Here is a 54989-nt window from a genome sequence, read left to right as displayed (position 1 = left end):
ACAAACGCGACTACATCTTCAACGGCACCCTGGCCACAGCAGCCATCGTGATCTGGCTACGCGACCTCATCAAAGAGCCATCAGACACTGCCTAGGCGGCTTAGGCGGCTCAGGTGGTTCGGACGGTTCGGTTCCGGGCGGCGAACAGGCTTCCCTCTCCGGACCGGTTTGCGCCCGACTGCGGTCCCCCAGCGCCGCCCCTGTCGCTGACCTGCGCCGATGTCATCCAACCGAGGAACCGGCAGTCCGCCATCCGACCGTACGCAGCACAATGGACGCATGGGGAACCGGGCAGGGCATGAGTGGGCGCGGCACTGGCAGTACGAGGAGTTGCCGGGCCTCGACCTGCTGCATGCCCGGTATGTCCGACACACCTTCCCCCGGCACAGCCACGACGGCTTCACCGTTGCCTCCGTCAGTGGCGGGGTCGAGGACCTGATCATGCCGGACGGAGTGATTCCGGTGCGTCCCGGCATGGTCGTGATGATCAACCCGGAAGTGCCCCACGCGGCCCGTGCAGGAGTGCCCGAGGGCTGGACCTACACCACCCTCTACCCCTCCGTGGAACTCGTCTCCACCATCGCCCACGAGATGAGCACCCTGCGGGGCACCCCCGGCTTCGCCGAGTCGAACGTCCAGGACCCGCAGACCGCCGAACTGATCCGACACGTGCACCTGGCCGCCGAGGCGGGCAATGCGCTCGCCGCCGACAGCCTGCTGCGGATCGTCGTCGCCCGCCTGCTCGGCCGGCACGGGAGCCGACTGCCCGCCCGCGGCACCCCGGATTCCGGTGGGCGCACCGCGGCCAGGGCGAGGGAGCTCCTGGAAGAACGGATGGCCCGACCCCCCACGCTCGACCGACTCGCCCAGGAGGTCGGCGCCAGCCCCTTCGCCCTGTTCCGCGCCTTCAAGACGGCGTACGGGATGCCACCGCACACCTGGCTCACCGATGCCCGGGTCCGCAACGCCCGTCGACTGCTGGAAGCGGGGAGAACCCCCGCCGAGGCGGCCGTCGAGGTCGGCTTCACCGATCAACCCCATCTGAACCGCCACTTCACCCGCATCGTGGGCGTGCCCCCGGGCGCCTACCGCGATGAGCGGCTCGGCCGCACCCGGGCGCGCAAGAACGTACAAGACGCTGGTGGAAGGCTCGCGTAACGTCCGGCACGTGCCAGAACAGACAGTTCACCCGAAGAGCGACCCGCCCCGGGGCGATGCCCGGACCGCCGCGGTCGCAGCCCCAGCGTCGAAGCCCGATGCGGCGGTCGTCCGTGACGCCCTCGGCGTGGGGATCGCCGTGGGCCTGTCGGGCTTCGCCTTCGGCGTGACCGCGGCGGGCGCCGGCCTCACCCTCTTGCAGACCTGCGCACTCAGCCTGCTGGTCTTCACCGGGGCCTCACAGTTCGCCCTGGTCGGCGCCATCGCAGCAGGTGGCAATCCGCTCACGGCCGCCGCCGGCGCCTTCTTCCTCGGCGTGCGCAACGCCTTCTACGGGCTCAGGCTTTCCCAGTTGCTCGCCCTGCCCAAGGTCGTACGGCCCTTCGCCGCGCACTGGGTGATCGACGAGACCACGGCCGTGGCCCTCGCCCAGCCGGACCGCCGATCGATACGCCTCGGCTTCACCGTGACCGGACTGACGCTGTACGTGCTCTGGAACCTGACCACGTTCCTCGGAGCGCTCGGCGCGGAGGCCATCGGGGACACCAATGCGTGGGGGCTGGACGCCGCCGGCCCCGCCGTCTTCCTCGCCCTCCTCGCGCCCATGCTGCGGACGGCGACCGAGCGTGCAGTCGCCGCGCTCGCGGTCCTGCTCGGGCTCGGACTGCTGCCCGTCCTGCCGGCGGGGATGCCGGTCCTGGTGGCAGCCCTCGCTGCCCCTGCGGTGCTCTGGCTCAAGGGCCGCAGCTTCGGGCCGCAAGCAGTCGACGCGGTGCCCGAGCCTTCCGCAACGGGACCGGACGCGCCCGCGCCGACCACCGGCGCCACGCTTCCCGCCGACCACATGTGCGCCGCCCCCGAAAACCGCCCGCACACCCCCCGTACCGACCGCGAGAACGGTGAGGACCGATGAGCGTCTGGATAGCGATCGCGGCCACCGCCATCGGCTGCTACCTGGTGAAACTGGCCGGCCTGCTCGTGCCGGCCGGCGCGCTGGAACGCCCCCTGGTGCAACGGCTCGCCGCACTGCTCCCCGTGGCCCTGCTGGCCGCCCTCACCGCCCAGCAGACCTTCGGGGCGGGAGACGCCCTCGTGCTCGACGCCAGGGCAGCAGGCGTCGCGGCAGCGGCCCTGGCACTGCTGCTGCGCGCACCGTTCCTCGTCGTGGTCGGTGCCGCCGTGGCCGTCACCGCGGGCGTTCGAGCGCTCGGCGGCTGATCCGCACGACCCCGGCCGGCGTACGTCAGTCGATGCGCTTCCCATGGGCGCGCAACGTCCGCAGCGCTTCGACGGTCACCCTGGGCCGGGCCTCCAGCGCCGCCGCCGGGGCCCAAGACCGCCAGGTGATCGGCCATCCGCCGTCCTCCTGCTGGGAGCGCTCCAGATGCGCCAGTGAACGGGCCATCTCCTCGTCCGTGAACCAGCGCCGCGCCAGCGAGCCGGGCGTCCGCGCGTAGTCGTACGGGAAGTGGTGCTCACCGGGGGCGTAGCCGTCGGCGACCGGGTAGTCCTCGATCCGTTCCGGGTCGAGGACGGCCCACTGCCGCTCGCGCACCAGCCGCCCCAGCCGATCGGCCGCCGCCTCGGCCCGTGAGCGGTCCGGCACCCCGTCGAGGAAGGCGACCGCCGCCTCGATCTCGTACGGATGGGACTGCGTCAGCCCCTCGACGGCCGACCAGCAGAAGTCGGTGGCTCGAAACAGCCAGGCGTGCCAGACCTGGTTGCGGTGCAGCAGGCCGACGACCGGGCCCGTGGCCAGGAGCTCGCCCGGGGGATCGTCCACGACGGGGACGAAGGGCGCCGCCGGATAGCCGCGCTGCGTCGGGTGGACCGCCGGAAGCGCCCCTTCGGACGTCGACACCTCCGTGAAGTAGCGGCACATCCGTTCCACCCGCAGCCCGCCGCACCGGCCGATGGAGTCCAGGACGTGCAGGGCGTGTGCCGTGTGTAGCGGCTGGCTGATCGGACCGCGCAGATCCGGTTCCAGGGCGTGCCCGTAACCGCCGTCCTCGTTCAGATACGCGGCGAGCGCCGCTTCGACGCCGTCGGGGCCGCCACGGAGGAAGTGGTACGCGAAGCGCCGTTGCTCCAGGACCCGCGCGGTGAGCCAGACGAAGCGCTCGGCGCGGGCGCGCGGAGACAGCGGAGACAGGGGCGTGTGCAAGGGGTCCGGTCCGGTTCCAGCCATGCTTCGACCGTAGGACGGAAAGGGCTTTCGGCATCCGGAACGGGCCGGACCGCACCCCGAGAGCGGGATACTGGTGTCATGCGGTTGACGAACTTCTGGGAGCGGATGGCGGACCACTTCGGCCCGTCGTACGCCGAATCCTTCGCCCAGGACCATGTGATGGCCGAACTGGGCGGCCGTACGGTGCACCAGGCGCTCGACGCCGGCTGGGAGGCCAAGGACGTCTGGCGGGCGGTCTGTGCGGCCGTTCAGGTGCCCTCGGACAAGCGCTGAACCGGCGAGCGGTGAACTGACAAGCGGTGATCCAGTGCGGGCGTTTCGCATTCCGTGGACCGCACGGACTCCTCACGCTGACGGGGTGAAGTCCTGTACCGCATCCTTGGCTTATGTCCTTTTTATGGCCCGGGTGTTCTCGCGGCAGCCGCTGACGGTCGAACCCTTTCCCTCCGGACGATCCATGGGCACTACGCCACGTAGGCGACACTTGCCCCGTGGCATCGACGACCGACAAGAACGATCAGGACAGATCCGAGCAGGGCGTACCCCGCCAGGGCGGCACCCAGAGTGCCTCCGCGGTCCGTACGGAACCCGGCCCGGCCGTGGGCCGTGGGGATGCGGGCGCACCCGAAGCCCCCTCGGCATCCCGCCCCGGCGCGCACGACGCGCCCCCTCCGAACCCGCCTCCGCCCGCCCCGCCCGCAGAGTCGCCGAGCCCCGCGCGGATGCCCCGCTGGCTGCCGCGCGCCATGGTGCTCGCGCTGACGCTCTACGCCTGTCTCCAGCTGGGTAGTTGGGCGTTCCACCAGCTCATCGGCCTCTTGATCAACATCCTGATCTCCTTCTTCCTGGCCCTTGCCATCGAGCCCGCGGTGGGCAGGATGGCGGCCCGCGGAATGCGGCGGGGGCTCGCCACCTTCCTCGTGTTCTTCGGCGTCCTGGCTGCGGGGGTCGGGTTCGTCGTCCTGCTCGGCTCGATGCTCGCCGACCAGATCGTCACCATGGTCGAGGACCTCCCCAAGTACCTCGACTCCGTGATCAGTTGGATCAACCAGACGTTTCACACTGAATTGTCCCGGGTCGAGGTCCAGGACAGCCTGCTGCGCTCCGACTGGCTGCGGAAGTACGTCCAGAACAGTGCGAGCGGGGTGCTCGACGTCTCCGCGACGGTCCTCGGCGGTTTGTTCAAGCTGCTGACGATCTTCCTCTTCTCCTTCTACTTCGCCGCGGACGGGCCGCGCCTGCGGCGCGCGCTGTGCTCGGTGCTCCCTCCGGCCAAGCAGACCGAGGTGCTGCGCGCCTGGGAGATCGCCGTCGACAAGACGGGCGGTTACCTCTACTCGCGCGGCCTGATGGCGCTGGTCTCGGGATTCGCCCACTTCGTCCTGTTGGAGATCCTCGGGGTCCCCTACGCACCCGCGCTGGCGGTCTGGGTCGGTCTGGTTTCCCAGTTCATCCCGACGATCGGCACCTATCTGGCCGGGGCGCTGCCCATGCTGATCGCCTTCACCGAGAACCCCTGGTACGCGGTGTGGGTCCTCGGTTTCGTCGTGGTCTACCAGCAGTTCGAGAACTACGTCCTCCAGCCCAAGCTGACCGCCCGGACGGTGGACATCCACCCTGCGGTCGCCTTCGGTTCGGTCATCGCCGGTACGGCACTGCTGGGCGCGGTCGGTGCGCTGATCGCGATCCCGGCGGTCGCCACCCTCCAGGCGTTCCTCGGCGCCTACGTGAGGCGGTACGACGTGACCGACGACCCGCGGGTGCACGGGCACCGCAAGCCCGGAGCCGGTGGGGTCCTCCAGCGAATCCGCGCCCGGGTGGTGAACGCCGCGTCCGATGACGCCGGTGCGGCGGCGAAGCCCCCGGTGGTTCCCGACCGGAACTGACGTCTCGCGAACTGACGTCTCACGGAACCGGTCGTCGCGAAGGGCTGACCATCTCGCCTGATGCCTGATGCCTGATGCCTGATGCCTGATGCCTGATGCCTGATGCGGGCGTCGGGCATCAGGCTTTTCCAGGGGCGTTGTCCGTCGAGGGATGCCCCGATGGTGACCTTCCGGCGACCTTGCAGAGGCGGCGGAGGGCATCCGACGCGCCGGCCGGTGCGCTTGACACTGAAATCGAACATCCATTCTTATGGGGTTTCGGCCCCTTGTTTTCGTGGAGTTATCCACAGGCCGGCGGGACGTCGGGCCCCATTGTCAGTGGCAGGGGTTAGCGTCATTGACGTGAAGCGATCGACACAAGCAAATCGGGTGGAACCCATGGCAGGAACCGACCGCGAGAAGGCGCTGGACGCCGCGCTCGCACAGATTGAACGACAGTTCGGTAAGGGCGCGGTGATGCGCCTGGGCGAGCGACCCAACGAACCCATCGAGGTCATCCCCACCGGGTCGACGGCGCTCGACGTGGCACTGGGCGTGGGCGGACTGCCGCGCGGCCGTGTCATCGAGGTGTACGGACCGGAGTCCTCCGGTAAGACGACCTTGACCCTGCACGCCGTGGCCAATGCCCAGAAGGCGGGCGGCGCGGTGGCCTTCGTGGACGCCGAGCACGCTCTCGACCCCGAGTACGCGAAGAAGCTGGGCGTCGACATCGACTCCCTCATCCTGTCCCAGCCCGACAACGGCGAGCAGGCGCTGGAGATCGTCGACATGCTCGTGCGCTCCGGCGCACTCGACCTGATCGTGATCGACTCCGTGGCGGCCCTGGTGCCGCGGGCGGAGATCGAGGGCGAGATGGGCGACTCCCACGTCGGCCTCCAGGCGCGGTTGATGAGCCAGGCACTCCGGAAGATCACCAGTGCGTTGAACCAGTCGAAGACGACGGCGATCTTCATCAACCAGCTGCGCGAGAAGATCGGCGTGATGTTCGGTTCGCCGGAGACCACGACCGGTGGCCGCGCACTGAAGTTCTACGCTTCGGTCCGGCTCGACATCCGCCGTATCGAGACCCTCAAGGACGGCACGGACGCGGTGGGCAACCGCACCCGCGTCAAGGTCGTCAAGAACAAGGTGGCGCCGCCTTTCAAGCAGGCGGAGTTCGACATCCTGTACGGGCACGGCATCAGCCGTGAGGGCGGGCTGATCGACATGGGCGTGGAGCACGGCTTCGTCCGCAAGGCCGGCGCTTGGTACACGTACGAGGGTGATCAGCTCGGCCAGGGCAAGGAGAACGCCCGGAACTTCCTGAAGGACAATCCCGATCTCGCCAATGAGATCGAGAAGAAGATCAAGGAAAAGCTGGGAGTGGGCGTTCGGCCCGCGGCGCCGGAGGCTCAGCCCGGCCCGGACGCAGCCGGGGCGGAGCCCCCGGCCGATGAGGCCGTGAAGTCCGTGCCCGCGCCCGCCACCAAGGCCAAGACGGCCAAGGCGGCGGCAGCCAAGAGCTGACCGCCATGCCTTTCCCATCGAAGAGGCGTACCAGAGGGCAGGGCGGCGGCTCCGAATCGTCGAGGGCCGAGACGGAGCCGCCGCCCCAGGATCCGGCCGAGCGGGCGCGGGCGATCTGTCTGCGCCTGCTCACCGGGACCCCGCGTACCCGCAAGCAGCTTGCGGACGCCTTGGCGAAACGGGAGATCTCTCCGGAGGTGGCCGACGAGGTGCTGTCCCGTTTCGAGGACGTGGGGCTGATCAATGACGCGGCCTTCGCGGACGCATGGGTGGAGTCCCGGCACCACGGCCGGGGCCTTGCCCGACGGGCGCTGGCCCGGGAGCTGCGGACCAAGGGGGTGGAGCCCGCGCTGATCGACGAGGCCGTCGGTCAGCTCGACTCCGAACGAGAAGAGGAGACCGCGCGAGAGTTGGTGGCCCGCCGGCTGCGCTCGACCCGGGGACTGGATCGAGACCGGAGAATCCGCCGGCTGGCGGGGATGTTGGCCCGCAAGGGGTACGGGGAGGGGGTGGCGCTTCGCGTGGTGAGGCAGGCGCTGGAGGAAGAGGGGGAATCCATGGAAGGAATGGATGCGCTGGGGGATCTGGAGGGGCTCCGCGGGGACGGCTGAACACCGGCGGGCAGCCGTACAGGGGGTTGCTCCGGGGGGAAGAGGCTCGCCCGTCCACCGCGTCTTCGAACGCTCGCCTCTACCGTGCAGGGCCCAGGGCCTGCGTGAGCACGCTCCTGGGCTCGACCACGCTTCCTATCCTTCCACCGGCAGTCCGGCCGCCTTCCACGCCTGGAATCCGCCGATCAGGTCCGTCGCCCGGTGCAGCCCCAGTTGGCGCAACGAGACCGCAGCCAGGGAGGAGGCGTACCCCTCATTGCAGATCACCACGACCCGAAGATCGTGGCTGACCGCCTCCGGCGCCCGGTGACTCCCCTGAGGGTCCAGCCGCCATTCCAGTTCATTGCGTTCCACGACCAGTGCACCGGGGATCAGTCCGTCCCGCTCACGCAGGGCGGCATAGCGGATGTCGACCAGCAGAGCGCCTGATCCGGCTTCGGCAAAGGCACGCTGCGGCTCCACCCGATCCAGTTCGGTGCGGACCCGTTCCAGAAGTTCATCGATGCCTATGGGCTCGCTCACTGCCACTCCTGTGCTCGCTCCACCTGCTCCAACCTGAGGACGGCTCCGGATCGGCTGAAGCGTCGGATCAGGGGAAGCGGCGGGTAGTAGGCGTGGACGGAGATGGCGTGGTCGGTGGGCGACACATTGAGGACCTCGTGCACGTGGTGCTGTCCGAAGGCGCGCCCCTGCCCCACCCCCAGTTGCCGTTGTCGATCCACCCCTTCGCGTAGCTCCAGGGTCTTCCAGCCGCTCGCGGGTAGCCGCACTGCCAGTGCGTTCTCCGTCAACTTGCCTGCTGCGGTGGCGAATGCGCCGATCGATTCCGCGTGGTCGTGCCATCCGGTGCCCGTCCCGGGAGGCCAGCCGATGAGCCATGCTTCGCTGCCGCGGGGCCCGTCGAGTCGTACCCAGGTGCGGCCGTCGGGGTCCAGGGGTAGGGAGGCGATCGCCTGGGCGTCCGCAGCGGTCTGTCGGACGAAGTCCAGCAGCTCGGCCGTTGTGGGGGAGGTGCCGCCTTCCCCACCCCATCCCGTGGCTGTGCCCTCGACGAGCTCCGACACCCCGTCGGACGTCCCTGCGATGACAGGTGTAGGAGGCTCAAGGAGTGCGGTGGTCGGCACCGTGGTCCTGGGTGAGCAGGACGCGATCGACGGGGGGAGCGAAGAGGTCGCGGGAGCCGATGAGACGGCGGCATCCGACGCCGTGGACGCATGAGGGGTTGACCCTGTCGGGAGGGACGCGGACAGGGGTCGAGCAGACTGGGACACGGAGAACCGTCCTGGATGTTCGCTGGAGGGCACCCGGTCTCACTGGAGCCGGGCGCGCAGAAGAGAGGGCGAAATCAGCAGGACGGTCGACACACGCAGCCCGCGTAACGGAGCAGGTCCATATGGACCCTCCGCCACAGGCGCACATCGGTGTCGGTCACGCTCCGGAGTACACCATGTTGATTCCTGAGGGTCAATTGATGTCCGCGGTGCGGTCGCTGTTCGCCGCCTCCGACTCCAGCGTGCCTCCACGGGCGGCGTCTGCCGCCGCGTACAGCTCTGCGGGACGCACCCCGGCAAACGTGGCGACCAGATGTCCGTCCGGGCGTACCAGCAGCACGGTGTGTGCCGACGCCCCGGGGTAGCACTCCGTGACCAACAGCTCTGCTTTGACGGGCAGTGCGCTCACCGCGGCGGCCAGTCGTGGCATCACACCCGCGCTCTGCCAATGGCGTCGATCCCACACCCCGGTCCCCGGCGCGACGAGCACCACCAGGAGCCGTCCTCGTCCGAGTCGGTCGCGGAGGCGTGCTCCCGTTCCATCCGGTGCGGTCACCCGTACATCGGCTACGGGGGCGCCCGCCTCCGTCCCCACGGGCACTTGCTGGGCGACATGGCCTGCGCCGAGCGGCGAGTGCCGGTAGACGGGGGCCGCACCGAGCGGGCCCTGCCCGAGATGCCCGTCGGTGAGCAGTACGTCGTGACCGCGGGTGGTCCCCGGCAGATAGGTGCGCAGCGCACCTCCGCCGCGCAGTATCGGCAGCACCTGGTCGGCGGCGCGCAGTCGGCCGGCGATCGCGGTCCGGCGTTCCGCCTGGTAGCTGTCGAGGAGCAGTTCGCCGGCCCCGTGGTGCCAGGCGTGCGCCAGCTTCCACGCCAGGTTGTCGGCATCCCGCAGCCCCTCGTCGAGACTCCCGGTGCCCAACGCCCCCAACAGATGGGCCGCGTCGCCGGCGAGGAAGGCCCGGCCCACCCGCCAGCGCCGTGCCAGCCGGTGATGGATCGTGTGCACGCCGGTGTCGATCAGCTCGTACGGAGGGGTCTGGCCGCACCAGCCCGCGAGGGTGTCACGGATCCGGGTCACCAAGGCGTCGGGGGTGACCAGTTCGCTGCGCGGCGGCAGTAGCCAGTCCAGCCGCCAGACGTCGTCCGGCAGGGGACGGGCGGTGATCTCCTCGCCGCCGGTGCGCCAGGGCGGTGAACGGTGCAACAACGCCTCGTCGGGCCAGGGTAGTTCGGCCCGCAGCGTGGCGACGGCGTGCCGCTCCACCGCCGTGCGGCCGGGAAACCGGATGCCGACCAGCTTGCGGACGGTGGAGCGTGCACCGTCGCAGCCCACCACATGGCTGCCGCGCCACCAGGTCGCCTCGGGGCCCCGCGTGTGGACGGTGACGCCGGAGGCGTCTTGTTCCAGGGAATCCACGCGACTCTCGGTGACGAGCGTGATCTCGTCGCGTGCGGCGATGGCGTTCCTCAGGCCGCGGGCGAGGGCGTGCTGGGGGATGTGGAGCGGTGCGGGAGAGGTGTCGTCGCCCAGTGCCACATGGCGTACCTCCTGCTTGCGGCGGAGGGAACGCCATCCGACCCAACGCGTTCCTTCGTCACGGACCGTAGCGCAGCCCAGCCGTTCGACCATGGCGGCGGTATCGGGGCGCAGCACCGCCGTACGGGCGGGGCGGGGCTCCTCCTTGCCGTTGCTCTCGTCGAGCACGACGGAGGGGACGTTCTGGTGCGCGAGGGCGAGGGAGAGCGCCAGACCGACCGGACCTGCGCCGACGACGATCACCGGGTCCACGAAGTGGCTCCCGTGGCTCGTAGGGAGAGGCCGGAGGGCGTGGTGGGAGCCCGGTGCGTGATCACAGAACGTATGCAACCCATTGGGGGTGCCTGCGTCAAGTGACCCATGAGCGACATGGCGGACACTGCACCACCCGGCGGCGGAAGAACCGGACCCCGTGGGACTCGTTGCCCCCGGCGGCCCCGTGGGAATCGGCCGTGTGCTTCCGCTCGACCGGTGGGTCCTGTGCCGGGGGACGGACGCGCCCGGGGTGAGCGAAAAGGGACGGTGGCACCGCCGTGCCACCGCCCCTGCTCTGCTGCGACGTGCCCTGTGGGCCCGCCTTCCGGATCGTGCCGGAGTCGGCCTGATCCGGAAGAGGGCGTCTAGGCTCCGCCGCCTCCGATTCCGGCGTCGATCTGCTTGATGTCGACGACGGCCCCGGTGCTCTTGGGTGCGCGTCGCGCGTGGCGCTCCAGCGCCCCGGCGATGCTGGTGAGGATGAAGTTGAGGACGATGAAGATCAGCGCGATCACGGTGAGGGTCGCGATGGTGTTGGCACCGTAGTTCGCCATGATCGGACGGGCCTGGAACAGCAATTCGCCGAGCCCCAGCAGCACCCCGCCGAGGGCGGTGTCCTTGACGATGACGACCAGTTGGCTGACCAGTGCGGGCAACATCGCGGTGACGGCCTGCGGCAGCAGGACGAACGTCATCGTCTGGCTTTTGGTCATGCCGATCGCTTTCGCTGCGTCGGTCTGACCGCTGGGCAGGGAGAGGATGCCGGCCCGTACGACCTCGGCGATCACCGAGGCGTTGTAGAGGACGAGCCCGGTGACCACGGCGTACAGCGGCCGGATCTCCGATTCGATGTCGGTGAACTGGGAGAAGGCGGCGAAGGCGAACAGCATCAGCATCAGGACCGGGATGGCCCGGAAGAACTCGACCACGGCGCCGACGGGCACCCGTACCCAGGCGTGGTCGGAGAGTCGGCCGATGCCGAGTACCGCGCCGAGCGGGAGCGCGATGACCACCGCGAGGGCAGCTGCCTTCACCGTTTCCCACAGCCCGGGCAGCAGGAACGTGGTCCATACGTTGGAGTCGTTGACGAAGGGACTCCACTTCTCTGCGGCCAGCTGGTTCTTGTCGGCCATGGTGGCCAGTACCCACCAGGCCACTGCTCCCAGGGCGACGAAGAAGCCCACCGTGTAGAGCACGTTGCGGCGCTTGGCCTTGGGGCCGGGAGCGTCGTACAGGACTGATGTCATCGTTTCACCGCCACGCGCTTGGCCACCCAGCCGAGCAACAGGCCCGTGGGCAGGGTCAGAACGATGAAGCCGAAGGCGAAGACCGAGAAGACGGCGAAGATCGCATCGGCTTCGTTCTCGATCATTTCCTTCATGAGGAGGGACGCTTCCGCCACGCCGATCGCCGCGGCCACCGTGGTGTTCTTGGTGAGCGCGATGAGGACGTTGGCGAGGGGGGCGACCACCGAGCGGAACGCCTGGGGGAGCACGACCAGGGTCAGCACCTGGGAGAAGCTCAGCCCCAGTGCGCGGGCGGCCTCCGCCTGTCCGACGGGGACCGTGTTGATGCCGGAGCGCAGGGCTTCGCAGACGAAGGTGCCCGTGTAGGCGACGAGACCGAGCACGGCCAGCCGGAAACCGATGTCCTTGAAGTCCTCGGCGCCGAGCGAGAATCCCAACGTCTGGTTGAGGGCCAGGGAGCAGGCGACGATGACCACGGTCAGCGGGGTGTTGCGGACCACGTTGACGTAGCCGGTCCCGAAGGCCCGCATCATCGGTACGGGGCCCACCCGCATGGCGGCCAGCAGGGTTCCCCATATCAGGGAACCGATGGCTGAGTAGACGGTGAGCTGCACCGTCACCCAGAACGCTTCGAGCAGGTCGTACTGCCCGGAATCAAGGAAGTCGAACACGTTGACCCGCGATCTCTCCTGGTTGGATCGTGGCGCGTGCCACCGGCACCGGCCGGTGCCGGTGGCACGTCAGCGCTGGCTCAGCCCTTCTCGGTGACGTCCGGCGCGGGCTCGTTCTTGTAGTTCGCCGGGCCGAAGTTGGCCTTGACGAACTTCTCCCACGAACCGTCCGACTTCATCTTCTCCAGGGCCTTGTTGATGTCGCCCTGGAGCTTGGTGTCGCCCTTCTTGAGGCCGATGCCGTACCGCTCGTCGCTCAGCCGGAGACCGACCAGCTTGAACTTGCCCTGGTGCTCCTTCTGGGCCGCGAAGCCGGCGAGGATGGAGTCGTCCGTGGTCAGCGCGTCAACGGCCTTGTTCTCCAGGCCCGTCAGACACTCGGAGTAGCCGCCCTGCTCCTGGAGGTTCGCCTTGGGCGCCAGCTTGTCCTTGACGTTCTGCGCCGAGGTGGAGCCGGTCACCGAGCAGAGCTTCTTGCTGTTGAGGCTGCTGGGCTCGGTGATGGAGTTGTCGTCCGCACGGACCAGCAGGTCCTGGTGGGCCAGGAAGTACGGGCCGGCGAAGGAGACCTTCTCCTTGCGCTTGTCGTTGATCGAGTAGCTCGCGGCGATGAACTTGACGTCGCCGTTGGCGATCATGGTCTCGCGCTGGGCGCTCGGCGTCTGCTTCCAGACGATGTCCTTGGCGTCGTAGCCGAGTTCCTTGGCCACGTAGGTGGCGACGTCCACGTCGAAGCCGACGTACTTGCCATCGGGCGTCTTCAGCCCCACACCGGGCTGGTCGAACTTGATGCCGATGCTGATCTTGCCGCCGCCCTTGTCGTCACTGTCACCGCCGCACGCGGAGAGGGTGAGGGAGAGCGCGGCAGCCGTGGCAATGGCCGCAGATGACTTGCGGAGCTTCATGATGAACATCCCTTTACGTCATGATTCGTCGGTCGTCGGGGGTGTGGTGCTACGACGTCAGTGGTGCAGGATCTTCGACAGGAAGTCCTTGGCCCGGTCGCTCCGCGGATTGCTGAAGAACGCTTCGGGGGCGGCTTCCTCAACGATCTTGCCGTCCGCCATGAAGACCACGCGGTTGGCCGCGGAACGCGCGAACCCCATCTCGTGGGTGACGACGACCATCGTCATCCCGTCCCGAGCGAGCTGCTGCATCACTTCCAGCACCTCGTTGATCATCTCGGGGTCGAGTGCCGACGTGGGCTCGTCGAAGAGGATGACCTTGGGGTCCATCGCCAGCGCCCGTGCGATCGCGACCCGCTGCTGCTGACCGCCCGACAGCTGCGCCGGGTACTTGTCGGCCTGGGAACCCACGCCGACCCGGTCGAGAAGGGCACGCGCCTTCTTCTCCGCCGCCTTCTTCTCCGTGCGCCGGACCTTGACCTGACCCAGCGTCACGTTCTCCAGCACCGTCTTGTGCGCGAAGAGGTTGAACGACTGGAAGACCATGCCCACGTCGGCCCGCAGTCGCGCGAGCTCCCTGCCCTCCTGGGGCAAGGGCTTGCCGTCGATGGCGATCGAACCCGAGTCGATGGTCTCCAGACGGTTGATGGTGCGGCACAACGTGGACTTACCGGACCCGGAAGGTCCGATGACGACCACGACCTCGCCCCGGGCGATCGTCAGATCGATGTCCTGGAGCACATGCAGCGCGCCGAAGTGCTTGTTGACTTGGCTCAGCACGACCAGGTCACCTGCTGCCGGGACGGTGTCCTCGGCCCCCTTGGTGACTGATACTCCGCTCACGGCCCTAGCTCCGTCCTCCTCGGTTGGGAGGACAGTAGTGAGGTGGTGCGACCAGCGTCATTACATCTGAGCGGAAATTGAGGATAACGATCCGGCTTCAGGTGGACACTATGGGTGAAGGCGCCGGCGGTCGGCGTACCGGGTGCATAACGGAAATCGACGGTCGCGGGGAAGCCCCTTGACTGTCCCGTCGGGCATCGGCCTTGATGCCCTGGTACACCCGCCGCCCCTTGAGGAACGCGCGCCCCCCGGATCGCTGATCGACCGGGCCACCGACCGTACGACCGATGCGACTGAAAGGCGGCCATGAGGCTGTTGCTCGTCGAGGACGACAATCACGTCGCCGCCGCGCTGTCAGCAGTGCTCGCCCGCCACGGGTTCGACGTGGTGCACGCCCGCAACGGCGAGGAGGCCCTGCGGGCGGTCCTTCCCGACACCCACCCCGGCAAGCCCCCCTTCGACGTGGTCCTCCTCGACCTCGGCCTGCCCGACCAGGACGGCTACCAGGTGTGCGGAAAGCTCCGCAAGCTCACCTCCACCCCGGTGATCATGGTCACGGCACGCTCGGACGTGCGCTCCCGCATCCACGGGCTCAACCTCGGCGCCGACGACTACGTCGTCAAGCCGTACGACACGGGGGAACTGCTCGCGCGCATCCACGCCGTCAGCCGCCGTACGGCAGGTGCCGACGAGACCGGATCCCCCGCCTCCGACGACGCGCTGCGCCTCGGGACCGTCACCATCGAGCTGTCCACCCGCCGGGTCAGCGTCGAGGGCACGGAAATCCCCCTGACCCGCAAGGAATTCGACCTCCTGGCGCTGCTCGCACAACGTCCGGGTGTCGTCTTCCGGCGTGAGCAGATCATCAGCGAGGTCTGGCGCACCAGTTGGGAGGGGACCGGACGGACTCTGGAGGTGCACGTCGCGTCCCTGCGGTCGAAACTCCGGATGCCCGCCCTGATCGAGACGGTCCGGGGCGTCGGCTATCGACTCGTTCCGCCCGCCGCATGACACCCTGACGTCCCGTGCGCACCCGACTCCTCCCGCTCCTCATCGTCCTGATGGCCGGCGTACTGCTCGCGCTCGGCTTTCCGCTCGCCGTGAGCCTCGCAGCGGCACAGCAACAACGCGTGGTGGTCGACCGGATCGACGACACCGTACGTTTCGCCGCCCTGGCCCAGTTCGTCACCGACTCCTCCGACTCGGATGAGCGGCTCACCACGCTGCGCGACCAACTCAACCGGTACTACAGCACCTACAACATCGATGTCGGTGTCTTCTTCCGCAGCGGGAAGTCCATGGCGCACGCCCCCGAGGGCATGGCCATTCCGCTGGACGGACAGGGGCGGCGGGCGTTCCGGGAGGCGCTCTCGGGCCGCCGCAGCCAGGACCCGCCGCAGGTCTGGCCCTGGCAGGAGGACGGCCGGCTCGTGGTCGCGTCGCCCGTCGTCCGAGACGGTGACGTGGTCGCCGTCGTCTACACCGACTCGCCCACCGGACAACTGCGTTCCCGTGTGCTCAGGGGGTGGCTGCTGATCGCCGCGGGGGAGAGCGCGGCCATGCTCCTCGCCGTGGGCGCGGCCTTCCGTCTCACCGGGTGGGTGCTGCGTCCCGTGCGCGTGCTGGACGCGGCCACGCACGACATCGCCACGGGGCAGCTCAACTCCCGCGTGGCGGCTGCCAGTGGGCCGCCCGAACTGCGCCGTCTCGCCCGCTCCTTCAACGAGATGGCGGACAACGTCGAGGAAGTGCTGGAGCAGCAGCGGGCGTTCGTCGCCGACGCCTCGCACCAGTTGCGCAATCCGCTCGCCGCCCTGCTGCTGAGGATCGAACTCCTCGCGCTGGAACTCCCCGACGGCAACGAGGAGATCGCCTCGGTCCGCACCGAGGGGAAGCGTCTGACGCAGGTGCTCGACGACCTGTTGGACCTGGCGCTGGCCGAACATGCCTCGGCCGTCCTGGAACTCATCGACATAGGCGAACTCGCCGACGAGCGGGTCGGATCCTGGCGCCCGCTCGCCGAGGACAGAGGGGTCCGGTTGGTCGGAGACTCCCTGCCGGTCACCGCCTGGGTGGATCCGGTCGCGCTGTCCAGCGCCCTCGACGCTGTGATCGACAACGCCCTGAAGTTCACCCCCCGAGGGGAGGAGGTCTCCGTTTCGGTCTCCTCCCGGGGTGATCTCTCCACGATCACCGTCGCGGACCGGGGACCGGGACTGACCGATGAGGAACTGTCCCGCATCGGCGACCGTTTCTGGCGCAGTGGCCGCCACCAGAACATCAAGGGCTCGGGGCTGGGACTCTCCATTTCACGGGCCCTGCTGTCGGCGGGCGGCGGCAGGATCGCGTACGCCCACCACGAGCCCCATGGGCTCCAGGTCACCGTGAGTGTCCCGCGTACCCCTCCGTCCACGTCCTGAGCGCGGTCACGGTTTGACGGAGCCGTAGTAGCGGGTGGCGCCCTCGTGCAGGGGGAGCGGATCGGTGTAGATCGCGGTACGGAGGTCCACCAACTGTGCGGGGTGGACGGTGTTGCCGATGCGGTCACGGCTCTTGATCACCGTGCGGGTGAAGCCCTTGACCAGGTCGGCATCGATGCGAGCGGTGGTGACCAGCAGATTGGGGACGGCCATGGTGGAGATCTGGAGCCCCGCCTGCGCCTCCAGATAGGCGTCCGGTGGCATCACGGCCAGCCGGTAGTAGCTCGCGGCGTCGCTCACCGAATGGACCTTGTCCACCAGGCGCGAGTCCAACGGCAGCAGCCTGATCGGATACTGCTCCGACAGGCTCTGCACCGCCCGGGTGGGCAGCCCGCCCGACCAGAAGAAGGCATCCAGTTTGCCCTGCTTCAGCAGTTGGGGGACGACGTCTATCCCCGCGGGCACCGGGGTGATGTCCTCGGCCGGATCGAGCCCTGCGGCGGCCAGCAGCCGATCGGCGATCAGCCGCACCCCGGACCCTTCGGGGCCGATGCCCACCTTCTTGCCGCGGAGGTCCTCGATCTTGTTGAGCTCGGAGAACTTGGGCACGACCAGCTGTACGTAGTCGTCGTACAGCCGTGCGCAGCCGCGGAGACGCTCATGGCCCGGCTTGCCGTCGCGGATGTACTTGGCGACGGCATCGGCTGTGGCGACGGTGAAATCGGCCTCTCCCGACGCCACCCGGGCCAGATTCTGCTGCGATCCCTCGCTGAGCCGCAGATCTATGTCCACCTCGGGCAGGTCGCGGGCGAGCGCCTCCTTCAACAGCACTCCGTACCGTTGGTACACGCCGTTCTGGAGGCCGGTACTAAAGGTGATCGAGCCCTGCGGGCTCGTTTCGCCGAACGGCAGCAGCCACCAGAGCAGCAGTCCGAGCAGCACCAGGACCGCCGTCGTCGCTTGGAACGCACGGCGGCTGATGTGGGACATGGCCTGGAACATGGGTGCGATCCTGTCAGGTCGTCTCCCGGGCTGACCAGGCTCGCGCGCTGCCGTCCGCACACGGGTTCGCCCCCCTTGCCCGGGTGACTCCGCGTGACCATGTGGACGGGGCCTTCCCGACGTACAGGACGGCGAGCGCTTCGACGGTACCGGCCCCCGCCCGCTGACAGATCCCAGGACGGTCGTACGCGCATATCCGCTACGGACTCCATGACGTCGGCCATCTGTCGTACTGCGTAGGCTCGACGCTTTCCTGCGCGCCATCGGCCGACCGAACTCTCCGTAGCCGAGTTCGATCAGATCGCCCCGCCGGTCGAGTGCGGCCGGCGCGGCGGGCACCTCGCACACCAGGCCCGGGGCGTGGGACCGGGCGATCCGTACCGTCCGGGAGGCGTTCGAGGCCGTCCGAGCCCGTACCCGACCCGGTGAATGGAGCCAGCGGAAGGCTCCCGGGCCAGAACTGTCCGAGCCACCGCCTACCCTTGTCACATGACCAGCAGCAACCGGAGCCAGGCCGTGGACGTTCAGCGCAGTTATGAGATCCGCACCTATGGGTGTCAGATGAACGTTCATGACTCCGAACGGCTGTCCGGGCTGCTGGAGGACGCGGGCTACGTCCGCGCTCCCGCCGGGGCCGACGGCGACGCCGACGTCGTCGTCTTCAACACCTGTGCGGTCCGGGAGAACGCGGACAACAAGCTCTACGGCAACCTCGGTCGGCTCGCCCCGATGAAGACCAAGCGCCCCGGGATGCAGATCGCCGTGGGCGGCTGCCTGGCCCAGAAGGACCGGGACACCATCGTCACCAAGGCGCCCTGGGTCGACGTCGTCTTCGGCACGCACAACATCGGCAAGCTGCCGGTCCTCCTCGAACGCGCCCGGGTCCAGGAAGAGGCCCAGGTGGAGATCGCGGAATCACTGGAGGCGTTCCCCTCCACCCTGCCCACCCGCCGCGAGTCCGCGTACGCCGCGTGGGTCTCCATCTCGGTCGGCTGCAACAACACCTGCACCTTCTGCATCGTGCCCGCCCTCCGCGGCAAGGAGAAGGACCGCAGGCCGGGCGACATCCTCGCCGAGATCGAGGCGCTCGTCTCCGAAGGCGTCAGCGAAATCACCCTGCTCGGCCAGAACGTCAACGCCTACGGATCCGACATCGGCGACAGGGAAGCGTTCAGCAAGCTCCTGCGCGCCTGTGGCCGGATCGACGGCCTGGAGCGGGTCCGCTTCACCTCGCCCCACCCGCGCGACTTCACCGACGACGTGATCGCCGCCATGGCCGAGACCCCCAACGTGATGCCGCAACTCCACATGCCGCTCCAGTCCGGCTCCGACCCGATCCTCAAGGCCATGCGTCGCTCCTACCGGCAGGAGCGTTTCCTCGGGATCATCCAGAAGGTGCGGGCGGCCATTCCCCACGCCGCCATCTCCACGGACATCATCGTGGGCTTCCCCGGTGAAACCGAGGAGGACTTCGAGCAGACCATGCACACCGTGCGCGAGGCCCGCTTCGCGAACGCCTTCACCTTCCAGTACTCCAAGCGCCCCGGCACCCCTGCCGCGACGATGGACGGACAGATCCCCAAGCAGGTCGTCCAGGCCCGGTACGAACGACTGGTGGCCCTCCAGGAGGAGATCTCCTGGAGCGAGAACAAGAAGCAGGTCGGCCGGACCCTTGAGGTCATGGTCGCCGAGGGCGAAGGCCGTAAGGACGGCGCGACCCACCGGCTGTCCGGGCGCGCTCCCGACAACCGGCTGGTCCACTTCACCAAGCCCGACGCCGAGGTGCGCCCGGGCGATGTGGTCACCGTCGACATCACCTATGCGGCACCGCACCACCTGCTGGCCGAAGGTCCCGTGACGTCCGTCCGCAGGACCCGTGCCGGTGACGCCTGGCAGAAGCGCCGGGACGGACGCGCCCCGAAGCCCGCCGGAGTGATGCTGGGTCTGCCGCAGATCGGGGCGCCCGAACCCCTTCCGGCAGTCGCCGCACCCGCCTGCGGCGTGGGCTGACGTCTACATCTTCGGGGTCTTCGGGCTCTTCGGGCCGGCCGTCCGCGTATCCCGTGCCTCCTTGCACAGCAAGGGGCGCCGGGCGGCGCCGATCGGCTGAAGCAGTGCGCCGACAAAGGCTCCACTGCGGACGTCACTCCCCAAGAGTGCGACCCCCGCACTAGGCTGGCGATCATGCTTGTCGCCGCCGCAGTGTGCCCTGCCCCACCGCTGCTCATCCCCGATGTCGCCGTGGGCGCCGCCCCGGAGCTCGACGGCGCGCGGACCGCGTGCGCGGACGCCATCGGCGTGCTCGCGGCTGCCCGCCCCGATCGGCTGGTCGTCGTCGGACCCGCGGGCGAGGGCGACCGCGGCCCGCACCACGCGGGTGCGGTCGGTTCCCTCGGCGGATTCGGGGTGCAGGCCACCGTCAGACTGGGCACCGGCGAACCACAGCCCCGCCGGCTCCCGGTCTCCCTCACCGTCGGCGCCTGGCTGCTCGACCACGCCCGGTGGGCGGCCTGTCCCGTCGAGGGACTGGGGATGGACGAGACGTTGGAGACCGCCAGGTGCCTGGCGGCGGGGCGAGAGATCGCCGCCCGTGCGCCGCGGATCGCGCTCCTGGTCATGGGCGACGGCAGCGCATGTCGTTCGGTCAAGGCACCCGGCTATCTCGACGAGCGTGCCGCCGGCTTCGACGCCCGTACCGCTCGCGCGCTCGCCACGGCCGACACAGGAGCACTGGCCGATCTCGATGCCGAACTGGCGAGAGAACTCCAGGCGGCCGGGCGCTCCTCCTGGCAACTGCTCGCCGGGGCCGCCGAGGGCGCCGATCTCGACGGCCGACTGCTGTACGAGGACGCTCCCTACGGGGTCGGCTACTTCGTCGCCACCTGGTCCTGATGCCCCGTCCGTGCGCCGCCGCCCCACACACGGAACCCGGCTCGGTGGGAACCCACTGAACGGCATGCACCTCCGTAGACGGCCGACGGCCGCGGAGCGTGGTGCTCCGCGGCCGTCGGACGGTCGGTCGTGCTCAGGTGGCCGGAGGCGGCGGCGTGGTCGGAGGGGTTCCGCCGTCGTCCTTGTGCGCGATCCGGTCCAGGGCCTGCTTGGCCTTTCCGGTGCCGGATTCGATCGTGCCGCTGTACTTGCCCTTGGTCTTGGAGTCGACCGCCTTCGCGGCCTTGTCCAGACCCTGCTCGATCTTGCCCCCGTGCTGCTGAGCGAGGTCGGAGACCTTGTCCTTGGCCGGGGCGAGCTTGGCCTTCAGTGTGTCCATGAGGCCCATGGGGCACCTTTCCTCGGGGGACCTACTTGCGGGCGCCCTCGCCGGCTTCGCTGTCCGCGGCCTCCCCGGCGGACTGCTGCCGGGGAATCTCCACGCCGTCGGCGGCCGGAGCCTTCGCCTCCGCAGCTTCCTCAGCCTTCTCGGCATCAGAGGCTGCGGCCTCCGGCTTCTCGGCCGATCCGTCCGTAGACGCTTCGGCCGCAGAACCGCTGCCGGCCTCGGGTTCCTTTGTCAGGCTACCCGCGGCCGACTCTTCGACACCGTCACCCTCGACGGGAGCAACATCCTTGGACCTACGAAGGAACCGTGCAAAAACGCCCATATTGACTCCATAGCCTACTCGTGTGAGTGAAGTTCCGCGCCGTCCGGAGCGCCCTGTTGCCTCGACCCCGGCGGCACCGGTCGGGAAACCGGCGTCCGTCACCTCGCAACAGGAAACGAAGCCCAGGCCGTGCCGTTACCTCGCTCGTTCGGGGACACCTCCCGGTGTTTGCGAGACTGGTGCGGTGAGAAGCGCAGCTCCCGTACCGAAGGTCATCGCCGTCGTCGGCCCCACCGCAGCCGGAAAGTCCGATCTGGGGGTCTTCCTGGCCCGTCATTTCGGCGGTGAAGTCGTCAACGCCGACTCCATGCAGCTCTACCGTGGGATGGACATCGGAACGGCCAAGCTGACGTGGGACGAGCGAGGCGGCGTCGCCCACCACCTCCTCGACATCTGGGACGTCACCCAGGCGGCGAACGTCGCCGACTACCAGAAGCTCGCCAGGGCGGAGATCGATCGACTGCTCGCCGAGGGCCGCACCCCCGTGCTCGTCGGCGGTTCCGGGCTCTACGTCCGCGGCGCGATCGACACCCTCGACTTTCCCGGCACCGACCCCGAGATCCGGGCCCGGCTGGAGGCGGAACTCGCGCAGGGCGGTCCCGGCCCCCTGCACGCTCGGCTCGCCGCCGCCGACCCCGCGGCAGGTCGGGCGATCCTCCCCAGCAACGGTCGTCGCATCGTACGCGCGCTCGAAGTGATCGAAATCACGGGCAAGCCCTTCACCGCCAACCTCCCCGGTCACGACAGCGTCTACGACACGCTCCAGATCGGTGTCGACGTCGCCCGCCCCGAACTCGACGAGCGCATCGCGAGCCGGGTGGACCGCATGTGGGACGACGGTTTCGTGGCGGAAGTGCGCGCTTTGGAAGCACAGGGGTTGCGCGAGGGGCTCACGGCGTCACGCGCCCTCGGTTACCAGCAGATCCTCTCCGCCCTCGCCGGTGAGTACAGCGAAGCGGAGGCGCGCGAGCAGACCGTCCGTGCCACCAAACGCTTCGCGCGCCGTCAGGATTCGTGGTTTCGACGCGATCCCCGGGTGCACTGGCTCAGTGGGGCCGCGGAGCACCGCGGGGAACTTCCGCAGGAGGCCCTGGCGTTGATCGAACGAGCGGTTACAGCCTGATCACGTGATGGCATCGGGACGCACTGCCCGTCAATGCGGTGCCCCGGACCGTGCCATCATCGAGCATCGATCGACTGTGGAGTCCGAGTGGGGAGGGCGCGTGGCGATGGAGGCCGGCCCTCACGACACGGACCAGCAACAGCGGGACGCGGCGGACATTGCGCCCCGACTGAGTCCCGACGGCCCCGACGACGAGGGGCAGCTCACCGACGAGGTCGAGGTCGAACTCCGCCCGGCCCGTCGGCTCAGGATCTGGCAGCTCGCCCCCATCGTCGCCCTCGCTGCCGTGGGTTCGCTCATGTTCGCCTTTCCGCTCGCCTTCGGTACGGGCGAGGGTGGCGCGGTCGTCGCCATGCTCGGTCTCCTCATCAGCTGCTGCGCCGCTGGCTGGGGAGTGATGGCCGCCCGCCGCGTCGGGCACACCTGGCCCGGGCTGCCCGCCCGAGGCTCCGGAGAGCGCCCCGACTGGCGCGTCCTGGCGCTGTACGTGGGTGTGGGCGCGGTTCTCGTCGCTCTGGCCATCTGGCGAGTGGCCCGCCTCCGCTGAGGCCGCCCCCGCCTTCGTACCCCTCCGCACTGCCCGGACGCCCCTGACGGCCCGGTCATCGGGTCGGACCGTCTCGTCCCGGGGAAGATCCCTGCGTGATCACCGGCCGCGCCGGCCTCGTACGATGGACGGCGTGAGCACCACGCAGCCCGCACCGATCGCCTTCCTCAAGGGCCACGGCACCGAGAACGACTTCGTGATCGTTCCCGACCCGGACAACGCCCTCGACATCCCCGCCGACCTCGTGGCCCGGCTCTGCGACCGCAGGGCCGGCATCGGCGGCGACGGACTCCTCCACGTGGTCCGGTCCGCCGCCCATCCCGAGGCGCGCTCCATGGCGGGCGAGGCCGAGTGGTTCATGGACTACCGCAACGCCGACGGTTCCATCGCGGAGATGTGCGGCAACGGCGTACGGGTCTTCGCCCGCTATCTCCAGCGCGCGGGTCACGCCGCCGTCGGCGATCTCGCCGTCGCCACCCGGGGCGGGGTGAAGAAGGTCCACATCGCCAAGGGGACCGACGCGGCGAACGGTGAGATCACCGTGCGCATGGGCCGCGCGGTGCTGCCCGATGAGACGGTCACCGTCACCGTGGGGGAGCGAGCCTGGCCCACGCGGAACGTCAACATGGGCAACCCCCACGCCGTGGCCTTCGTCGAGGACCTCGACCACGCGGGGGACCTGCGCTCCGAGCCCTCCTACACGCCTGCCGCCGTCTACCCCGAAGGGGTGAACATCGAACTCGTCGTCGACCGGGGCGAGCGCCACGTCGCCATGCGGGTCCACGAACGAGGCTCCGGCGAGACCCGGTCCTGCGGTACGGGCGCCTGCGCGGTGGCGGTGGCCGCAGCACGCCGCGACGGCGTCGACCCGACGGTCAGCGGCACGCCCGTCGCCTACGTCGTGGACCTCCCCGGCGGACGCCTGGTCATCACCGAGCACCCGGACGGGGAGATCGACATGACGGGCCCGGCCGTGATCGTCGCTGAGGGTCACATCGAACCCCTCCTCCTCGCACGCTCCGAAACCACCGTGCGATAGAGCTTCGCTCGAATGGGTGATCCGCTTCACGCTGGGCGAGAGGCGGACTGCTCCACGTGGTGGGCTCGGTAGCATCAAGCACCGGCCCGGAGGGCACTCCTGCTCTAGCCATCGCCGGTCGATTGCCGCCCGGAGGTGCCCCGATGAGTGCAGAGGCCGCCAACCCTGGTGCCCACAGCCGCAGGCGCGGCCGTCCCAGGATCGACCTCCGCAGGTTGGGGCGTGCCGCGCTCCTCGGTCCGACCACCCGCGATCGGTTGTCCGACGCGATCGGGCACGTCGCCGACGCCCACCGCGCCCATCACCCGGACGCCGACCTCGCCATCCTGCACCGGGCTTACGTCCTGGCGGAGTCGTCGCACCGGGGACAGTTCCGCAAGAGCGGCGAGGCATACATCACCCACCCCCTCGCGGTCACCCTGATCCTCGCCGAACTCGGTGCTGAGACCACCACCTTGACCGCCTCCCTCCTCCACGACACCGTGGAGGACACTGATGTGACGCTCCACCAGGTGAAGTCCGAGTTCGGCGCCGAAGTCGCCTACCTCGTCGACGGCGTCACCAAACTGGAGAAGGTCGACTACGGGGCGGCGGCCGAACCCGAGACCTTCCGCAAGATGCTCGTCGCCACCGGGAACGACGTCCGGGTGATGTCGATCAAGCTCGCGGACCGACTGCACAACATGCGCACGCTCGGCGTGATGCGCCCCGAGAAGCAGGAACGGATCGCCAAGGTCACCCGGGACTTCCTGATCCCGCTGGCCGAACGCCTCGGGGTCCAGGCGCTCAAGACCGAACTGGAGGACCTCGTCTTCGCGATCCTCCACCCGGAGGAGTACGAGCGGACCCGCGTCCTCATCGCGGAGAACCCGACGGCGGGGGTGGCGCTCGACGCGATGGCCGAGAACTTCCGTACCGTGCTGCGCGAGGCGGGCATCGCCGCCGAAGTGGTCATCAGACCGCGCCACTTCGTCTCCGTGCACAGGGTGAGCATCAAACGCGGTGAACTGCGCGGGACGGACTTCGGGCGACTGCTCGTACTCGTCGGTGAGGACGCCGACTGCTATGCGGTCCTCGGCGAACTGCACACCTGTTTCACTCCGGTGATCTCCGAGTTCAAGGACTTCATCGCCGCCCCCAAGTTCAACCTCTACCAGTCCCTCCACACCGCGGTCGCGGGCACGGACGGCGCCGTCGCCGAAGTCCTCATCCGCACCCACCAGATGCACCGGGTCGCGGAGGCGGGAGTGATCGCCCTCGGTAATCCCTACGCCTCGACCGAGGCCCCGGACGGTACCGACCGCAATACCGGCGCACTCGACCAGGACGACGAGGAGCGCAGGGACCCCACCCGCCCCGGTTGGCTCTCCAGACTCCTGGAATGGCAGGAGTCCACCCCCGATTCGGACGCCTTCTGGTCCTCCCTGCGCGCTGACCTCGCCCAGGACCGCGAGATCTCCGTCTTCCGCGCCGACGGCCAGATGATGGGGCTCCCCGCCGGCGCGAGCTGCGTCGACGCCGCGTACGCGCAGTACGGCGAGCGGGCCCACGCCTGCATCGGAGCACGCGTCAACGGCCGCCTGGCGACCCTGAGCACGGTGCTGCGGGACGGCGACACCGTCCATCTCCTCTTCGCCCACGACACCCGTATGACACCGGTCCCCTCGACGGCCGGAGTGGTCCAGGGCGGCCCCGGTGCGCAGGACGCGGGCTCAGGACCCTCCCCGCAATGGCTGGACCACGCCCGAACCCCCGCCGCCCGCATTGCCATCGCCTCCTGGCTCAAGGCCCACCCCGAAGGCGCAGCGCCCCAGGCCGCGCCGCCGCGCAGATCCATGCCGGTCACGCCGGACACCAGCCCCTCCACCACCGCGAACGCCGTCGTGGACCTGCCCGAGGCGACCGTGCGCCTCGCCGGCTGTTGCACTCCCGTGCCCCCTGACGCGGTCACCGGATTCGCCGTACGCGGCGGGGTGGTGACCGTTCATCGGGAACAGTGCGCCGCGGTCACCAGGATGAAGTCCCTGGAGCGCCGACCGATCCCCGTGCGCTGGGGCGATGCCGCGGCCTGTCGGGTGACCCTCGTCGCCGAATCCTTCGGGCGGCCCCACCTCCTCGCCGATCTCACCGAAGCGATCGCCGTCGAAGGCGCGGCCATCGTCTCGGCGACCGTCGAACCACCCAGCCAGCAGCGCGTACGGCACACGTACACCCTGCAACTCCCCGACGCCGCCGGGCTCCCCGCCCTGATGCGGGCCATGCGTGCGGTACCCGGCGTGTACGACGTCGCTCGGCGTCAGCGCCCGGCACCCACCGGCTGACTCCGTTTGAGTGGCACGGAGCGCGCCGCGGCCCCCGGGGGCGCTGCGCACTGGTAGCGGTTGTCCATGCTGCCCACTTCCCGACCCACCGGCACCCGGCGCGGCCTGCGCGCCGCGCTGCTGGCCGCGGCGGCGGCCTGCCTCGTCGCCGCCGTCCTTCCCCCTCCCTCGCCGGCCCCTCTGGGCATCGGCGACCCGCTCTTCCCTCATCTGGGCAATCCGGGCTACGACGTCGCCGAGTACGACATCGCGTTCACCTACCACGGCGGCAATGAAACGCCCCTGGACGCCGTCACCAAGATCGACGCGTGGGCCACCGAACGCCTGGAGCGCGTCAACCTCGATTTCACGCACGGCACGGTGGGCTCGGTCGAGGTCAACGGCCTCCCGGCCGAGTTCGTGACCGCGGGTGAGGACCTCGTCATCGAGCCTGTCCTCCCCCTGGAGGCCGGCTCACGGCTGCGGATCATGGTGGAGCACACGAGCGACCCGCGGGGCAAAGCGGGCTCGGGCGGCTGGGTGCGCACCGGAGACGGGCTGGCGATGGCCAACCAGGCGGATGCCGCCCACCGGGTCTTCCCGTCCAACGACCACCCCGCGGACAAGGCGCAGTTCACCTTTCGGATCACGGCACCCAGCGAGCTGACGGCGGTCGCCAACGGCGTGCGGCAGTCCAAGGAGGAACACGGCTCCACCACGACGTGGGCCTATCGCACCCGCCACCCGATGGCCACCGAACTCGCCCAGGTCTCGATCGGCACCTCCGCCGTCCCCACCCGGAAGGGACCCGGAGGTCTGCCCCTGCGCGACGTGGTGCCCGCCAAGGACCTTGCCACGCTGGAGCGCTGGCTGAAGAAGACGCCGGACCAACTGACGTGGATGGAGGGGAAGGTGGGCCGCTACCCCTTCGAAACCTACGGCGTACTGATCGCCGACGCCGAGACGGGCTACGAACTGGAGACCCAGACGCTGTCCCTCTTCGAGCGGCGCCTCTTCGTCAACGGCCAGTTCCCCGAGTGGTACGTCGACTCGATCATGGTCCATGAGTTGGCACACCAGTGGTTCGGCGACAGCGTCTCGCCCCGCACCTGGTCGGACCTGTGGCTGAACGAAGGCCATGCCACCTGGTACGAAGCGCTGTACGCGGAGGAGAAGGCCGGGCACTCCATGGAAGCCCGGATGCGCGAGGCGTACCGGCGCTCGGACCAGTGGCGCGCCGACGGCGGACCGCCCGCGGCACCCAACCCCCCCGCCCCCGGCCAGAAGATCAGCCTCTTCCGCCCGGTGGTCTACGACGGCAGCGCGCTCGTGCTGTACGCGCTCCACCAGACGATCGGCAGCGAGGCGTTCGACCGCCTGGAACGGGCCTGGGTCAGCGACCACCGGGACGGCACCGCCACCACGAAGGACTTCACCGATCTCGCCGGCAGGATCGCGCAACGTGACCTCGCGCCGTTCTTCCAGGACTGGCTGTACGGGGAGCGGACGCCTCCGATGCCGGGACACCCCGACTGGCGGACCAGCGCGCCCGCGAAGGCCGCAGTCCCGGTGAAGCCCCCGGCCCGATGACCGGTGCCCCGCACCCCGGGCGCCCGAAGAGGGGACGGTACGGGGCGCGCCGCGGTCGGGGAATTCGCGTGACGCCCCGTATCGGCCCGTGCGACGATCGACCTGTCGACGGCTTCCGGCCGTGGCGCCCACGGGCCGCAGCCCGCGGCGGGAATCATCCGGGACCCGTCACACGTTGTCGCCTATGGAGGAGTACGGGCGTACCGTCGTCCGGCACCGCCGAGCACTCGTTCACGAGCGCACCGGCATCCCCTTCCACCCCTTCGACGTAAGGATCCAATGACCTCCTCTTCATCCACTTCCCAGGACGAGCAGAGCTTCGACTCACAGAGCTTGGCCGATGCGCGCACCGAGAGCCTTCGGGCCGATGCCCTGATGGAAGAGGACGTCGCCTGGAGCCGGGAGATCGACGGGGAGCGGGACGGCGACCAGCTGGAACGCTCCGACCGTGCCGCACTGCGGCGGGTGGCTGGCCTCTCCACCGAGCTGGAGGACGTCACCGAGGTCGAGTACCGGCAGCTGCGCCTGGAGCGTGTGGTGCTGGTCGGCGTTTGGACCTCGGGGACCATGAGGGATGCGGAGAACTCCCTCGCGGAGCTCGCCGCCCTCGCCGAGACAGCCGGCGCAGTGGTGCTCGACGGCGTGTTCCAGCGCCGGGACAAGCCGGACCCGGCCACCTACATCGGTTCCGGCAAAGCCCAGGAGCTTCGGGACATCGTGCTGGAGACCGGCGCGGACACGGTGGTCTGCGACGGTGAGCTCAGCCCGGGCCAGTTGATCCACCTCGAAGACGTCGTCAAGGTCAAGGTGGTCGACCGCACGGCCCTCATCCTGGACATCTTCGCCCAGCACGCCAAATCCCGTGAGGGCAAGGCCCAGGTCGCCCTCGCACAGATGCAGTACATGCTGCCGAGGCTGCGCGGCTGGGGACAGTCGCTCTCCCGGCAGATGGGTGGCGGTGGCGGTGGCGGCATGGCGACCCGTGGACCCGGTGAGACCAAGATCGAGACGGACCGGCGTCGGATCCGCGAAAAGATGGCGAAGATGCGCCGGGAGATCGCGGAGATGAAGACCGGCCGGGAGATCAAGCGGCAGGAGCGCCGGCGCAACAAGGTGCCGTCGGTCGCCATCGCGGGGTACACGAACGCCGGGAAGTCCTCCCTGCTCAACCGTCTGACCGGGGCCGGAGTCCTGGTGGAGAACGCACTGTTCGCCACCCTCGACCCCACCGTGCGCCGGGCGGAGACACCGAGCGGTCGGATCTACACGCTCGCCGACACCGTGGGGTTCGTGCGCCATCTGCCCCACCACCTGGTCGAGGCGTTCCGCTCCACCATGGAGGAGGTCGGCGATTCCGATCTGATCCTGCACGTGGTGGACGGCGCGCACCCGGCCCCGGAGGAGCAGTTGGCCGCCGTCCGCGAGGTGATCCGTGACGTGGGCGCGGTGAACGTGCCCGAAATCGTGGTGATCAACAAGGCGGATGCCGCCGATCCCGTGGTCCTCCAACGACTGCTGCGGATCGAACGACATGCGATCGCGGTGTCGGCCCGCACCGGTGAGGGCATCGAGGAGCTCTTGGCGCTCATCGACTCCGAGCTGCCGCGGCCCGAGGTCGAGATCGAGGCCCTCGTGCCCTACACCCAGGGCGGGCTGGTCTCTCGTGTCCATGCCGACGGAGAGGTGCTCTCGGAGGAGCACACCCCCGAGGGGACGCTGCTCAAGGCCCGTGTCCATGAGGAACTGGCCGCCGCGCTCGCCCCGTACGTGCCCGTCACCCACTGACGGACAAGCGCACAACGGCGGATGGCCCACCCTCCACGGGGGTGGGCCATCCGCCGTTTCTGCGTCAGCCGGGGTGAAGGCTACTGGCCGGCGAACTTCTCGCTGACCGCGTCATAGACCGCCTTCGCCTCGGGCCCCAACCGCGGCCCGGCCAGCCAGCCGGCCGAGACCGGGCCGATCGAGGTGTTCGAGACGAGGACCGGCTTGCCGTCCTTGCCGTCCGCAACCCATCCACCACCGGACGAACCACCGGTCATCGTGCACCCAATGCGGTACATCGTGGGCTCGTTCGTCTTCACGGAGAGCCGTCCCGGCTTGTCCGGGCACTGGAACATCTTCTCGCCGTCGAAGGGTGCCGCCGCCGGGTAGCCGGTCGCCGTCATGTTCGAGATCTGCGCCACCGCAGGCGCATTGAAGTCCACCGGCAGAGCTGAACCGACCGTCTCTTCCAATGACTTCCCCGTCCCACCCTTCTCCGGGGTCACATGGATCACCGCGAAGTCGAACGGTGCACCCTGCCCACCGGTCTTCGCCCCCTGGTTGATCCACTGGTCGGACGTCTGAGCCCAGTCGCCCCACCACACACCGTGCGGAGCGATCTCCTCCTTGGCGGCGCTCTCCAACTGCCCCGAGCTCTTGGCGCTGTCGTTGTACGACGGCACGAAGGCGATGTTGCGGTACCAGCCGCCCTTCTTGCCGGCGTGGACACAGTGGCCAGCCGTCCACACCATGTTGGACTTGCCCGGGTTGGCGGGATCCTTCACCACCGTCGCGGAGCACACCATGGAGCCTTCGGGGCCGTCGAAGAACACCTTGCCGGCCTCGGGGGCGCTCGTGCGGTACGGGGCCGCCACCGCCTGAGCGTTCACCCGCGCCGGCGTCGGATCGGTGACACCGTCATCACCGGAGATGTCCTGGTCGATCGGCTGCTCCGGAGGCTTCTCGGCCTCCCTCATCCGGTCCGGGTCCCAGAGGTCCTCGATGATCGGGTTGACGAAGTCCTGGGCCTCGCGCAGCCACTTGTCCTTGTCCCAGTTCTTCCAGTCGCCGTTGCGCCACTTGTCGAGGTCTATCCCGTGTGCCTTGAGCCGGTCCTTCAGCTCGTCCGGGATCGTGATCTTGCCATCGGTGGGTGCAGTGGCGGGAGCGCTGGGCTTGTCGCCCGCATTGTCCTCGGCGGGGCCGCAGGCGGTGGCGGTCAGGGCGAGGACAGCGGCCAAGGAGGCCGCTGCCAGCGTCGGACGAATGGGTCGCATCTCGTGATCCCCCTGGGACTTCGATGTTGCTGTGCTTGTGAACCGTGGAGCAGTGCGTCTCAAACCGTGAAACTGCCGAACCGGGCGAAATCCACTCATCGGCGGACCGATGAAATGCCCGGAACCGCCGCGAACCTTACAAGGCCCCGTCCTTTGCGGCACGTGGCCCCCACTGAGCCGGTGCCGATGGGGACGGCGAAGGAGTCATCTGCGGTTCCGAGCCGACAAGGATCTTCGCCCCGCCCGTGATTACCGAACGCCCCCGTCGTTTGTCTCCGAGGGAAGGTACGAGGGCGTCGGCCCTATACACCAGGGCCAGGCCCCGGGTGGGGCAACCCGCCGTAAACAGACCCTGAGGAGGCACCGTGAAACCGTCCACCCCAGCGAATAGCGACCATCTACCCGAGATCCCCGGGGTACGTGACCAAGCCAGAGCAGAACAGGCCAACCCGCGCCTTCCAGAGTCGCCCAGGGTTCCGCAGCAGCACTCCCGCGGACGCCACGACCAGTACTCACCCGACGCGTCTTCCCTGGCAACTTCCCGAAGGGTGATTGACTCCGAAGACGCTCCCTCCGTGGATTGGACGGGCAGTGATCCACGCGAACCCCAGGTCACGGTGCGGTCTACCGACCCCCTTGACCATCCTGACGCCTACCGTGCCGCAGATGCCGCTGCCGTGGAGAACCTCCTGCGCTGCTGGGTACGCGAACAGTCCCTCGCCGAACCCAGAACAGATAGATCCGCCGGACCCGACACCGGACCCTGCGGACCCGACACCGGACCCTGCGGACCCGACACCGGACCCTGCGGACCGGACGGAGCAACCCTGCGGATCGCCCTGCCAGCCAGCGGCACGGCACTGCTCGTACCCGTTCGCTACTGGTCGTCCACCGGCTGGCACCGGTTCGACCCTCCCGCATGGGAGGGCGCGCCGGACGGTGCCCCCCGAGTCGACGCCGTCACGGTGGCCTGCCTGCTGAGCCGAGAAGCACCTGCGGACGCCGAGACCGACGGCGCAGAACTCGCAGGTCAGGTCCATGACTCCGTCCGCCACACCACCTCCTTCATCGCCGCTCGACGCCTCCACCCCGAACCCGCCCCCCAGGCCGACCGCTTCCTGACCGCAGAGCAATCCCTACTCCTCGGACACCCCCTCCATCCGACACCCAAGAGCCGAGAGGGATTCACCGCGAGCGAAGTGCCCCTCTACTCGCCCGAGGCCTACGGCTCCTTCCCCCTCCACTGGCTCGCCGTCGACCTCTCCGTCCTCGCCAGCGAATCCGCCTGGACGGAACAGGGACGAGCCCTGCCCGCCGACCAACTCATCACTCGACTCTGCGGGGACCTCCGCTACCCGCAGCACACCGTCCCCCTCCCGCTCCATCCCTGGCAGGCACACGAACTGCGCCACCGTCCCACCGTCGCAGCCCTGTTCGACTCCGGCCTCCTCCACGACCTGGGACCCCACGGTGCCCCCTGGCATCCGACGTCCTCCCTCCGAACCGTGCACAGGCCCGGCTCACCAGCCATGCTCAAGCTGTCACTGGGTGTGCGCATCACCAACTCCCGGCGTGAGAACCTCCGCAAGGAACTCCACCGAGGCGTCGAGGTCCACCGGTTGCTGCGTACGGGCCTCGCTGGCCAATGGCAAGCCGCCCACCCGGGCTTCGACATCGTGCGCGACCCCGCATGGTTGGCCGTCGACACCGTCCATACACAGAGCCACCACCCGGAACCCGTGCCCGGGCTCAACGTCGTGCTCCGCCACAACCCTTTCGGCCCGTACGACGACGCCCTCTGTGTCGCCGCTCTGGTGGCTCCACGTCCCTGGCCCGACCGTGCGGGGATGCACTCCCGCCTCAGCAACGTCGTCGACCGGCTGGCGTCCAGTACGGGCCGCCCACCGAGCGCCGTTGCAGCCGAGTGGTTCCTGCGCTACCTCGACCACGTGGTACGCCCGGTGCTCTGGCTCGATGCCGTGGCCGGTGTCGCGCTCGAAGCACACCAGCAGAACACCCTGGTGATCCTTGACGTCGATGGCTGGCCCATCGGCGGACGGTACCGGGACAACCAGGGCTACTACTTCCGGGAGTCGCGCCGCGAGGAGTTGAACCGGCGCCTGTCCGGGGTCGGAAGCGTGAGCGACACCTTCGTCCCGGACGACGTAGCCAACGAACGATTCGCCTACTACCTGGCGGTCAACAACGTCTTCGGCCTCATTGGTGCCTTCGGGTCACAAGGTCTGGTCGCCGAACCCGTGCTGCTCGCTGCCTTCCGACAGTTCCTCGTCTCCACCCGGGCTCTTGGTTCCCCCCTGACCGCCCTGCTGCTGGAGACACCGACCCTCCGTACCAAGGCCAACCTGCTCACTCGCCTCCATGGATTGGACGAACTCCTTGGTCCCGTCGACACCCAATCCGTTTACGTCACCATCGCCAATCCCCTCCATCGCTGAGGTCACCCACGCCGTGTTACCGCACCCCACCCACGCACCGATCACCGAGGAGCACCGGAGGTCGATCGATCAGCGGGATACGCCAGCCGAGGAAACGCACAGGGATCCGCCCACCACGGACACACAGCCCGACCGAGCGCCCTCGCCGACGCGAACAGCCGGTCGCACACGGGTGGTGGCGCTCGCTGAGGGTGGCGCATGAGCGGGCCCACGGTGCGGTACTCCGATGCCGGCGTCGTAGAGTCCGGCCCTCGCGCTGCACGGACCGACACCCGAGGAGCCTCCTCCAGATCACCTTCCGTTCCCTGCCAGCCCCTATCGAGGGACGCTCCGTCCTCCTCCGCCGGGCCGGGTCACCCCTTGGACGATCCCGCCGGCTGGACCGCCACCGACACCCCGGCCGGCCGATTCCATCTCGCCCCTGTCTCTGTCGCACGGGATGTGCGCCGCATCAGCCGGTGGATGAACGACCCCGCCGTGTTCGAGTACTGGGAGCTGGCCGGGGCCCCGGCCGTCACCCTCGCTCACCTGCGTCGGCAACTGGACGGCGACGGGCGCAGCGTCCCCTGCCTCGGAGTACTCGACGGCAGGGAAATGAGCTACTTCGAGCTCTACCGAGCCGATCTCGATCCGCTCGCGCGCCACTATCCCGCGTGCCCCCATGACACCGGTATCCATGTCTTGATCGGCGATGGTTCCGACCGGGGACATGGTCTGGGATCCCTCCTCATCCGAGCCGTGGCCGATCTCGTGCTCGACCACCGTCCACGCTGTCGGCGGGTTCTTGCCGAACCTGACATACGCAACACCCCCTCGCTCGCAGCCTTCCTGGCGGCGGGTTTCCGCTACTCGTCGGAGATCGACCTCCCGGACAAGCGAGCCGCTCTGCTGATCCGCGATCGCGGGCATCGGCACCAGCTGTGAAGCACTCGCTGCCTTACATACACCGCTCGGGCCACATCGGTTCCCTGACATCGAGACGCGCGTTCACCCCGTGACCGTGACCGTGACCGTGACCGTGACCGTGACCGTGACCGTGACCGTGACCGGTCCGCGCCGCCACTGGGACGGTCCCGAGCCTTCACTCTCCGCCGGGGGAGTCGCGGACCACCCGCGACGGTGCAACCTGGCGGGATCGGATCTGAATGTCAGTCCCGAGCCTTAGGGTGGTCGGCCTATGACGAAGCCATCCCTCCCCGAACTACTCCATGCCGCCGTCACCGCCGTCGGCGGTGTGGAGAGGCCCGGCCAGGTCGCCATGGCCGAAGCCGTGGCCGAAGCCGTCGACGACGGTTCCCACCTCCTCGTACAGGCGGGCACCGGCACCGGAAAGTCGTTGGGCTATCTGGTCCCCGCCGTGGCCCACGGGGAACGCGTCGTCATCGCGACGGCCACGCTCGCCCTCCAACGCCAGCTCGTCGAGCGCGACCTCCCCCGCACGGTGGACGCCCTGCACCCACTGCTGCGCCGGCGACCGGAATTCGCGATGCTCAAGGGCCGCTCCAACTACCTCTGCCTCCATCGCCTCCACGAGGGTGTGCCACAGGAAGAGGAGGAAGGGCTCTTCGACCCCTTCGAGGCAGCGACACCGACCAGCAAGCTCGGTCAGGACCTCCTGCGGCTGAGGGACTGGGCGGACGAGACGGAGACCGGTGACCGGGATGCGCTGACACCCGGAATCTCCGATCGTGCCTGGTCCCAGGTGTCCGTCTCGTCCCGTGAGTGCCTGGGTGCGTCCAAGTGTGCGTACGGAGCCGAGTGCTTTGCCGAGATGGCCCGGGAGCGGGCCAAGCTCGCCGATGTGGTGGTGACGAACCACGCGCTGTTGGCCATCGACGCCATCGAGGGCGCGCCCGTCCTTCCGCCGCACGAGGTCCTGGTGATCGATGAGGCGCACGAACTGGTCTCCCGTGTCACCGGAGCCGCAACGGGGGAGTTGACCCCCGGGCAGGTGAACCGTGCCGTGCGGCGGGCTGCCAGGCTGGTGAACGAGAAGTCCGCGGACTCACTGCAAACGGCGGCCGAAGGCTTCGAGCGCTTGATGGAGCTCGCGTTGCCGGGGCGGCTGGAAGAGATCCCCGAGGACCTCAGCTATGCCCTCCTCGCGCTGCGGGACGCTGCGCGTACGGTCATTTCGGGGCTCGGCTCCACCCGGGACAAGTCGGTGCAGGACGAGGATGCCGTACGCAAGCAGGCACTCGCCTCCGTCGAGAACATCCACGACGTCGCGGAGCGCATCACACAGGCTTCCGAATATGACGTGGTCTGGTACGAACGTCATGATCGCTTCGGAGCTTCGTTGCGGGTGGCCCCGATGAACGTGTCGGGTCTGCTGCGCGAGAAGTTGTTCCATGAGCGTTCCGTGGTGCTGACCTCCGCGACCTTGAAACTCGGTGGCGATTTCAACGGTGTCGGCGCATCCATGGGGCTCTCTCCGGAGGGGATCGAAGGCGAGGACGTTCCGCCGTGGAAAGGGCTCGACGTCGGTTCGCCGTTCGACTATCCGAAGCAGGGGATTCTCTATGTCGCGCGCCATCTGACGACACCGGGCCGCGAGGGTTCCCGTACGGACATGATGGACGAGTTGGCTGAACTGGTGGAGGCCGCTGGCGGTCGCACGCTGGGACTCTTCTCGTCTATGCGGGCCGCACAGGCCGCCGCTGAGGAACTGCGCGGCAGGCTTGACCACCCGATTTTGCTCCAGGGCGAGGAAACACTGGGCGAGTTGATCAAGTCCTTCGCCGCGGATTCCCGAACCTGTCTCTTCGGCACCTTGTCCCTCTGGCAGGGCGTGGATGTCCCGGGGCCCAGTTGCCAGCTGGTGATCATGGATCGGATTCCATTTCCCCGTCCTGACGATCCGCTGATGAGCGCCCGACAGAAGGCCGTGGAGCAATCGGGCGGCAACGGGTTCATGGCCGTCGCAGCGACTCACGCCGCCCTGCTGATGGCACAGGGCGCCGGTCGTCTCGTGCGGGCCACGGGTGACCGGGGTGTCGTGGCCGTGCTGGATCCGCGGCTTGCCAATGCTCGATACGGAAGCTTCCTCCGGGCGTCCCTTCCGGACTTCTGGTACACGACGGACCGCAATCAGGTGCGACGCTCGTTGGCGGCGATCGATTCCCTCGCCCAGGCGGACGGCGCATAGAAAACAGCGGGACCCATGGTTTCCCATGGGTCCCGCTGATTGCTGAGGAGACCTGCCGATGTGGCAGGCCCCGAGACCAGGCGCAGTGGGTCTCGGGGCCCGGTCAGGGGCGGAGGCTCACACCCGCCGCAGTACCGCCACGACCTTGCCGAGGATGGTGGCGTCGTCACCGGGAATCGGCTGGTACGCGGCATTGTGGGGGAGGAGCCACACGTGCCCGTTCTCCCGCTTGAAGCGTTTGACCGTGGCCTCTCCGTCCAGCATGGCAGCCACGATGTCGCCGTTTTCAGCGACGGGCTGACGACGCACGGTGACCCAGTCACCATCACAGATGGCGGCCTCGATCATGGAGTCTCCGACGACCTTCAACACGAAGAGCTCGCCGTCGCCGACCAACTGTCGGGGGAGCGGAAAGACGTCCTCCACCGATTCCTCGGCGAGGATCGGACCGCCGGCCGCAATACGCCCGACGAGCGGAACGTACGAGGCGGCCGGCTTGCCCGTGGTGTCCGTGGCCTGGGTGCTCGGCTGGTCGGACCCCCTCACCTCATAGGCTCGCGGCCGGTGAGGGTCTCGGCGAAGGAATCCCTTCCGCTCCAGCGCCATCAGCTGATGGGCTACGGAAGAAGTGCTCGACAGCCCTACGGCCTGCCCGATTTCACGCATCGACGGTGGGTAGCCGCGCCGTTGCACGGAGTCGCGGATCACCTCGATGACACGCCGCTGTCGATCCGTGAGTCCGGAACTGTCCGCCCTGATCCCTGGAGGTCGGCCGGGCAGCGAACGTGCGGGCCGCGAAGGCTCCGCCCCATCGGGGGTCGTGGCTGCATCATTCATGGTGTGTACCGGCTCGAATCGATTCTGGGAGCGGTCTTGGGCAGTAATGGTGGCTGCGTCTGCGGTGGTGGTCACGTCGGCCCCTCTCGAATGGTCTCCCTAGCTGGACAACGGTAGTTGCTTTCGAAAGGTTGCGCCAAACACACGTTCGAGTGAAAAATCGTAGATTCGCTTACGTGGACATGGGGTTGGGTGTATGTGCGAACGGTTCACCCCGAAGGGCGGCAAGGCGGGGAAGTCGACTTCCGCCGCCGCTCTATTCCCGGCGAAGTCAGCGAAGTCGGCCAAGTCGCTGAAGTCGGTGACTCGGGTGAAACAGTCCGGCCGGCTATGGGGGCGTCGAGTCGGGACCAAGAGGTGAATCTCCGCCCGCCGCGAATTGCCTTGCCTCCACGTTAGCCTCCTTGCGTCGCGCCCAGGGGCGTCGGGTGACAGTTTGGCACCGGTGGATCCGGATTCCGGGGAGCAGGACCCGAAGCCCTGACGGCCAGGCGTGTCCCGTACGCTCGTCGTCGGTTCTCGGGCGGACGGGTTGCGGGCGGAGCCCCGCGCGTCCGCCAGGGAGACCGGGGTTCGGCCTCCGATGGCGTGCTGTCACCGCCCGTACGCCGTCCGCGATCCGGTGGTGTCATGCGACACGCGATGGTGCGGGAAACACGGCCAAACCCCAGATCTAGTGGTTGGATTGTGTGCGCAGCCCAGAAGTTGTGGTCCCTGGTCTTTCAAGACTGCGGCCATCGCCTATGCTTGGGCTTGCTTCGGAGGTCCTCACGGGCCTGTTGAGGCTTGTCAGTCGTGCCATGAAGGAGGGTTGGGAACCATGCACTGCCCCTTCTGCAGGCACCCCGACAGCCGTGTCGTCGACAGCCGTACCACCGACGACGGAACGTCGATCCGGCGCCGCCGGCAGTGCCCGGACTGCGCCCGCCGATTCACCACGGTGGAGACGGCCTCGTTGATGGTGATCAAGCGCAGCGGCGTCACCGAGCCCTTCAGTCGTACCAAGGTCATCTCCGGGGTGCGCAAGGCGTGCCAGGGGCGGCCGGTCACCGAGGACGCACTCGCCCAGCTCGGCCAACGGGTCGAGGAAGCGGTGCGCGCCACCGGCAGCGCGGAGCTCACCACCCACGACGTGGGGCTGGCCATACTCGGTCCGTTGCAGGAGCTCGACCTCGTGGCCTACCTCCGCTTCGCGTCCGTCTACCGGGCGTTCGATTCACTCGAAGACTTTGAGGCGGCCATCGCGGAACTCCGCGTCAACAGGCCGCCGGCAGATGTGGGCGGGCCCGGAGAGACCCTTGAGGTCCCCGTGCCCGTAGCCGCCACCGACTAGGCGACGTCGAGCGACACCGCTCGGCCCCGCCGGTCGACGTCCTCGGCCGGACGCGGGGCGGCAACAAGATCTGTCCCGGGCGCCGTGCTGCGCCCGAGACATCAGACACAGACCGTGCCCACGGGAAGATCTGGGCACTTCAGGGCGTTTTTGCCCGTATATGGGAGGCGGCATGACAGAGACGGCGAGCGGTCCGGCACGAGGGTCCCGTACCAAGGGAGCCAAGGCGACCAAGGGACTCCGTATCGAGCGCATCCACACCACTCCCGGCGTGCACCCGTACGACGAGGTGGTCTGGGAGCGGCGTGACGTCGTCATGACCAACTGGCGCGACGGCTCGGTCAACTTTGAGCAGCGTGGCGTCGAGTTCCCCGACTTCTGGTCGGTGAACGCGGTCAACATCGTCACCAGCAAGTACTTCCGCGGGGCGGTCGGTACCCCGCAGCGCGAAACCAGCCTCAAGCAGCTGATCGACCGGATCGTGAAGACGTACCGCAAGGGGGGCGAGGACCACAAGTACTTCGCCTCGCCCGCGGACGCCGAGATCTTCGAGCACGAGTTGGCCTACGCCCTCCTGCACCAGATCTTCAGCTTCAACTCGCCGGTCTGGTTCAACGTCGGAACGCCCCAGCCGCAGCAGGTCTCGGCCTGTTTCATCTTGTCCGTCGACGACTCCATGGAGTCCATCCTCGACTGGTACAAGGAAGAGGGCATGATCTTCAAGGGCGGCTCGGGAGCCGGTCTGAACCTGTCCCGCATCCGTTCCTCCAAGGAACTGCTCTCCTCCGGTGGCAATGCCTCCGGACCGGTCTCCTTCATGCGCGGAGCTGACGCTTCCGCCGGAACGATCAAGTCGGGCGGGGCGACCCGTCGCGCCGCCAAGATGGTCATTCTCGACGTCGACCACCCCGACATCGAGAGCTTCATCGAGACCAAGGTCAAGGAAGAGGAGAAGATCCGCGCCCTGCGGGACGCGGGCTTCGACATGGACCTGGGCGGCGACGACATCACGTCCGTCCAGTACCAGAACGCCAACAACTCGGTCCGCGTGAACGACGAGTTCATGAAGGCCGTCGAGGCGGGCGGCAAGTTCGGTCTGCGGGCCCGGATGACCGGTGACGTCATCGAGGAGGTCGACGCCAAGGACCTCTTCCGCAAGATGGCCGAGGCCGCGTGGGCCTGCGCCGACCCCGGCATCCAGTACGACGACACGATCAACCGTTGGCACACCTGCCCCGAGTCCGGTCGCATCAACGGCTCGAACCCGTGCAGCGAGTACATGCACCTGGACAACACGTCCTGCAACCTCGCTTCGCTGAACCTGATGAAGTTCCTCAAGGATGACGGCGAGGGCCACCAGTCCTTCGAGATCGAGCGCTTCGCCCAGGTGGTCGAGCTGGTCATCACCGCGATGGACATCTCGATCTGCTTTGCGGACTTCCCCACCCAGAAGATCGGCGAGAACACCCGCGCCTTCCGTCAGCTGGGCATCGGCTACGCCAACCTCGGCGCGCTCCTGATGGCCACCGGCCACGCCTACGACAGCGACGGCGGCCGAGCCCTCGCCGGCGCCATCACCTCCCTGATGACGGGCACCTCCTACCGGCGCTCCGCGGAGCTCGCTGCAGTGGTCGGCCCGTATGACGGGTACGCCAGGAACGCGGCACCGCACAAGCAGGTCATGCAGCAGCACGCCGACGCCAACGGCAAGGCGATTCGCGTGGACGACCTGGACACCCCGATCTGGGCCGCTGCCACCGAGGCGTGGCAGGACGTGATCCGCGTCGGCGAGCGGAACGGTTTCCGCAACGCGCAGGCGTCCGTCATCGCACCCACCGGCACCATCGGTCTCGCGATGTCGTGCGACACGACCGGCCTGGAGCCCGATCTCGCGCTGGTCAAGTTCAAGAAGCTCGTCGGCGGCGGCTCGATGCAGATCGTCAACGGCACGGTTCCGCAGGCCCTGCGGCGTCTCGGCTACCAGCCCGAGCAGATCGAGGCGATCGTCGCTCACATCGCCGAGAACGGCAATGTGGTCGACGCCCCGGCGCTCAAGACCGAGCACTACGAGGTGTTCGACTGCGCCATGGGCGAGCGTTCCATCTCGGCGATGGGCCATGTCCGCATGATGGCCGCGATCCAGCCGTGGATCTCGGGCGCACTGTCCAAGACGGTGAACATGCCCGAGTCGGCCACCGTCGAAGAGGTCGAGGAGATCTACTTCGAGGCGTGGAAGATGGGTGTCAAGGCGCTCGCCATCTACCGCGACAACTGCAAGGTCGGTCAGCCCCTCTCCGCGAAGACCAAGGAGAAGGAGAAGGCCGAGGTCACCGACATCACCAAGAAGACCGACGAGACGATTCGGTCCGCGGTGGAGAAGGTCGTCGAGTACCGTCCGGTCCGCAAGCGGCTTCCCAAGGGCCGTCCCGGCATCACGACCTCGTTCACGGTCGGTGGAGCCGAGGGCTATATGACGGCGAACTCCTACCCGGACGACGGTCTGGGCGAGGTCTTCCTGAAGATGTCCAAGCAGGGCTCGACCCTCGCGGGCATGATGGACGCCTTCTCGATCGCCGTCTCCGTCGGCCTCCAGTACGGCGTTCCGCTCGAAACGTACGTCTCGAAGTTCACCAACATGCGCTTCGAGCCCGCGGGCATGACGGACGACCCGGATCTGCGGATGGCGCAGTCGATCGTCGACTACATCTTCCGCCGGCTGGCCTTGGACTTCCTCCCCTTCGAGACGCGGTCGGCCCTCGGGATCCACTCGGTCGAGGAGCGGCAGCGCCACCTGGAGACCGGTTCGTACGAGCCCACCGAGGACGAGCTCGACGTGGAGGGGTTGGCCCAGTCGGCGCCGCTCCAGCAGGATCTGACGGTGGCGGCCTCGCCGCAGGCAGCCGCTCCCGCTCCGCAGCAGGTGCACACCTCCGCCGAACTGGTGGAGATGCAGCTGGGCATCAGTGCGGACGCTCCGCTGTGCTTCTCCTGCGGTACGAAGATGCAGCGTGCGGGTTCCTGCTACATCTGCGAGGGCTGCGGCTCGACCAGCGGTTGCAGCTAGGTCGTGTCCGCCGCTCCCTAGGGGGAGACGCCCTTAGCGGGTAGAGATCACGGGCCAGGGCGGCCCGGCCGATTCTTCGGTCGGGCCGCCCTGTCGGTCGTTCCGTCTCCAACCACCGTGCTGGACCCGACTGCCGAGGTGAAGCAGGCGCGCCTGGGGGTAGCCCCTCCTGACAGGCCGCCCCAGCGGGCTGGTCCGGCGAGCAGTGCAAAAGGGATCACGAGACCAGGCAATGGGTTTCGGCCATGCAGAGGGTGGGAGCTCCGTGGGGTCCGGTGGCTCAGTCCCGCCCCATCAGCCCGGCGAACGTCTGGGGGTCGGTGTCGAACCCACGGAGCGTCTCCTCGAACAGCCAGGTGCCCGACTCGCCGCGAACGAACTCCGCGACCACCGCAGCAGTGGCGTCGGGCACCTCGGACAGCGTGCTCTTCCACAGCTCCGAAGGGCCTTCGGCGATCCGCACGACCGTGTTGTTCACATCGCTGAACGCACGCCGACGGTCGCGCTGCTGAATCACCACCCCCACCACGACCCGCCCGTAGGCCGCCGCGAGCCGGTCGAACTCCAAGGTGAGGACCTCGTCAGCACCGAAGCCCTGGCCCGTTTTGCTGTCCCTGGTCAGGATGATCGTTCCGTCGGGCGACCGGCTGTCGAAGTGGACCACGTACGCAGGGTCGCCGTGCGGTTCGCCCACGGAGTAGGTCGCGGCGACGAGATCGAGGTCGTGGGCGGGTTCGCCCAGCGGACTCGGGTCCCATCGAAGACTCACCTCGACCTTGCGGACGCCCTTGCTCAGGCTGCTCAACAGATGTCCCTTCCCCGTAACTTCCAGCAGTTCTGGTTCCGTTGACGGTATCCGCTCGGCACCGGCGAGGGCGAGGATATGTCTGGTCTACGCCCGTTCCGGGGGCACAGGAGCCTGGAGAGGCGCGGGTTCCGTTTCGGTCGGTGCTTCGCAAGGACCGGAGTCTGCCCGATAGCGGAGTGACCCAGGCCGCGCCCGGGGCCTTACGATGGCGCGGTGCTGGTCAAGTGGATTCGTTGCACCGTGGTGGACCGTCGTGGGTTCGAGCGGGGACAGCGGAAGTGGGCGGGGCTGCTGGGTGAGCCGGGGTTTCGGGGGCAGAGCGGTGGGTGGAGCAGGGTGCGACCCCATACCGCTCACATATTCGCGTTCTGGGAATCCCGTGCGTTCTACGACTCCTTCATGGCGCGCTCCCACGATCGCTTGGCGTCCGCGCAGTCGGGGACCTTCCACAACATGCAGGTCAAACTGTTCGACTACCGCTTCGATGTGAAGACCGGTTTCGAGCCGCGCTTCACCGATGTCGACGTGGTTCGGGTCGCTCATTGCACGGTCCGCGCGGAGCGCGTCGAGCACTACGCGTTGATGCAGGAGAAGGTGTGGAATCCGGCGATGGCCGGATCGCCCGGAATGGTGCGGGGATTCTTCGGCGAGGCACCGGGCCACGAATTCTTGGTGATGTCGATGTGGAAATCGGCCGCCGAGCACGGAAAGTACCGTAGGGAACGCGTGGAGCGACTGCTCTTGCGGGCACAGGCGGAGGCCGACATCGAGGCGCTCGCCGGCGATGTGGTCGCACTCGAACCGTCCTGGACGGTGTGATGGCCCGCTGGCGGCGCGCATGCCCCGTCGGCTGCCGGTGATCACCTTGCCGTGGCGCCCGGACGGGTAGCCGGTTGAGGTTTTGTATGGGTTTATCCCTTGCGGTGTGCCGCACCTCACCCGAGATGAAGGGCGGATCGAGCCACCCGACCGCCCGCTTCGGCCAGCGCCGATCTAGGGTCGATGTATGGCAAGACCGCGACGCATCGTCCTCGTCCGGCATGGTGAGTCGGAAGGAAACGCCGACGACACCGTGTACGAGCGCGAGCCGGATCATGCCCTGCGTCTGACGAGTACCGGAGTGGCGCAGGCCGAAGAGGCGGGCTCCCGACTCCGTGGTCTATTCGGCGATGAACAGATCAGCGTGTACGTCTCGCCCTACCGGCGCACCCATGAGACCCTCCGGGCCTTCGACCTCGACCCGTCGCTGGTCCGGGTGCGGGAGGAACCCCGACTGCGCGAGCAGGACTGGGGGAACTGGCAGGACAAGGACGACGTCCGACTCCAGAAGACCTATCGCGACACGTACGGGCACTTCTTCTACCGCTTCGCCCAGGGCGAGTCGGGAGCCGATGTGTACGACCGGGTGGGTGCTTTCCTGGAAAGCCTCCACCGCAGTTTTGAATCCCCCGACCATCCGCCCAATGTGCTCCTGGTGACGCACGGTCTGACCATGCGGCTGTTCTGCATGCGTTGGTTCCATTGGACGGTCGCAGAATTCGAATCCCTCTCCAATCCGCGCAATGGAGAGGTGCGGGTGCTTCAGTTGGGGGATGACGGGCGTTACACCCTCGACCGGCCCTTCGAACGCTGGCGCACTCCCGAACCCTATGGAACGTGCGGATAGGGTGACCGGAAGATGATCACTGACCTCCCTCCCGCCCAGCGCCTCGCCCGGGCCCTGGGCAGTCTGCGCGGCCTGTCCGTGGGGGACGCCCTCGGCGCCCGGTTCTTCGTACCATCGAACCATCCCCTGCTGAAGCGACGTGAAGTACCGCGCGGTGACTGGGCATGGACCGACGACACCGAGATGGCCTGTTCGGTCGTGGCCGTGCTGGCGGAACACGGCAGGGTCGATCAGGACGCCCTCGCCGCGGCCTTTGCCCGGCACCACGACGCCGAGCGCGGCTACAGTCCCACGGTCAATCGGATGCTCCGGCTCATCGGAGAGGGCGGTGATTGGCGCGAACTCGCGGTGGGCCTGTTCCAGGGGCAAGGCTCCTGGGGCAATGGTTCAGCCATGCGGACCGCCCCCCTCGGTGCCTGGTATGCGGATGATCCCGAGCAGGCCACCCACCAGGCCGAAATCTCCTCGTACACCACGCACCAGCACCGCGAGGCCGTCGTCGGCGCCATGGCCGTGGCTGCCGCCGCCGCCATCGCCGCAACTCCGACGGGCCCGCCCACCGCGGAGGAACTGCTGGAAGGCGTCATCGCACTGGTGCCGCGCAGCGCCGTGGGCGCCGGTCTGCGCAGAGCGCTCGACATGCTCGACTACGACGACGCGACGACCGTCGCCGCAGTCCTCGGCAGCGGACGACGCTCCAGTGCGCATGACACCGTGCCGTTCGCCCTCTGGTCGGCGGCGCGGTCGTTGGGGGACTTCGAAAACGCCTTCTGGACCACCGCCGAGGTGGGCGGCGACATGGACACGACCTGTGCGATCGCCTGTGGAGTGGTCGCAGCCGGTGCCGGCGGGCAGGCACCCGAGTCATGGCGTGCGCGGACCGAGGACCTTCCGGACTGGCTGCCGCGCGTCCCCCACTGAGGGGAGCGCGCCGCGGCAGGCCAGGCCGATTCGGGCTGCTCTGCCAGGGAAGTTGCCTGACGAGCAACTGTCCCCGAGCAAGTGTCACGGTCCTGACCCAGGTGCTTCCCGGCCGGCGCACTCTGCGACGGCCCGTGCTTAACCTTCCGTCACGTACCTGCGTACGACGATCACCGCCACTGATCCCCGTACGGCGTGCGCAGACGAGTCTTGCGGGTCGTCGGGCTCCCTGACCGAGTCACCCGACCCGAAGCGGAGGGGGGACACGTGTCCGACGCACGAGCCGCAGAGACCGGCGCCGACGCAGCGGAGCCGGCGACGACCAGCGACGGGTCGATGCCATCGAGTGAGTCGATAGATCCCGGGGCCACGCACGGCCGCCCGAAGGGGAACCGGAGTGAGCCCGTCTCCTGGGCCGTGAACGTGCGCCCCCGGCCCCCGGCCACGGCCACGAGTGCCACCTTGTGGTCAGCCCTGGCCACCGGAGTGCTCTGCGCATCGCTCCTCGGCGAGGGGCTCGGGGTGAACCTGCTGCTCGTCGCCCTGGCCACAGCACTCGCCGCCTCCTTCGCCGCACGCAGAGCGGGCCGCAGACCACGGCCCTGGACGTGGGTGTGGGCCCTGGGCGGGCTGGCACTCCTGGCGGTACCCGCAGTACGTGACGCCGGATGGCCCTCCTTCCTCGCCGTGATCGCCGCCCTCGCCGCGGGCTCCCTGGCTCTGCACGGAAGTCGTACGTGGCCCGGGATCCTCCTCGGCGCGGTGGGCCTGCTGAACTCCCTGGTCCTCGGCATGGAGTGGGCACGGCAGGGGCTGCGCGACCGCATGAGGCACTCACGCGGACGGTGGGGCCCGGCAGTGCGCACCCTGACGGTCGCCGTCGTCCTGCTGGTCGTGTTCGGGGCGCTCTTCGCGGGCGCGGACGCCGCCTTCGCCGACCTCCTGGGCGCGCTGATACCCGATGTGTCCGTGGCGGACGGCCCCTGGCGGCTGTTCCTGCTCCTCTTCGGAACCGCAGGCGCACTGGCCGCCGCACACACCGCTGCGGCGCCCCTGCGGTGGGACCGCCTCGCCCTGCCCTCCGGCAGGGCCCGCCCGCGGTGGGAATGGGCACTGCCGTTGATCGTGCTCGACCTGCTCTTCGCAGCGTTCATCGCCGTGCAACTCGCGGTCCTCTTCGGGGGATACGACAAGGTCCTGGAGGAGACGGGACTCACCTACGCCGAGTACGCCCGGCAGGGATTCTGGCAACTCCTGTGCGCGACCCTGCTGACGCTGCTCGTGATCGCGCTCGCCCTGCGCTGGGCACCGCGCGCAGACCCACGCGACCGCGCCCTGGTCCGAAGTGTCCTCGGAACCCTATGTCTGCTCACCCTCGTCGTCGTGCTGGCCGCCCTACGGCGCATGGACCTGTACGTCGACGCCTACGGGCTCACCCGACTGCGGATCTCCGTGGCTGCCATGGAGATCTGGTTGGGGCTGGTGATCGTTTTGATCATGGTGGCAGGTCTGCTCGGGTCGACGTGGCTGCCTCGCGCGGTCGCCGCGAGCGCCGGAGCTGCCGTCCTCCTCTTCGGGCTGATGTCGCCCGACGCCCTGGTGGCCGAACGCAACGTGCAGCGCTTCGAACGCACCGGCAAGATCGACGTCCAGTACCTCCAACAGCTCTCCGCGGATGCCGTACCCGCTCTCGACCAACTGCCCGAACCGTGGCGCTCCTGCGCCCTGAAAAAGATCGCCGCCGACCTCCAGGACGAGGACGGGCCCTGGTACGCGACCAGTTGGGGACAGGTCCGCGCCCGGGAGATCCTGGCGCAACCAGGCGTCGAAAGCCGACCGGTCTGTGCCGAGGACGGCAGGAACCGCACCGCGTACGACGTCGGTACAGAGTCGAGACCATGAGGTGGCGGGACGACCACCAGGTCGGTATCGAGCATCGGAACACGTTCGCCGTGAGGCCCACAGAGGTGTCCCGATCCTGTCCGACAGGACGTTCCTCTTCTTTGCTATCCACAACAGATGCACGATGCCCGTGGCGGACGAGGGCGGGCGCTGCGCCCCGTCCGCCATCTAGCCATACTGCCCTTTTCGAGAGGGTTTTATGGCCTCGATCGGAGAGGGCGGCGACTTGTCAGCAGGCGCCCCGGTCTCGTCGATTCTTCTGCTTGAGCAAATGGTTGAGCCGAGCCGTTCCTGTGGGCGCGGCAAGGGCCGCTCGGCGTCGGCCGCCCCGCACCGAGGACGAATCCGACACCGCCGTTCTTGATCCGCACGGGGCGGGATGAGCGGGAGAACCGTTGCCGATCTCGCAGGCGATACGAGCGAGAAGGGAATCCGGTTGCCGGGCCCCGGGTGGGGCGGCGTAACCTTGCTGGCGCCATGCCGTACGAACCACCCACACACACAGTCGAGCGCTCGATCCGAGCGACCACCGGCGCCAAGGTCATTGCTGGTGTCGACGAGGTCGGGCGAGGGGCGTGGGCCGGTCCCGTCACGGTGTGCGCAGCCATCACCGGACTGCGCCGCCCCCCTGCCGGACTCACCGACTCCAAGCTGCTGAGCCCCAAGCGTCGCAATGAAATCGCGGCCGAACTGGAGAGCTGGGTCACCGCCCACGCGCTCGGGCACGCCTCGCCCGAAGAGATCGACCAACTGGGAATGACGGCGGCCCTGCGGCTCGCGGCCTGCCGCGCCCTTGAAGCGCTCCCCGTACGCCCCGACGCGGTCATTCTCGACGGGAAGCACGACTACCTCGGCCCTCCCTGGCAGGTCCGCACGGTGATCAAGGGGGACCGCTCGTGCATCGCGGTGGCGGCGGCGTCCGTCATCGCCAAGGTACGCCGCGACGCGATGATGGCGGAGCTGCCCGGCGACTTCGCAGACTTCGCCTTCGCAGCCAATGCGGGATACCCCTCGCCCGTGCACAAGGCAGCGCTGGAAGAGCTGGGGCCCACGCCCTACCACCGCCTGTCCTGGGCCTATCTGGACGCGCTGCCCCGGTGGCAGCACCTCAAGAAGGTCCGGGTTCCCGTCGGCACGGCGGAAGGTGAGAGCGAGGGCCAGCTCGGCTTCGACTTCTGAACCGGCCGTTCGAACGGGCCAACCGCACTTTCGTGCCCACCCGCCTATGCCATTCGAACCGGCATTTGATAGACATCCACCCATGCCTCTCATCCCCGAGGAGCCTCACATTCACGAGAGCGCCCAGGGTCCCCGCGTCACTCCGGCCACCGGCCGCACCGCGCCGACCCCTCGTCCCGTACCCGGTCCGCGTTCCACGGCATCCCCCCGTCCCAGTGCCCGGGGGACCACGGTGGCCAGGCCCGCACCGCCGCAACGCACCTCGCCCTCAGCAGACCAGCCCCGCGCTGCCGTCGCCGAGGACAGCCCTCAGCCCCAGATCCAACTGATCCCCGCCCCTGCGGATGGCGCACTCGACGCCGCCGACGAAACGGTGGACCTCCTGCTCGACACGGGACGCGCTCCCGGCGACGTGCTGGTGTTGACTACGGGGCAGCAGCACCCGTGGGCCACGCACGAAAGGTCTTTCGGCGAAGCGGCCTACTGGGCCCAGCACGACGCGGGCGACGACGTCTTCTACGCGGATGTCACCGCGGTCGACCGTGCCCTGTCCAGGCCGGTGGTGATCGTCGCCGTCAACGGCGGCAGTGACGACGACGCCACCCGCACCCTGCCGGCCGCGCTGGCCAAGGCGGGCGCACTGTTGATCGTGTGCGGAGATCCGCAGCGCATCAACAGCGCCTTGGGCGTCTCGGTCTGACGCTGTCGTTGCGAACCGCTCGGCTGCGCTCCTGCCCTGGTGCAGAAGGGCGGTGCCCGCGGTGCGGCTCGCCGTTCTGCTGCCACAGCGGTCGGACGGCGAGCCGACAAGGCTGCCACCCGCACTCTTCCCGGGCGGGAGCCGGAGTCATCGCACGGGTGTCGTGACCACGATGAACTGAAGTCAATCGGCCACCGGGAGGCGTCGAGGGCTGGTCGCCGCGAAGCGCAGCAGCCCATCGGCCGGTCCAGCGCCGCACCTGATGCGAGCCTTGATCAGAGTGGATGTCCAGAGGTCCCCGGGCATGGAGCCCGGGGACATCAGCGTGCAGCTGTCCGACGCAGCATCTCGGATGCACCGCTGGCGGTGCGCAGTTCCACCGGCTCGGCGGCTGCTGACACCTCGGCAAGATCACCGGGGGACGAAGTGGAGTTGGGGCGTCGACCGCCCCGCCCCTCTCCCAGCACCTGCCAGCCGCCGCGGGTCAGGGTGATGTACGCACCGCACCGCAAACCGTGCAGGGTGCATGCATCTCGGAGCCCCCACATCCAGGCACCGTCCTCCTCGGTCCACCGCTCGTCCCCCTCGCGGCAGTAGAGGAGCACGGCCGTTCGCACCGGAGTGCGGCGGCGTAGATCGTGCGGAATCACCCGACGGAGATTGGCCAGCAGCGCATTTCTGAACTCCCAACCGTCCGCCAAGGCGGTACGACGGGTGAACGATGCGCTGGCAGTGAGCCGTTCCTCGGGATCGAGCACGGCGACGACCGCAGTCGTCAACGTCGGCTGGTGGCGGGCATGGAGCCCGCTGACCACCTCTCTGGGATTGCGTAGGAGCGGGATGCCCGCTTCCGCCCATTCACCAGGTTGAAGCATCCTGGCGAGGCGGCTGGCGGAGTTGGCTCTTGCGGCGATTGAGGTGGCTGCGGACGAAGCGAATCCGAAGGTCACAGTCCTCCCTTCGCATACGCGCCCACAGTGCGGGCAGGGTCGGGTGAGGGCGCACCGCGACACAGCCCTGTGAGACCGCGAACGGGCTGTGCGGGGAGCAATCCAATTCTTCCTGGCCCGTCCGGATGCGGCAACGAGCAATTTGGCATCAGCGGCGGGAATCGACGGGTATGCCTCTCATATCCCTTCCCACAAAAGCTGCCTGTGACCCCTCCTGTGTCCTTCTGATGTCACGCTTGAACCGCTAGGACCAGCGGAAACACCCCCGTCGCCCCAGCCTTCAACAGGAGCCGGGCCGCCACAGCCAAGGTCCAACCAGATTCAGAAATATCATCGACCAGCAGAACCGGGCCGCCACCGCTGAGGGCCTCCGCCAGACCCGGCGGTACGACGAAGGCGTCGTACAAGGTTCGCACGCGCTGCGCGCTGTTCGTACGCGAGGGTCGGGACTCCATCCCCTCGGGGGTGTAGGCAACCGACCCCAACAACGGCAGGCGACCCACCTCGGCGATGCGGGCGCCCAGAGAACCGACCAACTCGGGGCGGCTGCGCGAAGCTACGGTCACCACGCCGACCGGACGGGCAGGAGCGTCGGCGGCCCCGGACGCCCAGCCCCCCGGCCCCCTCGCCCAGTCCGCGAGGACCGTCACGACGGCCTGTGCCACATCGTCCGGGATGGGACCGTCCGTCGCCTGCGGAGCCAACAGCGGCCTCAGCCGGTTGCCCCAACCGATGTCGGACAGGCGCCCCAGTGCCCGCCCGGCGGAAGCCTGCTCGGACGCGGGAATCCGGCCCTTGAGCCCGACACCGACGGCAGCGAGACCCGTCGGCCACATCTTCCGAGGCTCCACCTCGACGCCCGGTCGGCTGAGCTCCCCACGGGCGGCTTCCAGGGCCGCATCGGAAACCTTGTCGCTGAACCTGCCGCCCGCACAGTTGTCGCAGCGACCACACGGCCTCGCCGCCTCGTCGTCCAACTGCCGCCTGAGGAACTCCATACGGCACGCCGAGGTTCGCCCGTACTCCCGCATCGCCTCCTGCTCGACCTCACGCTGCCTCGCCACCCGGGCGAACCGGTCGGCTTCATAGACCCACGGCTGGCCGGTGGCGGTCCAACCGCCCTTGACCCGCCGCACCGCCCCGTCCACGTCCAGCACCTTCAGCATGGTCTCCAACCGGGTGCGCCGCAGATCCACGAGTGGTTCGAGCGCGGGCAGCGAGAGAGGGCGATCGGAAGCCGCCAGCACGTCGAGAGTGCGCCGCACCAACTCCTCGGGCGGAAAGGCGACCGAGGCGAAGTACTTCCAGATCGCTTCGTCCTCCCTGCCCGGCAACAGGAGCACCTCCGCATGCTCCACCCCGCGGCCAGCACGCCCCACCTGCTGGTAGTAGGCGATCGGCGAGGAGGGCGAGCCCAGATGGACCACGAACCCCAGGTCGGGCTTGTCGAAGCCCATGCCCAGCGCGGAGGTGGCCACGAGCGCTTTCACACGATTGGCAAGGAGATCCTCCTCCGCCTGCTGGCGGTCGGCGTTCTCCGTGCGGCCGGTGTACGAGGCCACCACGTGCCCACTGCGCCGAAGGCTGGTGGTGACCTCCTCGGCCGCCGCGACCGTGAGCGTGTAGATGATCCCGGACCCAGGCAGCTCCCCCAAATGGTCGGAGAGCCAGGCCAGTCGGGTGGCGGCATCCGGTAGTTGGAGCACGCCCAGACTGAGACTCTCCCGGTCCAACGGGCCCCGAAGCACCAGAGCATCGGACTCGCCATCCGCGCCGCCCGTGCCCAACTGTTCGGCGACGTCAGCCGTGACACGGGCGTTGGCCGTCGCGGTCGTCGCCAGCACCGGGACACCGGAAGGCAACTCGGCCAACATCGTGCGAAGGCGGCGGTAGTCGGGGCGGAAATCGTGACCCCAGTCGGAGATGCAGTGGGCCTCATCGACCACGAGCAGGCCGGTGGCGGCGGCGAGGCGGGGCAGTACCTCATCCCGGAAATCGGGGTTGTTCAACCGCTCCGGGCTCACCAGGAGCACATCGACACCACCCTCGGCGATCTCCTCCTGGATCTGTGCCCACTCCTCGCTGTTCGACGAGTTGATCGTCCGTGCGTGGATCTTCGCCTTGGCCGCCGCCTCCACCTGGTTGCGCATGAGGGCGAGCAGCGGGGACACGATGACGGTCGGGCCGCTGCCCCGTCGACGCAGCAACGAGGTCGCCACGAAGTAGACCGCGGACTTCCCCCAGCCCGTCCGCTGAACGACCAGCGCCCGACGCTTCTGGGCGACGAGAGCCTCGATCGCACGCCATTGGTCGTCACGCAGCCGAGCCCGGCCCGTGTCGTCCGAGACGAGACGCGCCAGGACGGCGTCGGCCTCCGCCCGCAGACCCGCGCCGTCAGCGATCTCGACCGGGTCCGTGGCACGCCTGTCATCCGTGTGGTCTGCGTTGGTCATGGCTCCATGCAACAGGACGACACCGACAATGCGCGAACGGTGCCTCCGGCCTGTGGATAAAGTTATCCACAGGGGTCGCGAGGTCGGAGGCGACACGGGATCGTCGTGGCCATGAACAGCCACCACGAATCCACGGCCACCGATGAGCAGCAGGTCACCCTACGCAGCGCAGCAGAGCTGGCCGACGCCTTGCCGTACGTGCTGGGGTACCACCCGACCGACTCCATCGTCGTCGTGGCCCTGCACGGCAGCCGGGGGCGCTTCGGCGCCCGCGTGCAACTCGGCATTCCGCCCTCACCGCTGGAATGGCCGTCGGTCTCCCAACAGCTCGCGGAATGCCTGATCGAAGGCAGCGAGCGGCACGGGCGCCGCCCCGAGGGCATCGTCGTCTTCCTCTGCCAGGACCCCGCCACGGACGAGAGCGCCCGAGCGGCAATGGAGCGGCTGCGCCCCCTCTCCCATCTGCTGAGGACCGCCTGCGGAGCTCTCGACGTCCCCGTCTATGAAGCCCTGTGCATCTCTGCCGGACGGTTCTGGTCCTACTGCTGTCCCGATGATCGGTGCTGCCCGCCGGAGGGAAACGAGTTGGCGGTTCCGGGTACGTCCGTCATGGCGGCTGCCGCGGCCTACGCAGGAGTGCGGGTGCGTGGATCACAGCGGGAGCTCGAAGCGCGCCTACGGCCTCCCACGGTGGGCTCGACGACGGACCAGCGCAGGGCGCTGGACAAGGCGGGGGCAGAAATGGTGACCCGGCTGCTCGAAGGAGGCGCACGGTCGACGATCTCGGACGAGACACTGGCGTTGGCCCATGAGGTGATGGCGCGGCTCGCAGGGGTGCAGTCGCCGGCCGGCGACCACTACGCGGCGGACGGCGAGGACGATGCCCTCCTCACCGCGGACGAGGCCGCCGTCTTGATCCATGGGCTGCAGGACCGGGAAACCCGGGACAAGGTCGCCCGATGGTCGGAAGGCCCTGCTGCGGGGGCTGCGCTGCGGCTCTGGCGGGCACTGTCGCGGCGATGCGTGGGCCCCTACGCGGAGTACGCCGCTCCGTCGCTGACCCTCGCCGGCTGGACCACGTGGTCCCTCGGGGACAAGCCCGCCGCCAGGGTCGCCTTCGGGCTCGCCCTCAGCAGGGACCCGCAGTACGTCCTTGCCCGGCTGTTCCAACAGGCATGCAATCAGGATCTCGACCTGGAGACAGTCCGCCAGTGCCTTCGTGTGGGGCAGGGCAAGGAAACAGCCGCTCTGGGCAATGCCACGGGCACCGTGTCCGGGCGGGCGACGTCGGACGTGCACGAGGATCAGCCAGCGAGACTGCACCCGTCGGAACCCCAGGCGGATGCACGACCCTCCGTGGTCGTCGAAACCGCTGGAATCACCGCCACACGGAAACCATCCGAGGAGCACACGGCCACTGCCCCCTCGTTGGCGGAGTCGCAGGAATCTGAAGGTGGCTCCAGGGCGAAGGACACCACGGTTTCTCGACGGCGCCCGAGGCGTGCTTCCAAGGACCACTCGGAGCGCCCTCGAACGGAACGCAGCCGACCGTCCGCACCGACGACAGCGCGCAGGACTGACCGCTCCCGTCCCGACACGACTCGGGCCGACCACCCCGACCGGGCGAGGCGGCACGATCTACAACAGCCCCGGGGGACGGAGAAGGAGGGATGAGGATCGCTACCGTGCCCCAGTCGCCCGGACCTCTTCCCTGTCGTGTCACCTTCGGGCGAGCGGTCCCGCACCCGTGGAGGGGCGAATCCGGTTTGCCTCCGAGCCTCTTCGGCCCCGGCGAAGCGGAAGCAAAGAAGAGCTCCCGGGCAGGGAAAGCCCTGTTTATCGTCAGGCAGACGACTATGATCACGGCATGTCTCCCTACGACCCGTCGGCCTTCCCCCCTTTCGCAGTCACCGTCGACCTGGTCGTGCTCACCGTGCGACGTCATGCGCTCTGCGCACTGGTCGTGCGCCGCGGAGAGCCGCCCTTCCAGGGACGCTGGGCCCTTCCCGGTGGCTTCGTACGGGGGGAGGAGGACTTGGCCGCTGCCGCAGCCCGAGAGCTCGCCGAGGAGACCGGCCTCTATGCTCACGATCCACACTCCCCGGCCTCGGGCAACGGTGCGCACCTCGAACAACTCGCCACCTACGGTGACCCCATGCGGGACCCTCGGATGAGGGTGGTGAGCGTTGCGCACCTGGTGCTGGCGCCGGACCTGCCCGCACCACGACCGGGCGGCGACGCGAACAGCGCACGGTGGGCCTCCGTCGAGGACCTACTCAGTCAGGAAGGCGGAGCAGGGCGGGACGGGGAACCCTCCACACCACTGGCGTTCGACCACGCGCGCATCCTGGCGGACGGGGTTGAGCGCGCCCGATCGAAGATCGAGTACTCCTCCCTGGCCACTGCTTTCTGCCCGCCCGAGTTCACGGTCGGGGAGCTGCGCAGGGTGTACGAGGCCGTGTGGGGGGTCGCGCTCGACCCGCGGAACTTTCACCGCAAGGTAACTGGCACCCCAGGATTCCTGGTCCCGTCCGGCGGTACCACGACGCGGCAAGGAGGGCGTCCCGCGCAACTCTTCCGGGCTGGCGGCGCCACCGTGCTCAATCCTCCGATGCTCCGCCCAGAGGTTTGACGGGCCTTCAGCCCCCCGTGTGACCAAGCTCGATGATGGTGGGGGTCCCGGAAACGGACAAGCGCGGTGGACGGGGGCTCTGAGCCCGGAGCGGTGTTCCCGCGAAGGGTCGGCAGCGGCAGAGGGGGGCGAGCCTCGCAAGTCGGGAAGCCGTTGAACCGTGACGATCGGCCCTGGACTGCCGTTCCCCCG

46 protein-coding genes and 1 pseudogene are annotated in these 54989 nt (G+C 68.7%); 30 read left to right on the top strand and 17 right to left on the bottom strand.

Translation table 11 applies throughout. The features are described from left to right. The first annotated feature begins 279 nt into the window (after positions 1-279). Genes ABZ348_RS13905 through ABZ348_RS13895 form a run of 3 tightly spaced genes read left to right on the top strand, consistent with a single transcriptional unit; the run spans position 280 to position 2376 of the window. On the top strand, positions 280-1158 hold the full coding sequence (locus tag ABZ348_RS13905; protein WP_358932592.1) for an AraC family transcriptional regulator: 879 nt from the start codon (positions 280-282) through the stop codon (positions 1156-1158). Between the two features lie 10 nt (positions 1159-1168). Beyond that, a complete protein-coding gene (locus tag ABZ348_RS13900; RefSeq protein ID WP_358932591.1) occupies positions 1169-2071 on the top strand; it encodes an AzlC family ABC transporter permease in 903 nt (300 codons plus the stop codon). After that, positions 2068-2376 (top strand): AzlD domain-containing protein, encoded by a 309-nt coding sequence (locus ABZ348_RS13895; RefSeq protein WP_358932590.1) that lies wholly within the window; start codon positions 2068-2070, stop codon positions 2374-2376. The genes ABZ348_RS13900 and ABZ348_RS13895 overlap by 4 nt, the downstream gene beginning before the upstream one ends. A gap of 25 nt (positions 2377-2401) precedes the next feature. Here the strand turns inward: ABZ348_RS13895 and ABZ348_RS13890 are convergent, their stop codons facing one another. Beyond that, entirely contained in the window at positions 2402-3346 is a 945-nt protein-coding gene (locus ABZ348_RS13890; protein WP_358932589.1) for a hypothetical protein, read from the bottom strand. Positions 3347-3424: 78 nt separating this feature from the next. Here ABZ348_RS13890 and ABZ348_RS13885 point away from each other — a divergent pair, with 78 nt between their 5' ends. From ABZ348_RS13885 to recX, 4 genes are all read left to right on the top strand, one after another. After that, a complete protein-coding gene (locus ABZ348_RS13885) occupies positions 3425-3619 on the top strand; it encodes a DUF3046 domain-containing protein (RefSeq protein ID WP_358932587.1) in 195 nt (64 codons plus the stop codon). A 449-nt stretch (positions 3620-4068) separates the two neighbouring features. Then, positions 4069-5232: an AI-2E family transporter gene (locus ABZ348_RS13880; RefSeq protein WP_358932626.1), complete on the top strand. Its 1164-nt coding sequence runs from the start codon at positions 4069-4071 to the stop codon at positions 5230-5232. Between the two features lie 378 nt (positions 5233-5610). After that, the gene (gene recA / locus ABZ348_RS13875) at positions 5611-6738 is read left to right on the top strand and encodes a recombinase RecA (RefSeq protein ID WP_358932585.1); all 1128 of its coding nucleotides are present in this window, start codon (positions 5611-5613) and stop codon (positions 6736-6738) included. Between the two features lie 5 nt (positions 6739-6743). Further along, positions 6744-7349, top strand: coding sequence for a recombination regulator RecX (gene recX / locus ABZ348_RS13870; protein WP_358932583.1), 606 nt, complete (start codon positions 6744-6746; stop codon positions 7347-7349). Positions 7350-7484: 135 nt separating this feature from the next. Here the strand turns inward: recX and ABZ348_RS13865 are convergent, their stop codons facing one another. The 8 genes from ABZ348_RS13865 to ABZ348_RS13830 form a co-directional block, all read right to left on the bottom strand. Beyond that, positions 7485-7922, bottom strand: coding sequence for a rhodanese-like domain-containing protein (locus tag ABZ348_RS13865; protein ID WP_358932624.1), 438 nt, complete (start codon positions 7920-7922; stop codon positions 7485-7487). After that, positions 7868-8413 carry a cysteine dioxygenase gene (locus tag ABZ348_RS13860; RefSeq protein WP_358932581.1) on the bottom strand — a complete coding sequence of 182 codons (546 nt, stop codon included), beginning with the start codon at positions 8411-8413 and terminating at the stop codon, positions 7868-7870. The genes ABZ348_RS13865 and ABZ348_RS13860 overlap by 55 nt, the downstream gene beginning before the upstream one ends. A 281-nt stretch (positions 8414-8694) precedes the next feature. Continuing rightward, positions 8695-8766: a putative leader peptide gene (locus ABZ348_RS13855; RefSeq protein ID WP_310851512.1), complete on the bottom strand. Its 72-nt coding sequence runs from the start codon at positions 8764-8766 to the stop codon at positions 8695-8697. Positions 8767-8813: 47 nt separating this feature from the next. Continuing rightward, entirely contained in the window at positions 8814-10415 is a 1602-nt protein-coding gene (locus ABZ348_RS13850) for an FAD-dependent monooxygenase (RefSeq protein WP_358932579.1), read from the bottom strand. A gap of 368 nt (positions 10416-10783) precedes the next feature. After that, entirely contained in the window at positions 10784-11665 is an 882-nt protein-coding gene (locus ABZ348_RS13845; RefSeq protein WP_358932577.1) for an amino acid ABC transporter permease, read from the bottom strand. Further along, positions 11662-12336, bottom strand: a complete 675-nt coding sequence (locus ABZ348_RS13840) for an amino acid ABC transporter permease (RefSeq protein ID WP_358932575.1) — start codon at positions 12334-12336, stop codon at positions 11662-11664. The genes ABZ348_RS13845 and ABZ348_RS13840 overlap by 4 nt, the downstream gene beginning before the upstream one ends. 80 nt (positions 12337-12416) lie before the next feature. Then, positions 12417-13241, bottom strand: a complete 825-nt coding sequence (locus ABZ348_RS13835; protein WP_358932573.1) for a glutamate ABC transporter substrate-binding protein — start codon at positions 13239-13241, stop codon at positions 12417-12419. A gap of 57 nt (positions 13242-13298) precedes the next feature. Further along, positions 13299-14027, bottom strand: a complete 729-nt coding sequence (locus ABZ348_RS13830) for an amino acid ABC transporter ATP-binding protein (RefSeq protein WP_358932622.1) — start codon at positions 14025-14027, stop codon at positions 13299-13301. 363 nt (positions 14028-14390) lie between these two features. Between ABZ348_RS13830 and ABZ348_RS13825 the strand changes: the two genes are divergently transcribed. Beyond that, on the top strand, positions 14391-15095 hold the full coding sequence (locus tag ABZ348_RS13825; RefSeq protein WP_358932571.1) for a response regulator transcription factor: 705 nt from the start codon (positions 14391-14393) through the stop codon (positions 15093-15095). 14 nt (positions 15096-15109) lie between these two features. Next, entirely contained in the window at positions 15110-16504 is a 1395-nt protein-coding gene (locus tag ABZ348_RS13820) for a HAMP domain-containing sensor histidine kinase (protein ID WP_358932569.1), read from the top strand. 6 nt (positions 16505-16510) lie between these two features. Here the strand turns inward: ABZ348_RS13820 and ABZ348_RS13815 are convergent, their stop codons facing one another. Then, entirely contained in the window at positions 16511-17506 is a 996-nt protein-coding gene (locus ABZ348_RS13815) for a TAXI family TRAP transporter solute-binding subunit (protein ID WP_358932567.1), read from the bottom strand. A gap of 489 nt (positions 17507-17995) precedes the next feature. Here ABZ348_RS13815 and miaB point away from each other — a divergent pair, with 489 nt between their 5' ends. Both miaB and ABZ348_RS13805 read left to right on the top strand, forming a co-directional pair. Continuing rightward, a complete protein-coding gene (gene miaB, locus ABZ348_RS13810) occupies positions 17996-19516 on the top strand; it encodes a tRNA (N6-isopentenyl adenosine(37)-C2)-methylthiotransferase MiaB (protein WP_358932565.1) in 1521 nt (506 codons plus the stop codon). Positions 19517-19690: 174 nt separating this feature from the next. Continuing rightward, the gene (locus ABZ348_RS13805) at positions 19691-20398 is read left to right on the top strand and encodes a class III extradiol dioxygenase subunit B-like domain-containing protein (protein ID WP_358932563.1); all 708 of its coding nucleotides are present in this window, start codon (positions 19691-19693) and stop codon (positions 20396-20398) included. A gap of 133 nt (positions 20399-20531) precedes the next feature. Here ABZ348_RS13805 and ABZ348_RS13800 read toward each other — a convergent pair whose 3' ends face one another. Further along, the gene (locus ABZ348_RS13800; RefSeq protein WP_358932561.1) at positions 20532-20786 is read right to left on the bottom strand and encodes an antitoxin; all 255 of its coding nucleotides are present in this window, start codon (positions 20784-20786) and stop codon (positions 20532-20534) included. A 22-nt stretch (positions 20787-20808) separates the two neighbouring features. Next, positions 20809-21108: a hypothetical protein gene (locus tag ABZ348_RS13795; protein WP_358932559.1), complete on the bottom strand. Its 300-nt coding sequence runs from the start codon at positions 21106-21108 to the stop codon at positions 20809-20811. A gap of 184 nt (positions 21109-21292) precedes the next feature. Here ABZ348_RS13795 and miaA point away from each other — a divergent pair, with 184 nt between their 5' ends. The 6 genes from miaA (at position 21293) to hflX (ending at position 29492) form a co-directional block, all read left to right on the top strand. Then, entirely contained in the window at positions 21293-22231 is a 939-nt protein-coding gene (gene miaA, locus ABZ348_RS13790) for a tRNA (adenosine(37)-N6)-dimethylallyltransferase MiaA (RefSeq protein ID WP_358932557.1), read from the top strand. A gap of 106 nt (positions 22232-22337) precedes the next feature. Then, positions 22338-22778 carry a hypothetical protein gene (locus tag ABZ348_RS13785; RefSeq protein ID WP_358932620.1) on the top strand — a complete coding sequence of 147 codons (441 nt, stop codon included), beginning with the start codon at positions 22338-22340 and terminating at the stop codon, positions 22776-22778. Between the two features lie 124 nt (positions 22779-22902). Next, the gene (gene dapF / locus ABZ348_RS13780; protein WP_358932555.1) at positions 22903-23817 is read left to right on the top strand and encodes a diaminopimelate epimerase; all 915 of its coding nucleotides are present in this window, start codon (positions 22903-22905) and stop codon (positions 23815-23817) included. Between the two features lie 143 nt (positions 23818-23960). After that, the gene (locus ABZ348_RS13775) at positions 23961-26138 is read left to right on the top strand and encodes an HD domain-containing protein (RefSeq protein WP_358932553.1); all 2178 of its coding nucleotides are present in this window, start codon (positions 23961-23963) and stop codon (positions 26136-26138) included. 66 nt (positions 26139-26204) lie between these two features. Further along, the gene (locus tag ABZ348_RS13770) at positions 26205-27707 is read left to right on the top strand and encodes a M1 family metallopeptidase (protein WP_358932551.1); all 1503 of its coding nucleotides are present in this window, start codon (positions 26205-26207) and stop codon (positions 27705-27707) included. Positions 27708-27986: 279 nt separating this feature from the next. Next, positions 27987-29492 (top strand): GTPase HflX, encoded by a 1506-nt coding sequence (gene hflX / locus ABZ348_RS13765; protein ID WP_358932549.1) that lies wholly within the window; start codon positions 27987-27989, stop codon positions 29490-29492. Between the two features lie 80 nt (positions 29493-29572). Here the strand turns inward: hflX and ABZ348_RS13760 are convergent, their stop codons facing one another. Beyond that, a complete protein-coding gene (locus tag ABZ348_RS13760) occupies positions 29573-30748 on the bottom strand; it encodes a hypothetical protein (RefSeq protein ID WP_358932547.1) in 1176 nt (391 codons plus the stop codon). 575 nt (positions 30749-31323) lie between these two features. Between ABZ348_RS13760 and ABZ348_RS13755 the strand changes: the two genes are divergently transcribed. The 3 genes and pseudogenes from ABZ348_RS13755 (at position 31324) to ABZ348_RS13745 (ending at position 36352) form a co-directional block, all read left to right on the top strand. Beyond that, a complete protein-coding gene (locus tag ABZ348_RS13755; protein ID WP_358932618.1) occupies positions 31324-33204 on the top strand; it encodes an IucA/IucC family protein in 1881 nt (626 codons plus the stop codon). Positions 33205-33597: 393 nt separating this feature from the next. Further along, positions 33598-34128: pseudogene (locus ABZ348_RS13750) on the top strand (GNAT family N-acetyltransferase); the annotation flags it as partial. A gap of 253 nt (positions 34129-34381) precedes the next feature. Then, positions 34382-36352: an ATP-dependent DNA helicase gene (locus ABZ348_RS13745; protein ID WP_358932545.1), complete on the top strand. Its 1971-nt coding sequence runs from the start codon at positions 34382-34384 to the stop codon at positions 36350-36352. A gap of 117 nt (positions 36353-36469) precedes the next feature. Here the strand turns inward: ABZ348_RS13745 and lexA are convergent, their stop codons facing one another. Further along, positions 36470-37264 (bottom strand): transcriptional repressor LexA, encoded by a 795-nt coding sequence (lexA, locus tag ABZ348_RS13740; RefSeq protein WP_358932543.1) that lies wholly within the window; start codon positions 37262-37264, stop codon positions 36470-36472. Between the two features lie 745 nt (positions 37265-38009). On the opposite strand from lexA, the gene nrdR reads away from it, so the two are divergent. Next, the gene (nrdR, locus tag ABZ348_RS13735; protein WP_358932541.1) at positions 38010-38522 is read left to right on the top strand and encodes a transcriptional regulator NrdR; all 513 of its coding nucleotides are present in this window, start codon (positions 38010-38012) and stop codon (positions 38520-38522) included. 172 nt (positions 38523-38694) lie between these two features. Further along, complete coding sequence (locus ABZ348_RS13730) at positions 38695-41586, top strand: vitamin B12-dependent ribonucleotide reductase (protein ID WP_358932539.1); 2892 nt, start codon at positions 38695-38697, stop codon at positions 41584-41586. A gap of 280 nt (positions 41587-41866) precedes the next feature. Here ABZ348_RS13730 and ABZ348_RS13725 read toward each other — a convergent pair whose 3' ends face one another. After that, the gene (locus ABZ348_RS13725; protein ID WP_358932537.1) at positions 41867-42391 is read right to left on the bottom strand and encodes a TerD family protein; all 525 of its coding nucleotides are present in this window, start codon (positions 42389-42391) and stop codon (positions 41867-41869) included. A gap of 216 nt (positions 42392-42607) precedes the next feature. On the opposite strand from ABZ348_RS13725, the gene ABZ348_RS13720 reads away from it, so the two are divergent. The 6 genes from ABZ348_RS13720 (at position 42608) to ABZ348_RS13695 (ending at position 48762) form a co-directional block, all read left to right on the top strand. Further along, entirely contained in the window at positions 42608-43213 is a 606-nt protein-coding gene (locus ABZ348_RS13720) for a YdbC family protein (RefSeq protein ID WP_358932535.1), read from the top strand. A 187-nt stretch (positions 43214-43400) separates the two neighbouring features. After that, a complete protein-coding gene (locus tag ABZ348_RS13715; protein ID WP_358932533.1) occupies positions 43401-44060 on the top strand; it encodes a histidine phosphatase family protein in 660 nt (219 codons plus the stop codon). A 12-nt stretch (positions 44061-44072) separates the two neighbouring features. Beyond that, the gene (locus ABZ348_RS13710; RefSeq protein ID WP_358932531.1) at positions 44073-44981 is read left to right on the top strand and encodes an ADP-ribosylglycohydrolase family protein; all 909 of its coding nucleotides are present in this window, start codon (positions 44073-44075) and stop codon (positions 44979-44981) included. A gap of 267 nt (positions 44982-45248) precedes the next feature. After that, positions 45249-46883, top strand: coding sequence for a DUF4173 domain-containing protein (locus ABZ348_RS13705; protein ID WP_358932529.1), 1635 nt, complete (start codon positions 45249-45251; stop codon positions 46881-46883). Between the two features lie 477 nt (positions 46884-47360). After that, positions 47361-48062, top strand: a complete 702-nt coding sequence (locus ABZ348_RS13700; RefSeq protein ID WP_358932527.1) for a ribonuclease HII — start codon at positions 47361-47363, stop codon at positions 48060-48062. 82 nt (positions 48063-48144) lie between these two features. Then, a complete protein-coding gene (locus ABZ348_RS13695; protein ID WP_358932525.1) occupies positions 48145-48762 on the top strand; it encodes a hypothetical protein in 618 nt (205 codons plus the stop codon). A 320-nt stretch (positions 48763-49082) separates the two neighbouring features. On the opposite strand, the gene ABZ348_RS13690 is transcribed toward ABZ348_RS13695, so the two are convergent. Together ABZ348_RS13690 and ABZ348_RS13685 are read right to left on the bottom strand one after the other, a co-directional pair. Continuing rightward, positions 49083-49712 carry a hypothetical protein gene (locus ABZ348_RS13690; protein WP_358932523.1) on the bottom strand — a complete coding sequence of 210 codons (630 nt, stop codon included), beginning with the start codon at positions 49710-49712 and terminating at the stop codon, positions 49083-49085. Between the two features lie 230 nt (positions 49713-49942). Further along, positions 49943-52165: a RecQ family ATP-dependent DNA helicase gene (locus tag ABZ348_RS13685; RefSeq protein WP_358932521.1), complete on the bottom strand. Its 2223-nt coding sequence runs from the start codon at positions 52163-52165 to the stop codon at positions 49943-49945. A gap of 111 nt (positions 52166-52276) precedes the next feature. On the opposite strand from ABZ348_RS13685, the gene ABZ348_RS13680 reads away from it, so the two are divergent. Continuing rightward, the gene (locus ABZ348_RS13680) at positions 52277-53839 is read left to right on the top strand and encodes a DUF4192 family protein (RefSeq protein WP_358932519.1); all 1563 of its coding nucleotides are present in this window, start codon (positions 52277-52279) and stop codon (positions 53837-53839) included. Positions 53840-54032: 193 nt separating this feature from the next. Then, on the top strand, positions 54033-54797 hold the full coding sequence (locus tag ABZ348_RS13675; protein WP_358932517.1) for an NUDIX domain-containing protein: 765 nt from the start codon (positions 54033-54035) through the stop codon (positions 54795-54797). Positions 54798-54989: the final 192 nt, after the last annotated feature.

It is taken from the genome of Streptomyces sp. NPDC005963 (assembly GCF_040638655.1).
Lineage (GTDB): Bacteria > Actinomycetota > Actinomycetes > Streptomycetales > Streptomycetaceae > Streptomyces.
The sequence above is the reverse complement of the archived record's forward strand: the minus strand, read 5'-3'. Positions and strand labels throughout refer to the sequence as shown.

Excerpts from the sequence above, each read along its gene's own strand:
- ABZ348_RS13905 (WP_358932592.1), top strand. The coding sequence starts at position 280 with ATGGGGAACCGGGCAGGGCATGAGTGGGCGCGGCACTGGCAGTACGAG.
- ABZ348_RS13895 (WP_358932590.1), top strand. The coding sequence starts at position 2,068 with ATGAGCGTCTGGATAGCGATCGCGGCCACCGCCATCGGCTGCTACCTG.
- ABZ348_RS13890 (WP_358932589.1), bottom strand. The coding sequence starts at position 3,346 with ATGGCTGGAACCGGACCGGACCCCTTGCACACGCCCCTGTCTCCGCTG.
- ABZ348_RS13885 (WP_358932587.1), top strand. The coding sequence starts at position 3,425 with ATGCGGTTGACGAACTTCTGGGAGCGGATGGCGGACCACTTCGGCCCG.
- ABZ348_RS13880 (WP_358932626.1), top strand. The coding sequence starts at position 4,069 with ATGCCCCGCTGGCTGCCGCGCGCCATGGTGCTCGCGCTGACGCTCTAC.
- recA (WP_358932585.1), top strand. The coding sequence starts at position 5,611 with ATGGCAGGAACCGACCGCGAGAAGGCGCTGGACGCCGCGCTCGCACAG.
- recX (WP_358932583.1), top strand. The coding sequence starts at position 6,744 with ATGCCTTTCCCATCGAAGAGGCGTACCAGAGGGCAGGGCGGCGGCTCC.
- ABZ348_RS13845 (WP_358932577.1), bottom strand. The coding sequence starts at position 11,665 with ATGACATCAGTCCTGTACGACGCTCCCGGCCCCAAGGCCAAGCGCCGC.
- ABZ348_RS13835 (WP_358932573.1), bottom strand. The coding sequence starts at position 13,241 with ATGAAGCTCCGCAAGTCATCTGCGGCCATTGCCACGGCTGCCGCGCTC.
- ABZ348_RS13825 (WP_358932571.1), top strand. The coding sequence starts at position 14,391 with ATGAGGCTGTTGCTCGTCGAGGACGACAATCACGTCGCCGCCGCGCTG.
- ABZ348_RS13815 (WP_358932567.1), bottom strand. The coding sequence starts at position 17,506 with ATGTTCCAGGCCATGTCCCACATCAGCCGCCGTGCGTTCCAAGCGACG.
- miaB (WP_358932565.1), top strand. The coding sequence starts at position 17,996 with ATGACCAGCAGCAACCGGAGCCAGGCCGTGGACGTTCAGCGCAGTTAT.
- ABZ348_RS13805 (WP_358932563.1), top strand. The coding sequence starts at position 19,691 with ATGCTTGTCGCCGCCGCAGTGTGCCCTGCCCCACCGCTGCTCATCCCC.
- ABZ348_RS13800 (WP_358932561.1), bottom strand. The coding sequence starts at position 20,786 with ATGGGCCTCATGGACACACTGAAGGCCAAGCTCGCCCCGGCCAAGGAC.
- ABZ348_RS13795 (WP_358932559.1), bottom strand. The coding sequence starts at position 21,108 with ATGGGCGTTTTTGCACGGTTCCTTCGTAGGTCCAAGGATGTTGCTCCC.
- ABZ348_RS13785 (WP_358932620.1), top strand. The coding sequence starts at position 22,338 with ATGGAGGCCGGCCCTCACGACACGGACCAGCAACAGCGGGACGCGGCG.
- dapF (WP_358932555.1), top strand. The coding sequence starts at position 22,903 with ATGGACGGCGTGAGCACCACGCAGCCCGCACCGATCGCCTTCCTCAAG.
- ABZ348_RS13775 (WP_358932553.1), top strand. The coding sequence starts at position 23,961 with ATGAGTGCAGAGGCCGCCAACCCTGGTGCCCACAGCCGCAGGCGCGGC.
- ABZ348_RS13770 (WP_358932551.1), top strand. The coding sequence starts at position 26,205 with ATGCTGCCCACTTCCCGACCCACCGGCACCCGGCGCGGCCTGCGCGCC.
- hflX (WP_358932549.1), top strand. The coding sequence starts at position 27,987 with ATGACCTCCTCTTCATCCACTTCCCAGGACGAGCAGAGCTTCGACTCA.
- ABZ348_RS13760 (WP_358932547.1), bottom strand. The coding sequence starts at position 30,748 with ATGCGACCCATTCGTCCGACGCTGGCAGCGGCCTCCTTGGCCGCTGTC.
- ABZ348_RS13745 (WP_358932545.1), top strand. The coding sequence starts at position 34,382 with ATGACGAAGCCATCCCTCCCCGAACTACTCCATGCCGCCGTCACCGCC.
- nrdR (WP_358932541.1), top strand. The coding sequence starts at position 38,010 with ATGCACTGCCCCTTCTGCAGGCACCCCGACAGCCGTGTCGTCGACAGC.
- ABZ348_RS13730 (WP_358932539.1), top strand. The coding sequence starts at position 38,695 with ATGACAGAGACGGCGAGCGGTCCGGCACGAGGGTCCCGTACCAAGGGA.
- ABZ348_RS13715 (WP_358932533.1), top strand. The coding sequence starts at position 43,401 with ATGGCAAGACCGCGACGCATCGTCCTCGTCCGGCATGGTGAGTCGGAA.
- ABZ348_RS13710 (WP_358932531.1), top strand. The coding sequence starts at position 44,073 with ATGATCACTGACCTCCCTCCCGCCCAGCGCCTCGCCCGGGCCCTGGGC.
- ABZ348_RS13700 (WP_358932527.1), top strand. The coding sequence starts at position 47,361 with ATGCCGTACGAACCACCCACACACACAGTCGAGCGCTCGATCCGAGCG.
- ABZ348_RS13695 (WP_358932525.1), top strand. The coding sequence starts at position 48,145 with ATGCCTCTCATCCCCGAGGAGCCTCACATTCACGAGAGCGCCCAGGGT.
- ABZ348_RS13685 (WP_358932521.1), bottom strand. The coding sequence starts at position 52,165 with ATGACCAACGCAGACCACACGGATGACAGGCGTGCCACGGACCCGGTC.
- ABZ348_RS13680 (WP_358932519.1), top strand. The coding sequence starts at position 52,277 with ATGAACAGCCACCACGAATCCACGGCCACCGATGAGCAGCAGGTCACC.
- ABZ348_RS13675 (WP_358932517.1), top strand. The coding sequence starts at position 54,033 with ATGTCTCCCTACGACCCGTCGGCCTTCCCCCCTTTCGCAGTCACCGTC.